At 66.9% G+C, this 54911-nt stretch carries 53 protein-coding genes, 2 pseudogenes and 1 riboswitch (1 of these 56 running past the window's edge); of the genes and pseudogenes, 32 read left to right on the top strand and 23 right to left on the bottom strand.

Annotated features, from left to right (window positions below; translation table 11 throughout):
* Nucleotides 1-393, top strand: partial view of an NAD(P)-dependent oxidoreductase gene (locus UU7_RS05890; RefSeq protein WP_007806306.1) — the end only. The gene continues 489 nt to the left of window position 1, outside the view; the window shows 393 of its 882 coding nt (coding positions 490-882); its start codon lies beyond the left edge, outside the window; the stop codon is at nt 391-393.
* A 13-nt stretch (nt 394-406) separates the two neighbouring features.
* Here the strand turns inward: UU7_RS05890 and UU7_RS05885 are convergent, their stop codons facing one another.
* Nucleotides 407-1291 carry a PhzF family phenazine biosynthesis protein gene (locus UU7_RS05885; protein WP_040672947.1) on the bottom strand — a complete coding sequence of 295 codons (885 nt, stop codon included), beginning with the start codon at nt 1289-1291 and terminating at the stop codon, nt 407-409.
* 233 nt (nt 1292-1524) lie between these two features.
* Here UU7_RS05885 and UU7_RS05880 point away from each other — a divergent pair, with 233 nt between their 5' ends.
* The 6 genes and pseudogenes from UU7_RS05880 to UU7_RS05855 all read left to right on the top strand — a co-directional run bounded on the left by UU7_RS05880 (nt 1525) and on the right by UU7_RS05855 (nt 5200).
* Nucleotides 1525-2133: a rhomboid family intramembrane serine protease gene (locus tag UU7_RS05880; RefSeq protein WP_007806303.1), complete on the top strand. Its 609-nt coding sequence runs from the start codon at nt 1525-1527 to the stop codon at nt 2131-2133.
* Nucleotides 2134-2225: 92 nt separating this feature from the next.
* A pseudogene (locus UU7_RS18945) lies at nt 2226-2723 on the top strand (histone H1-like repetitive region-containing protein); the annotation flags it as partial.
* 60 nt (nt 2724-2783) lie between these two features.
* Nucleotides 2784-3020 (top strand): hypothetical protein, encoded by a 237-nt coding sequence (locus UU7_RS18940; RefSeq protein WP_007806300.1) that lies wholly within the window; start codon nt 2784-2786, stop codon nt 3018-3020.
* A gap of 151 nt (nt 3021-3171) precedes the next feature.
* Entirely contained in the window at nt 3172-3684 is a 513-nt protein-coding gene (locus UU7_RS05865) for an LptM family lipoprotein (protein ID WP_238530899.1), read from the top strand.
* Nucleotides 3685-3763: 79 nt separating this feature from the next.
* Nucleotides 3764-4792: an aminopeptidase gene (locus tag UU7_RS05860; protein WP_007806298.1), complete on the top strand. Its 1029-nt coding sequence runs from the start codon at nt 3764-3766 to the stop codon at nt 4790-4792.
* 24 nt (nt 4793-4816) lie between these two features.
* On the top strand, nt 4817-5200 hold the full coding sequence (locus UU7_RS05855; RefSeq protein WP_007806295.1) for a nuclear transport factor 2 family protein: 384 nt from the start codon (nt 4817-4819) through the stop codon (nt 5198-5200).
* 12 nt (nt 5201-5212) lie between these two features.
* Here UU7_RS05855 and UU7_RS05850 read toward each other — a convergent pair whose 3' ends face one another.
* Nucleotides 5213-6022 carry a cytochrome c gene (locus tag UU7_RS05850; RefSeq protein WP_040672942.1) on the bottom strand — a complete coding sequence of 270 codons (810 nt, stop codon included), beginning with the start codon at nt 6020-6022 and terminating at the stop codon, nt 5213-5215.
* Nucleotides 6023-6370: 348 nt separating this feature from the next.
* On the opposite strand from UU7_RS05850, the gene pncB reads away from it, so the two are divergent.
* Nucleotides 6371-7555, top strand: coding sequence for a nicotinate phosphoribosyltransferase (gene pncB, locus UU7_RS05845; RefSeq protein WP_007806291.1), 1185 nt, complete (start codon nt 6371-6373; stop codon nt 7553-7555).
* 134 nt (nt 7556-7689) lie between these two features.
* Here pncB and UU7_RS05840 read toward each other — a convergent pair whose 3' ends face one another.
* The 3 genes from UU7_RS05840 to UU7_RS05830 form a co-directional block, all read right to left on the bottom strand.
* Nucleotides 7690-8487, bottom strand: a complete 798-nt coding sequence (locus tag UU7_RS05840; protein ID WP_007806289.1) for a MetQ/NlpA family ABC transporter substrate-binding protein — start codon at nt 8485-8487, stop codon at nt 7690-7692.
* A 231-nt stretch (nt 8488-8718) separates the two neighbouring features.
* Nucleotides 8719-9396, bottom strand: a complete 678-nt coding sequence (locus tag UU7_RS05835) for a methionine ABC transporter permease (RefSeq protein ID WP_007806287.1) — start codon at nt 9394-9396, stop codon at nt 8719-8721.
* Nucleotides 9393-10403, bottom strand: a complete 1011-nt coding sequence (locus UU7_RS05830) for a methionine ABC transporter ATP-binding protein (protein WP_007806285.1) — start codon at nt 10401-10403, stop codon at nt 9393-9395. The genes UU7_RS05835 and UU7_RS05830 overlap by 4 nt, the downstream gene beginning before the upstream one ends.
* Before the next feature lie 101 nt (nt 10404-10504).
* Here UU7_RS05830 and UU7_RS05825 point away from each other — a divergent pair, with 101 nt between their 5' ends.
* Together UU7_RS05825 and UU7_RS05820 are read left to right on the top strand one after the other, a co-directional pair.
* Nucleotides 10505-10990, top strand: coding sequence for a glutathione peroxidase (locus tag UU7_RS05825; RefSeq protein ID WP_007806283.1), 486 nt, complete (start codon nt 10505-10507; stop codon nt 10988-10990).
* A 157-nt stretch (nt 10991-11147) separates the two neighbouring features.
* On the top strand, nt 11148-11630 hold the full coding sequence (locus tag UU7_RS05820; protein ID WP_040672940.1) for an FKBP-type peptidyl-prolyl cis-trans isomerase: 483 nt from the start codon (nt 11148-11150) through the stop codon (nt 11628-11630).
* A 67-nt stretch (nt 11631-11697) separates the two neighbouring features.
* On the opposite strand, the gene UU7_RS05815 is transcribed toward UU7_RS05820, so the two are convergent.
* Together UU7_RS05815 and UU7_RS05810 are read right to left on the bottom strand one after the other, a co-directional pair.
* Nucleotides 11698-12792, bottom strand: coding sequence for a phospholipase A (locus UU7_RS05815; RefSeq protein ID WP_007806279.1), 1095 nt, complete (start codon nt 12790-12792; stop codon nt 11698-11700).
* 117 nt (nt 12793-12909) lie between these two features.
* Nucleotides 12910-13338 carry a hypothetical protein gene (locus UU7_RS05810; RefSeq protein ID WP_007806277.1) on the bottom strand — a complete coding sequence of 143 codons (429 nt, stop codon included), beginning with the start codon at nt 13336-13338 and terminating at the stop codon, nt 12910-12912.
* A 173-nt stretch (nt 13339-13511) separates the two neighbouring features.
* Between UU7_RS05810 and UU7_RS05805 the strand changes: the two genes are divergently transcribed.
* A complete protein-coding gene (locus tag UU7_RS05805) occupies nt 13512-14768 on the top strand; it encodes a winged helix-turn-helix domain-containing protein (RefSeq protein ID WP_007806276.1) in 1257 nt (418 codons plus the stop codon).
* 7 nt (nt 14769-14775) lie between these two features.
* On the opposite strand, the gene UU7_RS05800 is transcribed toward UU7_RS05805, so the two are convergent.
* Entirely contained in the window at nt 14776-15216 is a 441-nt protein-coding gene (locus UU7_RS05800; protein WP_007806274.1) for a hypothetical protein, read from the bottom strand.
* A gap of 546 nt (nt 15217-15762) precedes the next feature.
* Between UU7_RS05800 and UU7_RS05795 the strand changes: the two genes are divergently transcribed.
* The 5 genes from UU7_RS05795 (at nt 15763) to UU7_RS05775 (ending at nt 19331) form a co-directional block, all read left to right on the top strand.
* Complete coding sequence (locus tag UU7_RS05795; protein ID WP_007806273.1) at nt 15763-15972, top strand: cold-shock protein; 210 nt, start codon at nt 15763-15765, stop codon at nt 15970-15972.
* A gap of 85 nt (nt 15973-16057) precedes the next feature.
* Nucleotides 16058-16972 (top strand): alpha/beta hydrolase family protein, encoded by a 915-nt coding sequence (locus UU7_RS05790; RefSeq protein WP_007806270.1) that lies wholly within the window; start codon nt 16058-16060, stop codon nt 16970-16972.
* 52 nt (nt 16973-17024) lie between these two features.
* Nucleotides 17025-18086 carry an NADH:flavin oxidoreductase/NADH oxidase gene (locus UU7_RS05785; RefSeq protein WP_040672938.1) on the top strand — a complete coding sequence of 354 codons (1062 nt, stop codon included), beginning with the start codon at nt 17025-17027 and terminating at the stop codon, nt 18084-18086.
* Nucleotides 18087-18096: 10 nt separating this feature from the next.
* Nucleotides 18097-18972, top strand: a complete 876-nt coding sequence (locus UU7_RS05780; protein ID WP_007806267.1) for a pirin family protein — start codon at nt 18097-18099, stop codon at nt 18970-18972.
* A 56-nt stretch (nt 18973-19028) separates the two neighbouring features.
* Nucleotides 19029-19331: an Mpo1-like protein gene (locus UU7_RS05775; protein ID WP_007806266.1), complete on the top strand. Its 303-nt coding sequence runs from the start codon at nt 19029-19031 to the stop codon at nt 19329-19331.
* Between the two features lie 59 nt (nt 19332-19390).
* Here the strand turns inward: UU7_RS05775 and UU7_RS05770 are convergent, their stop codons facing one another.
* A complete protein-coding gene (locus UU7_RS05770; RefSeq protein ID WP_007806264.1) occupies nt 19391-19780 on the bottom strand; it encodes a cytochrome c in 390 nt (129 codons plus the stop codon).
* A 149-nt stretch (nt 19781-19929) separates the two neighbouring features.
* Between UU7_RS05770 and UU7_RS05765 the strand changes: the two genes are divergently transcribed.
* A complete protein-coding gene (locus UU7_RS05765) occupies nt 19930-20724 on the top strand; it encodes a tRNA threonylcarbamoyladenosine dehydratase (protein WP_007806262.1) in 795 nt (264 codons plus the stop codon).
* Between the two features lie 75 nt (nt 20725-20799).
* Here UU7_RS05765 and phbB read toward each other — a convergent pair whose 3' ends face one another.
* Both phbB and gluQRS read right to left on the bottom strand, forming a co-directional pair.
* Complete coding sequence (gene phbB / locus UU7_RS05760; protein WP_007806261.1) at nt 20800-21540, bottom strand: beta-ketoacyl-ACP reductase; 741 nt, start codon at nt 21538-21540, stop codon at nt 20800-20802.
* Nucleotides 21541-21651: 111 nt separating this feature from the next.
* Nucleotides 21652-22521, bottom strand: coding sequence for a tRNA glutamyl-Q(34) synthetase GluQRS (gluQRS, locus tag UU7_RS05755; protein WP_007806260.1), 870 nt, complete (start codon nt 22519-22521; stop codon nt 21652-21654).
* A 105-nt stretch (nt 22522-22626) separates the two neighbouring features.
* On the opposite strand from gluQRS, the gene htpX reads away from it, so the two are divergent.
* From htpX to UU7_RS05735, 4 genes and pseudogenes are all read left to right on the top strand, one after another.
* Nucleotides 22627-23520, top strand: a complete 894-nt coding sequence (htpX, locus tag UU7_RS05750) for a protease HtpX (protein WP_007806259.1) — start codon at nt 22627-22629, stop codon at nt 23518-23520.
* 166 nt (nt 23521-23686) lie between these two features.
* Nucleotides 23687-25555: a molecular chaperone HtpG gene (gene htpG, locus UU7_RS05745; RefSeq protein ID WP_007806258.1), complete on the top strand. Its 1869-nt coding sequence runs from the start codon at nt 23687-23689 to the stop codon at nt 25553-25555.
* Between the two features lie 187 nt (nt 25556-25742).
* Complete coding sequence (locus tag UU7_RS05740) at nt 25743-27560, top strand: SEC-C domain-containing protein (RefSeq protein WP_007806257.1); 1818 nt, start codon at nt 25743-25745, stop codon at nt 27558-27560.
* Nucleotides 27561-27875: 315 nt separating this feature from the next.
* Nucleotides 27876-28163: pseudogene (locus UU7_RS05735) on the top strand (hypothetical protein); the annotation flags it as partial.
* A 284-nt stretch (nt 28164-28447) separates the two neighbouring features.
* On the opposite strand, the gene UU7_RS05730 reads toward UU7_RS05735, so the two are convergent.
* Nucleotides 28448-29413, bottom strand: a complete 966-nt coding sequence (locus UU7_RS05730) for a restriction endonuclease (RefSeq protein ID WP_007806255.1) — start codon at nt 29411-29413, stop codon at nt 28448-28450.
* 140 nt (nt 29414-29553) lie between these two features.
* The gene (locus UU7_RS05725) at nt 29554-30438 is read right to left on the bottom strand and encodes an HNH endonuclease (protein ID WP_007806254.1); all 885 of its coding nucleotides are present in this window, start codon (nt 30436-30438) and stop codon (nt 29554-29556) included.
* Nucleotides 30439-30522: 84 nt separating this feature from the next.
* Between UU7_RS05725 and UU7_RS05720 the strand changes: the two genes are divergently transcribed.
* A complete protein-coding gene (locus tag UU7_RS05720; protein ID WP_007806253.1) occupies nt 30523-31155 on the top strand; it encodes a hypothetical protein in 633 nt (210 codons plus the stop codon).
* Here UU7_RS05720 and UU7_RS05715 read toward each other — a convergent pair.
* Complete coding sequence (locus UU7_RS05715) at nt 31141-31452, bottom strand: hypothetical protein (RefSeq protein ID WP_007806252.1); 312 nt, start codon at nt 31450-31452, stop codon at nt 31141-31143. The genes UU7_RS05720 and UU7_RS05715 overlap by 15 nt on opposite strands.
* 274 nt (nt 31453-31726) lie before the next feature.
* On the opposite strand from UU7_RS05715, the gene UU7_RS05710 reads away from it, so the two are divergent.
* A complete protein-coding gene (locus UU7_RS05710; RefSeq protein ID WP_007806251.1) occupies nt 31727-33199 on the top strand; it encodes an amidohydrolase family protein in 1473 nt (490 codons plus the stop codon).
* 142 nt (nt 33200-33341) lie between these two features.
* Here UU7_RS05710 and UU7_RS05705 read toward each other — a convergent pair whose 3' ends face one another.
* Nucleotides 33342-34238 (bottom strand): LysR family transcriptional regulator, encoded by an 897-nt coding sequence (locus UU7_RS05705; protein WP_007806250.1) that lies wholly within the window; start codon nt 34236-34238, stop codon nt 33342-33344.
* 103 nt (nt 34239-34341) lie between these two features.
* On the opposite strand from UU7_RS05705, the gene UU7_RS05700 reads away from it, so the two are divergent.
* Complete coding sequence (locus UU7_RS05700; RefSeq protein WP_007806249.1) at nt 34342-35211, top strand: aldo/keto reductase family oxidoreductase; 870 nt, start codon at nt 34342-34344, stop codon at nt 35209-35211.
* Nucleotides 35212-35272: 61 nt separating this feature from the next.
* Here the strand turns inward: UU7_RS05700 and UU7_RS05695 are convergent, their stop codons facing one another.
* From UU7_RS05695 to UU7_RS05685, 3 genes are all read right to left on the bottom strand, one after another.
* The gene (locus UU7_RS05695; RefSeq protein WP_007806248.1) at nt 35273-36727 is read right to left on the bottom strand and encodes a serine hydrolase domain-containing protein; all 1455 of its coding nucleotides are present in this window, start codon (nt 36725-36727) and stop codon (nt 35273-35275) included.
* 157 nt (nt 36728-36884) lie between these two features.
* Complete coding sequence (locus UU7_RS05690) at nt 36885-37442, bottom strand: hypothetical protein (RefSeq protein WP_007806247.1); 558 nt, start codon at nt 37440-37442, stop codon at nt 36885-36887.
* A gap of 100 nt (nt 37443-37542) precedes the next feature.
* Nucleotides 37543-38463: an alpha/beta hydrolase gene (locus UU7_RS05685; protein WP_007806246.1), complete on the bottom strand. Its 921-nt coding sequence runs from the start codon at nt 38461-38463 to the stop codon at nt 37543-37545.
* Between the two features lie 153 nt (nt 38464-38616).
* Between UU7_RS05685 and UU7_RS05680 the strand changes: the two genes are divergently transcribed.
* Nucleotides 38617-39423, top strand: a complete 807-nt coding sequence (locus UU7_RS05680; protein ID WP_007806245.1) for an isocitrate lyase/PEP mutase family protein — start codon at nt 38617-38619, stop codon at nt 39421-39423.
* Nucleotides 39424-39508: 85 nt separating this feature from the next.
* Here the strand turns inward: UU7_RS05680 and UU7_RS05675 are convergent, their stop codons facing one another.
* Together UU7_RS05675 and UU7_RS05670 are read right to left on the bottom strand one after the other, a co-directional pair.
* The gene (locus tag UU7_RS05675) at nt 39509-40069 is read right to left on the bottom strand and encodes an isochorismatase family protein (protein WP_007806243.1); all 561 of its coding nucleotides are present in this window, start codon (nt 40067-40069) and stop codon (nt 39509-39511) included.
* A 55-nt stretch (nt 40070-40124) separates the two neighbouring features.
* A complete protein-coding gene (locus UU7_RS05670; protein WP_007806241.1) occupies nt 40125-40577 on the bottom strand; it encodes a MarR family winged helix-turn-helix transcriptional regulator in 453 nt (150 codons plus the stop codon).
* 222 nt (nt 40578-40799) lie between these two features.
* On the opposite strand from UU7_RS05670, the gene UU7_RS05665 reads away from it, so the two are divergent.
* The 7 genes from UU7_RS05665 to UU7_RS17355 all read left to right on the top strand — a co-directional run bounded on the left by UU7_RS05665 (nt 40800) and on the right by UU7_RS17355 (nt 50946).
* Complete coding sequence (locus tag UU7_RS05665) at nt 40800-43133, top strand: TonB-dependent receptor (protein WP_007806239.1); 2334 nt, start codon at nt 40800-40802, stop codon at nt 43131-43133.
* Between the two features lie 37 nt (nt 43134-43170).
* Nucleotides 43171-45198, top strand: a complete 2028-nt coding sequence (locus tag UU7_RS05660; RefSeq protein WP_007806237.1) for a serine hydrolase domain-containing protein — start codon at nt 43171-43173, stop codon at nt 45196-45198.
* Between the two features lie 40 nt (nt 45199-45238).
* Nucleotides 45239-46261: a dipeptide epimerase gene (locus UU7_RS05655; RefSeq protein ID WP_007806236.1), complete on the top strand. Its 1023-nt coding sequence runs from the start codon at nt 45239-45241 to the stop codon at nt 46259-46261.
* Between the two features lie 24 nt (nt 46262-46285).
* Complete coding sequence (locus UU7_RS05650; RefSeq protein ID WP_007806234.1) at nt 46286-47596, top strand: peptide MFS transporter; 1311 nt, start codon at nt 46286-46288, stop codon at nt 47594-47596.
* Between the two features lie 4 nt (nt 47597-47600).
* On the top strand, nt 47601-48515 hold the full coding sequence (locus tag UU7_RS05645) for a MurR/RpiR family transcriptional regulator (RefSeq protein ID WP_238530898.1): 915 nt from the start codon (nt 47601-47603) through the stop codon (nt 48513-48515).
* Nucleotides 48516-48546: 31 nt separating this feature from the next.
* Nucleotides 48547-50148, top strand: a complete 1602-nt coding sequence (locus UU7_RS05640; RefSeq protein WP_007806230.1) for a serine hydrolase — start codon at nt 48547-48549, stop codon at nt 50146-50148.
* 105 nt (nt 50149-50253) lie between these two features.
* Nucleotides 50254-50946, top strand: a complete 693-nt coding sequence (locus UU7_RS17355) for a histidine phosphatase family protein (protein ID WP_050981423.1) — start codon at nt 50254-50256, stop codon at nt 50944-50946.
* Between the two features lie 43 nt (nt 50947-50989).
* Here UU7_RS17355 and UU7_RS05630 read toward each other — a convergent pair whose 3' ends face one another.
* The 3 genes from UU7_RS05630 to UU7_RS05620 all read right to left on the bottom strand — a co-directional run bounded on the left by UU7_RS05630 (nt 50990) and on the right by UU7_RS05620 (nt 54668).
* A complete protein-coding gene (locus UU7_RS05630; protein ID WP_007806226.1) occupies nt 50990-51625 on the bottom strand; it encodes a DUF4124 domain-containing protein in 636 nt (211 codons plus the stop codon).
* Nucleotides 51626-51900: 275 nt separating this feature from the next.
* Nucleotides 51901-52482 carry a nicotinamide riboside transporter PnuC gene (gene pnuC, locus UU7_RS05625; protein ID WP_007806225.1) on the bottom strand — a complete coding sequence of 194 codons (582 nt, stop codon included), beginning with the start codon at nt 52480-52482 and terminating at the stop codon, nt 51901-51903.
* Nucleotides 52483-52484: 2 nt separating this feature from the next.
* Nucleotides 52485-54668 (bottom strand): TonB-dependent siderophore receptor, encoded by a 2184-nt coding sequence (locus UU7_RS05620; RefSeq protein WP_007806222.1) that lies wholly within the window; start codon nt 54666-54668, stop codon nt 52485-52487.
* 55 nt (nt 54669-54723) lie between these two features.
* Nucleotides 54724-54819, bottom strand: a riboswitch (TPP riboswitch).
* Between the last annotated feature and the right edge of the window lie 92 nt (nt 54820-54911).

The raw sequence follows: 54911 nt of genomic DNA, 5'->3' as shown, positions 1-54911 counted from the left end.
CGTGCGAACGTGGCGAAGATCGCGGGCAACTTCATGCTCGCCAGCGCCATCGAAAGCATGGCCGAGGCCACCGCGCTGACCCGCGCCTACGGCGTGGGTGCGGCGGACTTCCTCGAGGTGATGACGAACACGCTGTTCGCTGCGCCCGCGTATCAGGGCTACGGGCGACTGATTGCCGAGCAGCGCTTCAAGCCGGCCGGGTTCACCCTGCCGCTGGGCTACAAGGACGTGGGGCTGGCGCTGGCGGCGGGTGATGCGGCGCGGGTGCCGCTGCCGTTTGCCGGCGTGTTGCGCGACAGCCTGCTGGAGGCACTGGCCGCCGGCGACGAGGAACTCGACTGGTCGGCACTGGCTCTGGTGGCGGCACGCCGCGCCCATCTGGACGAGCGCTGAGAACGCTGCGGCTCTAGGAGAGCGCGGTGTCCCAGTGCAGGTTGCCGTCGACCACGGTACGGCTGCAGCCGCCCACCCAGATCGCCTCGGCGTCGATGTGCACGACCAGGCGCGCATCGTGGCCGATCTCGCGGCCCTGGCTGACTTCGTAGCCGCGAGCCAGCAGTCCGTGCGGTTCGGCGTGGGCGAGGTAGGCGGCGATCAGGCCGTTGGCCGCGCCGGAAGCGGGATCTTCGACGATGCCCACGCCGGCCGGGAAGGCGCGCACCACCAGTTGCCGTCCACTGTCGGCGCGAGCGAATGCGCACAAGCCCATGCTGTCGCTCGCCTGGGCCAGCGCCAGGATCGAGGCGTGTTCCGGCTGCCATCCACGCAAGCTGGCCTCATCGGCGACCTCGGCCAGCCACCAGCGCCGGCCGCCGTCGACCAGGGCGGGCGGCAGCAGGCCGGTGCGGATGCCGGCCAGCGCCGCAGGCAGCAGGGGATGCGCATCCAGTCCGGTGGACAGCACGCGCTCGCCGGGCGATTGCAGCAGCAGCTCGCGTGTTTCGCCGTGGCCCACGATGCGGATCGGCAACACGCCGGCGCCGCATTCCTGCCACAGCATCCCGTCGCGGGGCTCGGCCAGGCCGCAGGCCAGCACGGCATGGGCGCTGCCGATGCTGGGATGGCCGGCGAACGGGATTTCCTTGTGCGGCGTGAAAATGCGCACGCGATAGCTGGCCTTCGGATCGGTCGGCGGCAGCAGGAAGGTCGTCTCGACCAGGGCGGTCCAGCGGGCGAAGCGCTGCATCGCCGCGCTGCTCCAGGTGTCCGCCCCGATCACCACGCCCAGATGATTGCCACCGCCAGCGGTGGCCGCAAAGACGTCCAGGTGCAGATAGCGGAGCGGGCTCATGGCATTCATCAGGTCGGTTCATCGGGCGCCAGGCGCCGCGTAAAGCGCCGAATGATAGCGGGCGGGCGCGCCCGGCGGCAGTAACGATTCGTCATGTCGGTGCAGGCGCGGCGCATATGGGCCATGGCGGGGCGGAAGCTTTCCGTCGCCCGCCGGCGAGCCGCACATCGAGTCGACAAGCCATGGCGCTGGCCCCAAGATGCGTGTTTTTGCTGCCCGACGCGGAACCGTCCATGCTGATCACCTTGCTCATCATCGCCATCACCTGCATCGTCTCGTTCATGGCGTTCAACAACAGTCGCCTGATGAACGACCTGATCTTGTGGCCGCCGGCAATCACCCGTCAGCGCGAATACCACCGCCTGGTGACCTATGGCGTGGTGCATGCGGATGCCATGCATCTGCTGTTCAACATGGTCACGCTGTTCTTTTTCGGCCGGGCCATGGAGAGTTTCTTCGCCGCGCGCCTGGGCACGCTGGGTTTTGCACTGTTCTACATCGGTGGCCTGGTGGTCTCGATCCTGCCGACCTATCTGAAGAACCGGGCCAATCCGAACTATCGCAGCCTGGGCGCTTCCGGTGCGGTGTCGGCGGTGCTGTTCTCCTTCGTCCTGCTGGCGCCGTGGTCGCGCATCATCGTGCTGGTGATCCCGATGCCCGCGATCGTCTACGCCGTGCTCTACACCGGCTATTCGATCTACATGGACCGGAGCGGGCAGGGCAACGTCAACCACAGCGCGCACCTGTGGGGTGCGGCTTATGGCGTGTTGTTCACCTTGCTGGTCGACCCTCGCGTACTGGGACATTTCCTCAACGCGCTGATGCAACCGACCTTCCGATGATGAACGGTTTCCGCATTGCGAAATGCCCGGCGCGGCCGAGGCGTGCATACTGGCACGCACTACGTCATCGATCACCGCAGGAGAACTGACGCATGGCCACGTCCAGAAAGTTGGTTGCCAAGAAGTCCGCAGCAGGGAAGACGGCTTCCCGCAAACCTGCTGCATCCACCAAGGCAGCTCCACGCAAGGCGGCCGCCCGCAAGGTCGCGGCGCAGAAGACTCCGGGCAAGAAGACGGGCGTCACCAAGAAGGCCGTCGCGAAGAAGACGCTTGCCGGGAAGTCGGCGGTCAGGAAGCCGGTCACGAAGAAGGCTCCGGCCGCGAAGAAGGCGGCGGTGAAGAAACCCGCAGCCAGGAAGGTGGCCGCGAAGAAGCCCGTGGCGAAAAAGGCGCTGGCCAAAAAATCTGCGGTGAAGAAGGCCCCGGTGAGAAAGGTCGCGGTGAAGAAGGCGGCTTCCAAGAGGCCCGTCGCGAAGAAGGCGACCGCCCGCAAGCCGGCGAGCGCGAAGTCCGTGACCAGGAAGCCGGTCACGCAGAAACCTGCCGCGAAGAAAGCTGTGGCGAAGAAGCCGCTCGCGAAGAAGCCCGCGGCCGTGTCTGCCGTTCGGAAGGCCACGCCGCGGAAGCCGGCTGCCACCCGCAAGCCGCCGATGGAAGCGCCAATCGAGCACATCAGCCAGGAAGATGCCGTGGCGAAGATCCAGGCCTTGCTGGAGGCAAAGAACGAGCGGGTGCGCCAGGGGCCGACCTGGCCGGACGCCAATCCGGCCCAGCCGGGAGGCGGTCATGCCGACCTGCACCCTTCGGCGACCGGCGAGATCGAGGGTTCCGATGGTCGCGTGCTGGCACCGCAACGTGGCGAGCAGGCCAAGCGCAGCAAGCGCTGAGTTGCACCTGCCGGGTCGGGTGGGTTCATGGCCGGCGCGCGGTGACGGACATGGCCGGCGGTTGAACGCCGGTTCTCCGCACAACCGGCTTTTAGCGCCCGTTCAAGCGGTCGGCCGCAGTCTGGCGATGCATCCACAGCGGGGACAGGTCATGAAACGCGTTCTATCCGGTCTGCTGATGGTGGTCGCCGCGGCGACACTGTCGGGCTGCTACTACGATCCGGGCTACAGCTACGTGCGTGGTTCGGGTGACGCCGGCGATGCCTACTATGGCGAGGGCGGCGCCACCTACGTGGCGCCGTCCTACTACGGTGGCTACTACGGCAACGGCTATTACGGCGGCGGGTACTACGGCTGCTGTTACTCCCCGGGTGTCAGTGTTGGCGTGGGCAGCGTCTGGTACGGCGGTTCGCGCTACCGGCATGACGACTACCGTGGACGTCGCGACTACGATCGTCACGCCGGGCATTGGCAAGGCCGTTCCGATGGCGGTCACCGGGGCGACGGCGGCAGGGGATACCACGGCGGTGATCGCCGGGGTTCCCAAGGTTCCGGTTGGCGTGGCTCCGACTCGCACGACTCCGGACAGCGTTCGCATGGCAGCGGCGGAGGCGGGCATGGCGGCAGCCACGGCCATCGTGACCGTGGCAATGATCGCCACTGACGCCCGGTACTAGCGGCAGGGAATGCGCCCTGCCGTTGCTGCATGCGGGCTGTTGCCGAGGCTCATCGCAGTCGTTGCGGTGAGCCTCCTGTCGTGTGGCTGCAACAGTCTTCGCTACTACGCGCAGGCCGCGCACGGACAGGGCAGCCTGGTTTTCCATCGGCGTGCGCTGGACAAGGTGATCGCGGATCCGGCCACACCCGCGCTCTTGGCCACGCGGCTGCGCCTGGCGCAGCAGGCGCGGGCGTTCGCCAGCGAGCAACTCGCGCTGCCCGGCAATCGCAGCTACACCACCTATGTTTCGCTGGATCGACCGTACGTGGTGTGGAACGTGTTTGCCACGCCGCCCTACTCGGTGCAGGCGGTGCCGCAATGTTTCCCGATCGCCGGCTGTGTCGCCTACCGGGGCTGGTTCAGCGAGGCGGCGGCGCAGCAGGATGCGGCCCGGTTGCGTGTCCGCGGCGACGATGTGTGGGTCGGTGGCGTGCCGGCCTATTCGACCCTGGGCTGGGTCGACGATCCGATCCTGTCGAGCATGCTGCGCTGGGACGACGACGAACTGGATGGCACGATCTTCCATGAGCTGGCGCACCAGCTGGTCTACGTGAAGGGCGACACGACCTTCAACGAATCGTTCGCCAGCTTCGTGCAGCAGGAAGGCCTGCGCCAGTGGCGCCGCTCGCGCGGACTGCCGGCCGGGGATGGCGGGCGCCAGGCGATGGACGACGGCTTCACCCGACTGGTGCTCGACCTGCGCAACCGGCTGAAAAACGTCTATGCGAGTGGTGCCGACCAGGTCACGATGGAGGCGGGCAAGCGGCGCGAGCTGGCGGCGTTCCGTGTCCGCTATGCGCAGTGGCGCGACAGCCAATGGCCGGGCGAGCACCGATATGACGCCTGGGTGGCCGCGCCAATCAACAACGCCCGCCTGCTTCCGTTCGGCCTGTACGAGCAATGGATGCCCGCGTTTGCCGCGCTGTTCGCGCGATCGGAGCGCAGCTGGCCCGCCTTCTACGCCGACGTCCGGCAGTTGGCGCACAAGCCGAAGAGCGAACGCGACGAGACGCTGCGCCATCTGTGCAACGGTGCGTGTTCCGGGGCAGACTGAAGCCCCCATCGCCGGAGTGTCGCCATGGTCAATGCCGAAAAGCGGGAGCTGATCCAGCGCTACGTTGACGCCTACAATCGTTTCGATGTGGACGGCATGCTGACCATGCTGACCCCGGACGTCCTGTTCGAGAACATGGCGGACGGCCAGCTCAACGTCGCCACGCAGGGCACGACCGAGTTCCGGCAGCTGGCCGAGCAGGGTGCAGCGCTGTTCGCCGAGCGCAGGCAGACGATCACCGCCTGGGAGTTTCGGCCAGCCTCCGTGCTGGTGACGATCGCCTGGCGCGGCGTATTTGCCGCAGACGTGCCCGACGGTCCGCGCGCAGGTGCCGAGCTGACGCTGCAGGGCGAGTCGGAATTCGAGTTCGCCGGTGGGCGGATCAGCCGGATCGTCGATCGCAGCTGAGTCGCACGGCGGTCACGGCGTGGATTTGCGGCTGGCCATGTGCCGCAGATAGGCCAGCACGGCATCCAGGTCTGCATCGGAGACCGCGCTGCGGTCGAAGCCGGGCATCTTCGCCTGTGGCCACCGCCTGAGCGACTGCGGATCGCGAATGAAGGCGCGCAGCAGGTCGGCGCGCAGGTATTCGGTGGGATTGTGCGGCAGGTTCAGATCCGGGCCGAGTTTCGCGTCGCCCTGGCCGTTGAGCGTATGGCAGGCCAGACAGGTGCGCTGGAACACCACGAAGCCCTGTCGCACCTGGCTGTCGGGGGGCAGCGACGGGTCGGGCTGCAGGGCCGGGAAGCGCGCGGCGACCCCGGCCAGCTTGCGGATGGCGGCCAACTGGTACGGCCACTGTTCCGGGCCGACATGCGCGGCCTGTGGCCGGGTCCAGACCACGTAGAACGGCCCTGCGCTGCCCTTGCCGCGGGGTAGGCGGGGCCACGGCTGCGCCGGGTCCTCGATCGCCAGCCAGGCCGTGCTCCCTTTTCCGTTCAGCAACAGGGCGGCGGGGACTTCGGCGGCAAAGCCGTCACTGGCCACGAACTGCAGGTGGTCGCCGGCATCGAGCCCTTGCAGCAGGTCATTCAGTGGCAGCGCGCGGTAGCGCATCGGCCGGCCGAAGGCCACGTCCTCGGGCACGCTGATCGTGCGCACGTCGCCGCGCTTCAGCAGTGCTTCGCTTTGCCAGGTGGTCGGGCCGTGGCCGAGATCGATCTTCAGCTCGGCGGCCGTGGCCGGCAGCAACAGGCTCAGGGCGAACAGGCCGGTGATCAGCAGTTTCATGGTGGACTCCGACAGGAAGCGACGATCGTAGACCACAAGGGATGCCACGTGGCGCCGGCCCGCGGTTCGGGGCAGCCTGTCGCCCAGCTGAACGCATCCCGTCATGCACATTGAACTCACGTGGCCTTGTCCACACTAAGCCCGTGTATCGCCGTGATGGCGACAAAAAGTGAGGCGGTTCATCGCATCACTGAGGGGTCGGCATTTCCTCCCCTGGATGCCACCTGACAAACCCCATCAGTCCTCCCCTGGCTGATGGGGTTTTTTTTTGCGCGCGGCCCGGCGCCGTCGCGTGGGCGCCGGCGCGGCATGGATAATGGATCACTCCCGTTTGCCGCTGGGCTTCTGATGATCATCGAATCGCTGCTTGATACCGACCTGTACAAGTTTTCCATGATGCAGGTGGTCTTGCACCAGTACCCCGCGGCCCAGGTCGAGTACCGCTTCAAGTGCCGCACGCCAGGCATCGACCTGGTGCCGTACATCGACGAGATCCGCGGAGAACTGAAGACGTTGTGCCAGCTTCGCTTCACGCCGGACGAACTCGACTACCTGCGTACCTGGCGTTTCATCAAGAGCGACTTCGTCGATTTCCTGGGGCTGTTCCAGCTCAACGAGAAGTACGTGGACATCGCACCGGCTGCCGCGGGCAACGGCGAGATCGAGATCCGCATCCGCGGGCCGTGGCTGCACACCATCCTGTTCGAGGTGCCGCTGCTGGCGATCGTCAACGAGGTGTACTTCCGCAACACCAGCGCCGGCCTCGACCTCGGCGAGGGGCGCCGCCGCCTGCAGGCGAAGATCGCCCTGCTGCGCGACACGCCGGATTACGGCGGTTGCAAGATCGCCGACTACGGCACGCGCCGGCGCTACTCGCGGAGGTGGCAGGAAGAAGTGGTGACGGCACTGCGCGACGGACTCGGCGCCCAGCTGGCCGGCACCAGCAACGTATGGCTGGCGCGCAAGCTCGACCTGACGCCGCTGGGCACGCTGGCCCACGAATATCTGCAGGCGCACCAGGCATTGGGTCCGCGCCTGCGCGATTCGCAGGTGGCGGCGCTGGAGGCGTGGGCGAAGGAGTACCGGGGCGACCTCGGCATTGCGCTGTCGGACGTGTACGGGCTGGACGCGTTCCTGCGCGATTTCGACATGTACTTCTGCAAGCTGTTCGACGGCACCCGCCACGATTCCGGTGACCCGTTCGCCTGGGGCGACAAGGTGCTGGCGCACTACTGCGCGAACCGGGTCGACCCCCGCGGCAAGGTGCTGGTGTTCAGCGACGGGCTGGACATCCCCAAGGTGATGCAGCTGTACGAGCACTTCCGCGGCCGCTGCCTGCTGGCGTTCGGCGTGGGCACCAACCTCACCAACGACGTGGGCCCGGTGCCGCTGAACATCGTGATCAAGATGATCCGCTGCAATGGCCAGCCGGTGGCCAAACTCAGCGACTCGCCCGGCAAGAACATGTGCGAGGACGAGAAGTACGTGGCGTACCTGCGGCAGGTGTTCGACATCCCCGCATCGCAGGGATGAGGCGACTTGCTCCTTCCTGCTTGCAGGGGTGGAGGTTGCTCGGGCGGGCGTGGAAGGTCAGGAGCACCCGACCCCAATCCTCCCCTGCGACCGAAGGAAGTCCCTTTGGGGCAAGCAGGGAGGGAGTGCCAAGGTCAGAACGCCGGCAGCACGGCGCCGTGGTACTGCTGTTCGATGAATGCCCTGATCTCGGGACTGGTCAGCGCCTTCGCCAGTTTCTGCACGCGCGGGTCGTTCCGGTTGTCGGGGCGGCCGACCAGGTAGTTCACGTAGGGTGAGTCCTTGTCCTCGATCAGCAGGGCGTCCTTCGTGGGGTTCAGGCCGGCGGCCAGCGCGTAGTTGGTGTTGATCAGGGCCATGTCCACTTCGTCCAGCGTGCGCGGCAGCATCGCCGCCTCCAGCTCGCGGAACTTCAGATGCTTCGGATTCGCGGTGACGTCCTTCAGCGTGGACATCTCGTTGCTCGGGTCCTTCAGCGTGATCAGGCCGTGTTTCGCCAGCAACAGCAGCGCGCGGCTGTTGTTGCTGGGGTCGTTCGGCAGGGTGACGCTGGCGCCGTCGGGCAACCGGTCGATGCTCGTGTACTTGTGCGAGTAAGCACCGAACGGCTCGATGTGCACACCGGTGACGATCACCAGGTCGGTGCCGCGTTCGCGGTTGAACGCATCCAGGTACGGCCTGGTCTGGAAGTAGTTCAGGTCGATGTTTTTCTCGGCCACCTGGGTGTTCGGCTGCACGTAGTCGGCGAATACCCTGATCTGCAGGTCCACGCCCTGTTTCGCCAGCAGCGGTTTTACCTGCTTGAGGATCTCGGCATGGGGAACCGCGGTAGCGGCCACGGTGAGGACGTGATCGTCCTGTTTCGGCGCGGAGCAGGCCGTCAGCGAGAGCAGGATCAGGGTCGTGGCGAGGAAGACGTGCAGCAGTTTCATGGCGGAAGTTCACTTGTGCAATGCACAATAATAGACGTCTATACCGCCAAACACAAATCGTGCGATGGCGCCGACGAGGACGCGTCAGACCTTGGGTCGGGAGCAGTAGCCAGCCAGCAGGAGCAGGGCCAGGGTGGCGGCGAGGGCGGCGAGCAGCAGTTCCAAGGCGGCGATTCCGATGAGCGGCCCACGAAGGTAGGCCGCCCATGGCGCCAGGCACAAATGATCAAGTCAGCGTTGCTTATAACGCAGCACGATGCGGTCGCCGATCATCTGCAGCACCTGCACCAGCACGATCAGCAGCACCACGGTGACCAGCATGTAGTCCGACTTGTAGCTGAGGTAGCCGTAGCGGTACGCCAGGTCGCCAAGTCCGCCCGAGCCGATCGCGCCGCCCATTGCGGTGTAGCCGACCAGGGCGATCGCGGTGACCGTGATGCCGGCGAACAGGCCGCCGCGTGCCTCGGGCAGCAGCACATGGCGCACGATCTGCCACAGGCTGGCGCCCATCGCCTGGCTGGCCTCGATCACGCCCTGCTGCACTTCGCGCAGCGCGGTCTCCACCAGCCGCGCGAAGAACGGCGCCGCGCCGATCACCAGTGGCGGAATCGCGCCGCGGATGCCCAGCTTGGTGCCGACCAGGGCGTAGGTGACCGGCATCAGCACGATCATCAGGATGATGAACGGCACCGAGCGAAGGACGTTCACCAGCAGCGAGGTCACCGCGTAGAGCTTCGGCATCGGCCGCAGCTGGCCCTTGCCGGTGAGGTACAGCAGCACGCCCAGCGGCAGGCCGATCAGCACGGTGAGCGCCAGCGAGCCGCCCAGCATCAGCAAGGTGTCGATGCTGGCGCGGCCGATCTCGCCCCAGTCGTCGATGTTGGGGAAAAGTTTCTGCAGCGGATTCATCGGGGCAGCTCCTCGATCTCGATGCCGGCCTCGCGCAGCGCGGCCAGTGCGATTTGCACCTGTGCGCCCTGCATCGCCAGGGTGAGCTGGCCGTAGGGCAGATCCTTGATGCGGTCGATGCGCCCGGCCAGGATGTTGAATTCCACGCCGGTTTCCCGCGCCACCCGGCTCAGCGACGGGGTCAGCGTGGCGTCGCCGCGGAAGCTCAGGCGCACGATGTGGCCGGGCACCTGCGCGAAGGGCGTGTGTTCGCTGGCCGCTTCCTCGGGCAGGGCCTCGTTGACGAAGCGCCGGGTCGTGGGGTGCTGCGGGTGCAGGAACACGTCGGCCACCGGGCCGTGTTCGACGATCACGCCGGCGTCGAGCACCGCCACGCGATCGCACACGCGGCGCACCACGTCCATTTCGTGGGTGATCAGCACGATGGTGAGTTTCAGCTCGCGGTTGATCTCGGCCAGCAGTTCGAGCACCGAGGCGGTGGTCTGCGGATCGAGCGCACTGGTGGCTTCGTCGCAGAGCAGGATGGACGGCCGGTTGGCCAGCGCGCGGGCGATGCCCACGCGCTGCTTCTGGCCGCCGGAAAGCTGTGACGGGTATTTGTCCGCGTGGTCGCTGAGGCCCACCCGTGCCAGCAGCTCGCCCACGCGGGCCTGCAATGCCGCCGTGTCGCGTTCTCCGGCCAGTCGCAGCGGGAACGCCACGTTGTCCGCCACCGTCTGCGAGGCGAGCAGGTTGAAGTGCTGGAAGATCATGCCGATCCGTCGTCGCTGCGCGCGCAGTGCCGGCTCGGCCAGCGCGGTCATCTCGGTGTCGTTGACGAAGATGTGCCCGCCGCTGGGTCGTTCGAGCAGGTTGATCAGCCGTATAAGCGTCGATTTGCCGGCGCCGGAAAGGCCGATGATGCCGAACACCTCGCCATCGGCAATGTCGAGATCGAACGGCTGCAAGGCAGGGATGTCCCTGCCGTCGACGCGGTAGGACTTGTGGACATCGACGAAACGGATCACGGCGTGGGCCTGGCCAGCGGGTGGATGCGGCATTCTATGCCACGGGCCCGGCCACCGATGGCGTATGCTGCCGGATTGCCCCATCAACACGGAGTCCGGCCATGTCCAGCGTCTACGATTTCACCGTTCGCGATATCGAGGGCCAGCCGCGCTCGCTGGCCGAGTGGCGTGGCAAGACGCTGCTGATCGTCAACGTGGCCTCCAGGTGCGGCTTCACTCCGCAGTACAAGGGACTGGAGACGCTGTGGCAGGACCAGCGCGACCAGGGGCTGGTGGTGCTGGGCTTCCCGTGCGACCAGTTCGGTCACCAGGAGCCCGGTGACGAGGCCGAGATCCGCAACTTCTGCAGCACCCAGTACGACGTGACCTTTCCGATGTTCGCCAAGATCGAGGTGAACGGCGAGCACGCCGACCCGCTGTACAAGTGGCTGAAAAGCGAAGGCAAGGGCATCCTGGGCAGCGAATCGATCAAATGGAACTTCACCAAGTTCCTGGTCGATGCGGACGGCCAGGTGGTCAGGCGCTACGCCTCCACCGACACGCCGGAGAAGATCGGCAAGGACACGCGGGCACGTCTCGGCGGTTGATGGGCCGAAGTTGCCGTCCGGACCACGGCAGGCCGGGTTCACGGGCCTGCATGGCCCGTCTTCCGATCCCTCGCAGGCGCCTTGGCGGCCTCTGCTAAACTGCGTGATTCATGTCGGCGATGTGGCCGGCGAACCCGAACCCGATCGCGAGATGACCATGCAGATTGCCCAGAACTCCGTAGCCGCCTTCCATTACACGCTGACCGACGACGAAGGCCAGGTCATCGACAGCTCCGCCGGTCGCGAGCCGCTGACCTACCTGCATGGCCAGGGCCATATCGTGCCGGGTCTGGAAAAGCAGATGGAAGGCCGTTCGGTGGGTGACAAGTTCGACGCCCACGTGGCGCCGGAGGAAGGTTACGGCGTGCATCACGCCGAGCTGATGCAACAGGTTCCGCGCGAGGCGTTCCAGGGCGTCGAGGACATCCAGCCCGGCATGCAGTTCCAGGGCAACGGTCCGGAAGGCCAGATCAACGTCACCGTGAGCAAGGTCGAGAACGGCGTGGTGTTCATCGATGCGAACCACCCGCTGGCGGGCAAGACCCTGCACTTCGCCATCGAGGTGACCGACGTGCGCGACGCCACCGCCGAAGAGCTGCAGCATGGTCACGTGCACGGCGCCGGCGGCCATCACCACTGAGTTTGCGCCAGTCGTGACGCGGCACCGATGAACGAAGGCCCGGCAGCTTGCCGGGCCTTCGTCGTATTCAGTACCAGTCGAGCAGCGAAATGCCCACGCCGAGGTAGGTGGCGTTGTGGTTGTAGTCGATCAGGCTTTCGCCATAGCCCTTGAACACTTCCATGTAGCCGCGCAGGTTGCCGGCCATCGGAAAGCTCCAGCTGAAGCGGGCCGCGCCGTGGCTGCGGCTGCCGCCGCGCATCGAGTGGCGCAGCATCATGCCGAATTCCTGGCCGTGCCATTCATGCACGATCTGCACTTCGCCGCGTCCCATGTAATCACTGATGTCGGGATTGTCGTCGTCGCTGCGCGCTTCCGGGATGCGCCACCACGGACGCAGCATCACCGTCCAGCCGTCGCGTTCGAAGCCGACGTCGGCGATCACCCGGTTCCAGCTGCGCGACAGCGGATCGCCGCGGCCATTCGACTGGTGGTCCACGCCGATGCCCAGCAGGCGGCCAGTCCAGCCAAACACCCGGTAGTGGGTGTCGAACACCAGCGTCGCCTCGGGTTCGTAATCGGTCTCGCGGAACGGGCGCGAGAGGGTCGAGTTGTAGACCTGCCAGCGCGATGACTGGGTATAGCCCACCCACAGGTCGCCGGCGTCCCCGAACACGCCCTGCCAGACCTTGGCCTTCAGGCTCAGCTGGAACTTCGCCTCGACGTTCTGCAGCCGCTCGCTGTTGCCGCTGACGGTGTTGTCGGGACTCGGGCTGTGCGGGCGGTTGTTCTGGTGGCTGGTCATGAACGCCGGCATCACGTAGACCGGGTTGTAGCCGCGGATGTTGAACGTGCCGAGCTTGCTCTCCGGCGACAGCTCCCAGCGGCTGTCCAGCAGGGACAGTGGCTGTGCCACCTCCTTGTTGCCCGGTTCATCGGCGGACGCCCGCTTGTCGTCGCGGCCGAATATGCCTGGTGTGCGGGTGCTGGCATCCACGCGTTTGCGGGCCACCGGCAGGTTGACCCGTCCGGTGGCGTGGTCGTAGCAGGCCAGGCGTTGAGCATCGCTCTCGATGGCCGTGCAGCCGCGGATGTCGGTGGGGTCCGGGTTCTGCGCGTGCACGGCAGCGACGGCGCAGAAGCCGCCCAGGGTTACGGCCGCAGCCGCCATCAATGGCTTCATGTAAAGCGGATTCCTGGATCGGGCGCAGCAGTCTAGCGGAGCTCGCGTGGACTGTGGATGACGGTCGAGCGGACATCAACCGGCGCCGGCCCGAAGGCCGGCAGCCTTCGCTGCAACCTACTTCTGCGCGGCCCAGCGCTGGTATTCGTCCTTGCTGATGCGGCCGTTGCGGTTGTGGTCGGCGTAGATGAAATCGTTGGCCAGCAGGGGATAGGCTGAAGCCTGGTCCTCGGTGATGTAGCGAGTACCGCCGGACAACTGCTCGAACGACGGCGCCGGGCCCGCCGGGGGCGGCGCCGGCATGCTCGAGTGCACGGTCAACTCGCCACTCGGCGTATTCATGGTGGCGGTGGTCTGGTCGGCAGGCATGGGGGGCGTGGCCTGGGGCGTCGCGCTGGCGGGGGCGGTGTTCTGGGGCGTCGTGTCCTGTGTCGTCGAGTTCTGTGTCGCCGAGTTCTGTGTCGTCGAGTTCTGGGCAATCACCTGGCCCGCCAGCAGCAGGGCCGAGGCGGCGAGGGCGGTCAACAGCGGTTTGCGATATTTCATCATCGGAACTCCATGCCAGAATGATCGGGTGAAGTCGGCGGGTGCTGGATGGCACCTCGCAGTGATCGAACGAAGGCCACGCTAGCAGGGGATTTGTAAATGCCGTCTCAAGGTTTCGGTCATGAAGACGTGAAGAACAAGCATCGTTGGGCGGCGCTTCAGCAAGCGGCCACATGTTGAAGCTGGCCCAGGCCAGGGCCATGCAGCTGGCCGCCCAGGGCCTGCTGCAGCCGCCGAAGCGACAGCCCCGGCGGGCAGACCTGGTGACTGCCATCGAGCGCATGCGGATGCTGCAGATCGATACCATCCACGTGGTGGCGCGCAGCCCGTACCTCGTCCTGCATTCGCGCCTGGGCAACTACCCGATGGCGTGGCTGGACGAGGCGCTGGCGCAGGGGCAGCTCGCCGAGTGCTGGGCCCATGAAGCGTGTTTCGTCAGCGCCGCGGACATCGCCTGGCACCGGGGCGGACAGGATCATCGCAGCCATCACTGGGCGCACCGCCATGCACAGCGCGTTCACCGCGAGCACCGCAAGGACATGGACGCGCTGCTGGCGGGCATCCGCGATTCCGGCCCGGTTCGCGCCGCGGACTTCGAGCGCCGCGACGGCGGCGCCAGCTCGGGCTGGTGGGAGTGGAAGCCGGAGAAACGCTGGCTGGAGGCATGGTTTGCCCTGGGCGAACTGATGGTGGCCCGGCGCGACAGGTTCCAGCGCGTCTACGATCTGGCCGAACGGGTGCTGGCCGGGCTCGACCCGCCGTTCGACGTCACGCTCGCTTTCTCGCCGGCACAGCAGCGCCGGCATTTCATTCTCGAAACCGTGCGGGCGCTGGGCGTGACGCCAGCGGCGTGGATCGGCGACTACTTTCGGCTCAAGCCCCGGGTCAGCGATCGCGAGCTGGCACCCCTGCTGGAAAGCGGCGAACTGCTGGCAGTGCCGGTCGAGGGCTGGGGTACGCCCGGTTATGTGCACCGCGAGCATGCGGAATGGCTGGACAAGGCGCTCGCCGGAAAGCTGCGCGCCACCCTCACCACGCTGCTGTCACCGTTCGATCCGCTGGTCTGGGATCGCAGTCGCGTGCTGGCCATGTTCGGCTTCGAATACACGCTCGAGTGCTACACGCCGGCCGCGAAGCGTCGTTACGGCTACTTCGTGCTGCCGATCCTGCACCGGGGACGCCTGGTCGGCCGGCTGGACGCCAAGGCGCATCGCGACACCGGCGTGTTCGAGGTCAAGGCCCTGTTCCTCGAACCGGACGCAAGGCCCGAGCCGGCTCTGGTGAGTGCCGTGGCCAGGGCCATCGCGGCCACCGCGACATGGCATGGCACGGAAAAGATCAGGCTGGGAAGCACGCAACCGGCATCGCTGGGTCGGCTGCTGCGCGCGCAGTGGCGAGCGGCCCGGGTGAAGCTTGCCGGCCCGGGCTGAGCGGCTTCTACGGCGTGCTTGCTGCGGGCGCGGGATTTTCCGCGCAGGACTTCCCGTCCAGTGCCTGACGCAACTGGCTGGATAGCGAATTGCAGCGCGCCGCCAGTTGCGGCCGGATGGACGGGTTCTTCGAATCGCGCAGCAGGCTGCTGCGCATTGCTTCATAACGCGACTGCAACTGGTCCGGCGCATAGATGTCCGCAGCGCGATGGCAGGCAAGGTAACTCGACAGATAATCGTCGCAGGCGGGAATCCCGGTTTCGTCCGTCGACTCCGCCTGATCGTCGCCCGCACTGGCAGCGGAGGCGCTCTGGTGACGGGTGTGGCTGGTCGGTGCAGTGGTGGTGGCGGTGGTGCCGGTGGCCCGGGTGTTCGGGTGTTCGGCGCAGCCAGCCAGCAGCAGGCCGGCAAGCGCGCCAACCAGGATCGTGCGGGGCAGCTTGGGCATGTCGATCTCCTCGGGGGTCTGGGTCTTTGGCGGGTCCATGCGCACAGGGAACCGGCCGGCTCCCGCCACTAGAGCGCGCGGCCAGTCAAGAAAACCTGAATTTCCGCATGCCATGGCTTCAATGCCCGGGACACGGAGGTGATCCGCGGCCGGATTGGCGTTTCCGGTGGCCCGTGACGGGAATTCGTGTTTTCCCGTTTCATGCCGGACACGGGCAACACCACGGGAATGGATTCGCCGATTCGACCTGGGGGAGCGAATCGCCGGGTCGGGGAATGGGTCGGTTCGATTGCTGGCCATGACAGGAAAACCGCGCACGGATGTCCGGTTTTCCCTTCACGAAATATCCTCCTGCGGCGCCGCTTGACAAATCACTTGCCGGCAAAAAATCCGTTATGCTTGGGGTGCTGCGTCTGCTTGGCTACAAGAGTGCCCGGTAGGGATTTCCTGAATCCGACTGTTGCACCGGACCCTGCATGCTCAGTAAAACCGTCGGCCCGTTGGGGCCGGTTTGTCTCAGCGTTCGGATTTGGATCGGAGTGAGTCATGGCGGATCGTGAAGTAGGTACTGTGAAGTGGTTCAATGACGCCAAGGGTTTCGGCTTTATCAGCCGCGATAATGGCCCTGACGTGTTCGTGCATTTTCGCGCCATCACCGGCTCGGGTTTCAAGAGCCTGCAGGAAGGTCAGAAAGTGAGCTTCAATGTCGTGGACGGACAGAAGGGCTTGCAGGCCGAAGACGTTACCCCCGTTTGATCGCGGTAGCGGAACCTGTATGAAGGGCCGGCGCAAGCCGGCCCTTTTTTTTGTGGTCGACGCGGCGATTGGTTAGCCTGTGGGAATGTCCGACCCTTCTTTTGATGATGCTTCCGCCACCACGTCGCTGGTGATCCCGGTCACTGCCGCGGACGGCGCACGCTTCGAGTTGCTGGCGGTGTTGCCGGCCGGCGCCTGGCACCAGTTGTTGTACTGGCTGCCAGCGATGGGCATGCCGGCCCGTCACTACCTGCGGCTGGCCCAGGCGCTGGCCGAACGCGGCATCGCCGTGGTGCTGCACGAATGGCGCGGCATCGGCTCCAGCGATCGCCGCGCCGGTCGCCGCTGCGACTGGGCGTACCGCCAGCTGCTGCAGGATGACCTGCCCGCCGGCATGGCATTGCTGGAAGCGCGCTGGCCGCGGGCGCGCAAGTGGCTGGGCGGCCACAGCCTCGGTGGCCAGCTGGCACTGCTTTGCGCGAGCCTGCATCCGTCGATGTTCGCCGGGTTGTTGCTGGTGGCCAGTGGCTCGCCGTACTGGCGGCGCTTCCGGCATGGCTGGCTGATCGCCGCGGCCTACGCGCTGGCGCCGTGGCTGGCGCGACTGATGGGCTACCTGCCGGGGCGTCGCATCGGTTTCGGGGGCAACGAGGCGCGTGGCGTGATCGACGACTGGGCGCGCAGCGGCCGCAGCGGTCGCTACGCCGCCACGGGCATGTCGCAGGACTTCGAGGCACGGCTCGCCGCCCTGCAGCTGCCGGTGCTGGCGCTGCGACTGAAGGAAGACTGGCTCGGTCCGCAGGCCTCGCTGGAATGGCTGCTGGGCAAGCTGGGTGCAGGCATCCGGCAGATCGAGGTGATCAACCGCGATGATCTGGGCGGCCGGCCGGCCGACCACTTCGGCTGGATGGAAACGCCGGTGCCGATCGCCGCATGCATGGCCGAATGGTTCACCGTGCAGGATGCGCTGTTCGCCGAACGCGTACAGTCGACAGCTTGATTCCCGACTCCGTCGCCCGGATGTCGACCCTTTCGATCCGATGGATGCCCTGATGAACCTGTTCGATCCGTTCCAGCAACGCAGCCTGACCTTGCGCAACCGGCTGGTGGTTTCGCCAATGTGCGAATACTCGGCCACGGATGGCGTGCCGAACGACTGGCACCTGGTGCACCTGGGGAGTCGCGCGGTCGGCGGCGCCGCCGTGGTGATCGCCGAGGCCTCGGCGGTCTCGGCGCAGGGGCGCATTTCTCCGCAGGACACCGGTTTGTGGAACCAGGCCCAGCTGCAGGCATGGCAACCGATCACCCGCTTCATCGGCGAACACGGGGCGATCGCCGGCGTCCAGCTGGCCCACGCCGGGCGCAAGGCCAGCACCTTGCGTCCCTGGGACGGCCACGGCCCGGTGCCGGCCGGGCAGGGCGACTGGCCCGTGGTGGGCCCCTCGGCGCTGCCGTTCGACACCGGCTGGAACGTGCCGCTGGCATTGGACGAGGCCGGCATCCAGGCGGTGATCGCCGATTTCCGCGCCGCGGCGGCACGCGCGCTGGAGGCCGGCTTCCAGCTCGTCGAGGTGCATGCGGCGCACGGTTACCTGCTGCACCAGTTCCTGTCCCCGCTGAGCAACCGCCGCGACGACCGTTACGGCGGCAGCTTCGAAAATCGTACCCGGCTGACCCGTGAAGTCGTGGCCGCCGTGCGCGAGGTGTGGCCGGACAACTTGCCGTTGTGGCTGCGCGTGTCGGCGACCGACTGGGCCGACGAAGGCGGTTGGGACCCGGCGCAGAGCGTGGAGCTGGCGCGCATGGTGAAGCCCCTGGGCGTCGACCTGATCGACGTTTCCAGCGGCGGCCTGCTGCCGCACGTGAAGATCCCGCTGGGACCGGGCTACCAGGTGCCGTTCGCCGCGCAGATCCGCCGCGAGGCCGACATCGCCACCGGCGCCGTGGGCTTGATCACCGAAGCCGAACAGGCCGACCGGATCATCGCCGATGGCGAGGCCGACCTGGTGCTGATCGCCCGCGAAAGCCTGCGCGATCCCTACTTCCCGCGGCGGGCGGCGCAGCAACTGGGCGCAAAAATCGCCGCGCCGGCGCAATATCAGCGGGCCTGGTAAGGAGCACGTGATGGAAAGTCGTCCCCGGCTGATCGCCGACGCCCGCGAGCACGACCTCGGCGACGGTTTCGTCGTGCGTCGCATGCTGCCGGTGCTGCAGGCGCGCCATGTCGGTCCGTTCGTGTTTTTCGATTACATGGGGCCGGTGAATTTCCCGGCGGGCAAGGGCATGGACGTGCGGCCGCACCCGCACATCGGCCTGGCCACGGTGACCTGGCTGTTCGACGGGGCGATCCGCCACCGCGACAGCCTGGGCAGCCTGGCCGACATCCGTCCCGGCGAGGTCAACTGGATGACCTCCGGCCATGGCATCACCCACTCCGAGCGCACGCCGCCCGACGAACGGGCCGCTGGCCAGAAGCTGCACGGCATCCAGGTCTGGGTCGCCCTGCCGCAGGCCGATGCCGAGGTAGCGCCGGAGTTCCACCACCATGGCCGCGAGGCCTTGCCGCGGATCAGCGGGCCAGGCGTGGAAGGCGTGCTGATCGCGGGCAATGCCTACGGTCAGCGTTCACCGGTGAAGGTGTTCGCGCCGATGTTCATGCTGGAAGTGAGTCTGCAAGCCGGCGCCGAGCTGGCCTTGCCGACCGGGCACGCCGAGCGCGGCGTGCATGTGGTCGACGGCTCCGTGAGCTGGGGCGAACTGAAAGTCGGCAAGCACCAGATGGCGGTGCAGGCCGGCGAACAGCCGCCTCCGTTGCACGCCGGCGAACCAAGCCGGTTGATCCTGTTCGGCGGTGCGCCGCTGGATGGCGAGCGCCATCTGTGGTGGAACTTCGTGGCCAGCAGCCGCGAGCGCATCGAGCAGGCCAAGGCGGACTGGAGCGAAGGACGCTTTCCCACCGTGCCCGGCGACGAGGAAGAATTCATTCCCTTGCCGGCATAGCGCCACATTCCGCAGGGATGCGGCAGAATCGGGCCGTCCAAACGCGGAGCCTCGCCATGTCCGGCTACAGCAGTTTTGCCGAGTTCTATCCGTTCTACCTCGGCGAGCACGGCAACCGCCGCTGCCGCCGGATGCATTTCATCGGCAGCAGCCTGGTGATCGCGGTGGTCGTGCTTGCCGTGTCCAGCGGGCAGTGGCGCTGGTTGTGGCTGGCACCGCTGTGCGGTTACGGCTTCGCCTGGATCGGCCACTACGTATTCGAGAAGAATCGCCCGGCCACCTTCAGGCATCCGCTGTACAGCCTGGCCGGCGACTGGGTGATGTACGCCCAGATGCTGCGCGGCAAGCTCAGCTTCTGACTTCAGCTCTTCTCCCTCCCCTGCTGGCAGGGGATGGTCGGGGTGGGGTCGCTCTTGCCTCAGCGATACTGCTGATGGCAGCTCTTGCAGGTTTCGCCCACCGGCTTGATCGCGGCCACCAGCGCCTCGCAGCTGGCCGGCGCGGCCTGCACCGCCTGTTGCAGCTGGGTCTGCAGCTTGCCGGCGTCGTCGGTGAAGGTCTTCTCGCTGATCCCGAACACCGGCGTGATGTCGCTGGCGGTGGAGGCGAGGCGTTCCAGGTGGTGCTGCACCCGGGCCGGCTCGCACTGCTTCGCCTTGATCGCGTCCTTCAGTTCGCCCACGTGATAGCCCATGGTATCCATGACCGCCTTCGGCATCGGATTGCGTGCGCTCAGCGCGTTCATCACGTTGACGGTGCCGATCACGCCGATCACCAGGCCAAGCAGGATCATCAGGGCTGCGCGCATGGATGAGGTTCCGATCATGAAGAGAACGCCAAGGATACCCTGCACCGACGCACCCGTAGCCACCGTCCACGATAAAATGCCCGCTCTCCACAGCAAGGCCCGCCCGTGATCCGTCCAACGATGACCCGATGCCGCAACGGCGGCCCGCGATGAGCGAGCCAAACTACCCGGCCGAACGCTTTGCCGGCGTCGAGCGCCTGTACGGCAACGGCAGCGTGGCCACGCTGGCGCAGGCGCATGTGTGCGTGATCGGCATCGGTGGCGTCGGTTCGTGGGCGGTCGAGGCGCTGGCGCGCAGCGGCGTGGGCCGGCTCACCCTGATCGACGCCGACGAGGTCTGCGTATCCAACACCAACCGCCAGCTGCACGCGCTGGATGGCGAGTACGGCAAGACCAAGGTGGGCGTGATGGCTGCCCGCGCCCATGCGATCAACCCGACCCTCCGGCTCGAGGCGGTCGAGCGTTTCCTCACCACCTCGACCCTGGACGAACTGCTCGACCGCGGCTACGACGTGGTGCTGGATGCCTGCGATGCGTTCCGGGTGAAGCTGGAAACCATCGCGTGGTGCCGGCGGCGCAAGTTGCCGATCGTCAGCGTGGGTTCGGCCGGCGGGCGCACCGACCCCACCCAGATCCGCGTGCGCGACCTGTCGCGCACCGAGCACGACGCGATGTTCAGCCTGATCCGCAAGAAGCTCCGCGCCGACTTCAACTTCCCCCGCAACGCCAGCCGCTACTTCGGCGTTTCAGCCGTCTATTCGCTGCAGAACGTGCAATACCCGCAACCGGACGGCACCGTGTGCGGCACCCGCCCGCCGGGCGGCGATTCGCTGAACCTGGCCTGCGGCGGCGGCCTGGGCGCGGCCACCCACATCACCGGCGCATTCGCCTTCGCGGCGGTAGGCAAGGTGATCGAGAAGCTGCTGGGGAAAAGCGAGAAGTGAGTGAAGAGGAGCGAGAAGTGAGTGAAGAGCCTGCTTTCTCTCTTTTCTCACTCCTCTTCACTCGCTCCTGCTCCCTCACCAGCCCATGTACTGCCCGCCGTTGATCGCCAGGTTGGCGCCGGTCATCCAGCAGGTTTCCTCGCCGGTGAGAAAGGCCACGGCGTGGGCGATCTCTTCGGGCTTGCCCAGGCGGCCCAGCGGGATCTGCGCCTCGATCTTGGCGCGCACTTCTTCCGGCACGGCCATCACCATGTCGGTGGCGACGTAGCCGGGCGAGACGGTGTTGACGGTGATGCCGAACTTCGCGTTCTCCTGCGCCAGCGAGATGGTGAAGCCGTGCATGCCGGCCTTGGCTGCGGCGTAGTTGGCCTGGCCGTACTGGCCCTTCTGGCCGTTGATCGAGCTGATCTGCACGATGCGGCCCCACTTGCGCGCACGCATGCCGTCGATCACCGCGCGGGTGACATTGAAGCAGGCGTTGAGGTTGGTGTTGATCACGTCCGTCCACTGCTGATAAGTCATCTTGTGGAAGGTGGTGTCGCGGGTGATGCCGGCGTTGTTGACCAGGATCTCGACCGGGCCGCACTTCTCCTCGATCGCGCGCACCATCGCCGCGCAGGCATCCGGGTCGGTGACGTCGCCGGCGACCAGGCATACATCGATGCCCTCGGCCGCCATCGCCTGGCGCCAGGCTTCCGCCTTGTCCGGGTCACGGTAATTGCTGGCCACCCGATGCCCCTGCCTGGCCAGGTAGCGGACGATTGCGCTGCCGATGCCGCCGGTGCCGCCTGTGACCAATGCCGTACGCTGAGTCATTTCCCTGGATCTCCTGTTCGGTTAGGCGCGAATGCGATCGCACCGAAGCATGGCAGACGCATGTTTCAGCCGTCCCCTGGTCGCCTCGACGCGTTCCGTAGTTATAGCGGTTCAGGCGACAGAGTGACCGCTGCAATGCGGCAAACGGGCCGGATCGAAATGGGCCAGTGCGTGCAGCAGCAGATCGTCCACCCCGCCGCGCCCGGCATGCGGCAGTGGCAACTGCAGGAAGGCGAGGGCGCGTCGCAGCGCCGGCACGGGGTCGGCCGGGTCGACCGGGAACGCCTGTGCGGATTTCGACAGCTTGCTGCCATCCCCATCCAGCACCAGCGGCAGGTGGCGATACGCCGGCGTCGGCAGACCCAGGCAGCGCTGCAGCCAGATCTGGCGCGGCGTGGAGTCGAGCAGGTCCAGCCCGCGCACTACCTCGGTGATGCCCTGGAAAGCGTCGTCCACCACACAGGCCAGCTGATAGCTGTACAGGCCGTCGGCCCGGCGCAGCACGTAGTCGCCCACCTCGTTGCGCAGGTTCTGCCGCTGCTGGCCCTGCAGGGCATCCTCGAACGCGATGTCGAGATCCGGCGCGCGCAAGCGCCAGGCTGGCGGTTGGTCGGCCTGCGGCGAAGCAACGCAGCGGGCATCGCGATGAAGGCCGTCGCCGCGCGCCAGTTCGCTGCGGCTGCACCAGCAGGGGAACAGCGCATTGGCGGCGCGCAGTTGCTCGATCGCCGCCGCGTAAGCCGCCGTCCGCGTCGACTGGAACAGCGTCGGCCCGTCAGCGACCAGGCCGAACGCAGGCAGCGCCGCCAGGATGCCCGCCGCCGAACCGGCAACCTCGCGTGGCGGATCGATATCCTCCACCCGGACCAGCCATTCGCCGCCGGCATGCCGCGCGCACAGCCAGCTGCCCAGCGCGGCGACCAGCGAGCCGAAGTGCAGTTGTCCGGTGGGCGAGGGGGCAAAGCGGCCGCGATAAGTCATCGGCGCATCTTAAATGCCGCTCCAGACCCTTGAAAGCGCGCCTTGCCGCCCCGAATCTTCGACCGTCCACCATTCCCCTTCATGACTGCCACAAGAGAGACAGCCATGCGTCGCATCGCGCTATTCATCGCCACCAACCTTGCCGTGCTGCTCCTGCTGAGCATCGTCTGCCGCCTGTTCGGCATCGACCAGATGGCCGCCGCACGCGGCTACGGCGGCATGGGCGGCCTGCTGGCCTTCGCCGCCGTGTTCGGCATGGGCGGGGCGTTCATCTCGCTGGCGATGTCGAAGATGATCGCCAAGTGGTCCACCGGCGCCCGGGTGATCGAGCAGCCGCAGAACGAGACCGAGCGCTGGCTGGTCGACACCGTCCGCCGCCACGCGCATAACGCCGGCATCGGCATGCCCGAGGTGGCGATCTACGACGCGCCGGAGATGAATGCGTTCGCCACCGGAATGACGAAGAACAGCTCGCTGGTGGCGGTAAGCTCCGGCCTGCTGCAGCAGATGGATCGCGAACAGGTCGGCGCCGTGCTTGGCCACGAGATCGGCCACGTCGCCAACGGCGACATGGTCACCCTGACCCTGATCCAGGGCGTGCTGAACACGCTAGTGATCCTGGCCGCCCGCATCGTTGGCCGCGCCGTCGACAGCTGGATGAGCGGTGGCCGCGACGAGAATCGTGGCGGCGGTGGCATCGGCTACTTCGTGGTGGTGATGGTGCTGCAGGTGGTGTTCGGCCTGTTCGCCTCGATGATCGTCGCCGCGTTCTCGCGCTGGCGCGAGTTCCGCGCTGACGCGGCGGGTGCGCAGTTTGCCGGCCGCGGCGCGATGATCTCCGCGCTGCAGCGGCTCAAGGTCGATCACGGCGAAAACACGCTGCCCAACACCATCGCCGCGTTCGGCATCTCCGGCCCGCTGGCGGAAGGCTTCAGGAAACTGTTCATGAGCCACCCGCCGCTGGACGAGCGCATCGCCGCGCTGCAGAAGGCCGGCTGATTGAAGCTTTACTCCCTCCCCTGCTTGCAGGGGAGGGCTGGGGTGGGGTGCTCCTGAGCTTGTCTTTGGAAGCCAAGGTCAAAAGCGAACCCCCTCCCGACCTCCCCCTGTCATGCAGGGGGAGGAGCCAACGCCCATCGTCAACGCAACTCTGGAACATCAACGCATGAACGCACCCGCCGAAACCCGCAAGTTCGAAGCCGAAGTCGCCCAGGTCCTGCACCTGGTCACGCACTCGCTGTACTCGCACAAGGAAATCTTCCTGCGCGAGCTGATCTCCAACGCCTCCGACGCCTGCGACAAGCTGCGCTTCGAGTCGATCGCCAACCCTGAGCTCTCGGCCGGCGACAGCGAACTGCACATCGACGTCAGCTGGGACCCGGATGCGCGCACCGTCACCGTGCGCGACAACGGCATCGGCATGACCCGCGATGAAGTCGTGGCCAACATCGGCACCATCGCCAGTTCGGGTACGCGCCGCTTCCTGGAAGCGATGAGCGGCGAGCAGAAGGCCGACGCGCGGCTGATCGGCCAGTTCGGCGTGGGCTTCTATTCCGCCTTCGTGGTGGCCGACAAGGTCACCGTGCTCACCCGTCGCGCCGACGCGCCGGAAAGCGAAGGCGTGAAGTGGGAGAGCGACGGCAAGGGCGAGTATTCGCTGGAACAGGTCGACGAACCACTGCGCGGCACCGCGGTGATCCTGCACCTGAAGGCCGACGAGGACGAATTTCTCAAGCGCTGGCAGCTGCGCTCGCTGATCACCCGCTACTCCGACCACGTCGCCTTCCCGATCCGCATGCCCAAGGAGAAGGACGACAAGCCCACCGACGAATTCGAAACCATCAACGCCGCCTCGGCGCTGTGGACCAAGCCGAAGTCGGAGATTTCCGACGAGGACTACCAGAGCTTCTACAAGTCGCTCGGCCACGATTTCAACGACGCGCTGGCGTGGACGCACAACCGCGTCGAAGGCAGCCAGAGCTTCACCACCTTGCTGTACCTGCCGTCGCAGCCGCCGTTCGACCTGATGATGGGCGGCCGCGACGAGCGCAAGGGGCTGAAGCTCTACATCAAGCGCGTCTTCATCATGGACGCCGCCGAAGAGCTGCTGCCGAACTACCTGCGCTTCGTGCGCGGCGTGGTCGATGCCGATGATTTGCCGCTCAACGTCAGCCGCGAAATCCTGCAGCACAACCGCCAGCTCGAGCGCATCAAGGCTGCTTGCGTCAAGCGCGTGCTCGACCTGATCGAGAAGCTGGCAAAGGACGAGCCGGAGAAATTCGCCACCTTCTACAAGGCCTTCGGCAACACACTCAAGGAAGGCATCAGCGAAGACGCCAACAACCGTGAGCGCATCGCCAAGCTGCTGCGCTTTGCCTCCACCAAGGGCGACGGCACCAGCCAGACCACCTCGCTGGACGACTACATCGGCCGGATGGCCGTGGGTCAGGACGCGATCTGGTACATCACCGCCGACAGCTACGCCTCCGCCTTCGGCAGCCCGCAGCTGGAAGCGTTCAAGGCCAAGGGCATCGAAGTGCTGCTGATGTCCGACCGCATCGACGAGTGGATGATCGGCAGCCTGAGCGAATACGACGGCAAAAAGCTGAAGAGCGTTGCCAAGGGCGAAGTGCCACTGGACGAGGCCGACAAGAAAAAGCAGGAAGAGGCGACCAAGGAAGCCGAGCCGCTGCTGAAGAAGCTCAAGGAGCTGCTGGGCGATCGCGTCGGCGAAGTGAAGGTGTCGGCGCGCCTCACCGATTCGCCGTCCTGCCTGGCGCTTTCCGATTACGAAATGGCCCCGCACCTGGCCCGCCTGCTGCGCGAAGCCGGCCAGGACATGCCGGAGTCCAAGCCCACCCTGGAGATCAACCCGCAGCACGCACTGGTCAAGCGCGTCGAGACGGAAGCCGACGAAGCCAAGGCCCGTGATCTGGCCACCCTGCTGCTGGAGCAGGCGGAGATTTCCGCTGGCGCCCAGCTGCCCGACCCGGCGGCCTTCGTGCAGCGGATGAACCGGGTGTTGCTGGGGTAAGACGCCAAGTACCCTGCAGTCCAGGAGCCCGCCATCCGGCGGGCTTTTTCCATCTGCGCATTCCCGCGATTGAGAACCGGGGAGGGCCGCCGGCTCTTTGCAGTCCGACCGCACGTCATCCTGCGCAGGTCCGGGGGCGATCCTTCCTTGGTGGCAGCGGAACCGCGGGAACGGCGACAATGACGACATGACCAACGAAAGCCTTCCCCCCGAATTTTCGAATGCCCTCGATGAACTGTGGAATCATTGCGTCGGCATGATTGCCCGCGGCGTCGATTACCCGCACTACGTCAACGCCGTGAACGTCCTGTACGGCCGCCACGACGTTCTCCGCTGGCCGGTGGCGCTCGCCGTGGCAAGGTCGGTATGGCGACAGACACCGCAGCCGACGCTGAACTACGCCTTGCCGTCACTGCCGGCGACCGAGCGCAATGCCGCCTGCCCGTGTGGCTCCGGTCAGAAGTACAAGAAGTGCTGCCTGATGCTGGAGCACGACCTGCCGATGGGGCAGATCAACTTCCTGCCCACGCTGCTGGAGCATTTGCCGCGTCGGCGCTGGAGCGAGCTGGCCGGCAGCCGGATTGCGCCCGACATGGTGGCGCATGCCGCCATGGAGCTGGCCACCGGCAATTTCACCAGGGAAGCCTGCGCCTTGCTCGAACCCTGGTTCGTTGCCGACGCTGATTTCCATGCCGGACGTGAAGCCTTGTTCGATACCTTGCTCGATGCCTATGGCCAGCTGCAACGGCCCCGCAAGAAGGCGCAGCTGCTCGCACGTGCGATCAAAGTGGGCGACCGTCGCCTGCGTTCGGCAGCCCTGCAGCGCCAGGCGTCGATCGCCTCCGACAGCGACGACTACGCCGGTGCGTGGCAATACTTCGCCGAAGCGCAGCGCAGCGACCCGCAATCGCCTTCGCTGTCGCATCTGGAGGTCACCCTGCTGATGTCCGAGGGGCGCCACGCCGAGGCACGCGAGCGCGCACGCTTCTGGGCGCATCGGCTGGCCGCCATGCGTGATCCGGAACTGGAACACCTGGTGGCCTTCATGCGCAATATCGTTACCCATGGCGAGCAAGCCATGGAGCAGATGGCGCTCGACAACCAACCCGACTTGCGCGAACTGGCGCAGCTGCTGCAGACGGCGCCGGCGATCGCTTCGGTGTACACGCTGGAGCCGAGCGGTGAACAAGCCGGCCCGCTCGAACCGACCCGGGCCATGGCCAAGGCGCTGCAAGGGTGGGAGCAACTCGCGGGCAGCAACAGCCACTCCCCGGTATTCGGCGGCGAGGGTGCCGACATTGCGCAATGGTTGCCCGAACTGCGCCGACAGCCGCAGCTGTGGAATGCGTTCGAGGTGCTGGACACCATCGTGGCAGCCATCGACGAAGTCGGCATGGGCATATTCACCGCAAACCTCGCGCGATCCGTGCTGGATCGCGCCGAGCGCCTGCTGCGCGAAGTGCTGCGTGCCAATCGCGCCGAAGGCAAGCGGCTCGAGTGGGGCTGGTTGCAGAACCGGCCTGCGCTGAACCTGATCGGCCAACGCGTCGCCATCGATGCCGGGCAAGCGCCCGACGCCGCGCAAGTGGCGCGGCTGGAATGGCTGGTATGCGAACTCAATCCCAGCGACAACCAGGGCTTTCGCCACGCCCTGGTGCGCGCCTACCTGCACACCGGTCGTGTCGCGGACGCGCTGGCACTCACCGAGTGCTACCCCGACGATTTCGCCGCGATGCAATACAACCGGGCGCTGGCGCTGTTCGCCGCCGGTCAATCCGATATGGCCATCGGCGCGCTGGGCGACGCCGTGGCGGCCTATCCGAAACCGGCGGCCTGGCTGCTCAAGGCCAATCCCAAGCCGCCGCGGCAAGACGGCTGGGGCATCGCCGTCGGCGGTGACGAGGAGGCATGGATCTATCGACAGGAGACGCTGGCGCTATGGCAGCAACTGGACGCAATGTCGTGGCTGCAGCAGTCGGTGCGCGCACTCGGGAAAAAACGCTGAGCATCCGGCCTCGCGCGGCACGCATGCCCGCCGCAAACGCAGGCATGCACGCCCACGTCATCTGTTCGGATATCTCGGCCGCGCATGCTCTGTAGCCACTGCCAAACGGGTTACCACGCGCCCTACGACCGCTTCGAGCGACTGGCCACGAACCCCGCAGCGCCGAGCTTCCTGATGCGCTGCAGACAGTGCGCCGCGCTGTGGAACGAAACGTCCGGCGCGCCGGAGTTGCTGACGCGAACCCATGCACGTTGGTTGTATCCGGCGGCACGGATCTAGCGGCGACAACCCGGCGCAACCCGCAGCGACACGTTTTCCGGCTGCGAGGATTTCGCCTATGTGCTGAAGAACAACCAACGCGCCACCCTGATCGGCGAAGCCACCGGCAGCGGCGCCCACGGCGGCGGCCCGCACTGGCTGACTGCGCACTTCGTGATGTTCGTCCCCTCCGGACGCCCGATCAGCCCGTTCACGCACACCGACTGGGAGAACATCGACGTGGTGCCGGACGTGCATTCCTCGGCGAAGAAGGCGCTGGACCTGGCGCAGGTGGCCGCGCTGAAAGGGGTGATCGCGGGTGAGAAGGACGAGGATCGGCGGTAGAGGTTGCAGGAGCGGTTGGGGGAGTTGTAGTGACCTGATGGGCCACGGGCTGCAGTGGTTCGATGCCAATGGTGTCCTTTCGTACCGGACCGATCCCGGCGCTAGCCGGGATCGGTTCATCTTCCTCGATCGTCTTCCCGGCGAAGGCCGGGACCGCATTTGCCCCTGTCGATCGTGGTCAGGACTCTCGTCCGCCGTTCACGCGCATGAGGCCAGTATTCCTGCGTTGCTTCAACTCGGGCACCCATGCCCTCGCTCTTGAACGTCGCTATCTTTGATGCACACTAGCGCAGCGGCATTTCCTTCGTTGTCTTCTCAAGAATCTTCATCGACTCGGCGTTCCGCTTTTTCCATTCGCGCAACTCCGCGTCGTTCTGCGAATCGCTCACATAGATGGTCGCCCGGGTATGCGGTGTGGGTGCTGTGGCAGGGCGGGGCAGGATGGGTGGTCTCGGTCTATACGTAGTCCGGGTGACGCCAGGACTCACGACGACGGGTAGCGGCGCGGTCGGGGTGGAAGGCGACAGTCCAGCGATAAGCAGCAAGCCTGCCACCATGCTTCCGCTGAGGGCGAGCGGTGTATCCAGCGGACTCACCGCACGCGCCCTGGTTTTTTGCAGCGAACGCACCGTGGCGATCAGTTCGCCGCCGTGGATCAGTTCGATGGGTTTGCCTTGGGCGAAACGTCGGGCGTCGCTGGTGTAGTCGCCGAGGGCGACAATCTTTACGGCGTCAGCTTTGTGATGCACCAGCAGGCCATACATCTCGCGCGCGACCTTGACGCCAACCTGCCAGTTCTGCCACTGCTTGCACTGCACCAGCGTGGTCTGGCCGCCCTTGCGCAGGATCAGATCGATGCCGCCGTCGGCGCCGCCGAGGCCGGTTTCCTCGACCGCATAACCCTGACGTCGGAAAGCTTCACCCGCGAGTTGTTCGAATTGCTGCCAACTCATCTTGCGCAGGCTGTCGATGCCGGTCTGGCTGTCGAGCAACTGGCGGCGGCGACGGCGGCTGATGAAAGAGACGATGGCAGCGATCCAGCAGCCGATCAGCAGCACCCAGGCGAGCGGGGCGTAGATGCCGGAAGCGGCTGTGTTGCCAAGACCGTGCAGCACTGGGCTGTTGAATGAGGCGAAGTACCAACCGACACCGTGACGTATCGCGACATATCCGATGAGGCCGATCAGGATGCCGATCCACCATGGCATGGCCGCGAGCTGTTCGAAGCCGCTTGGTTTTCGTTTGGCCATTTCCCTCCCCCTGAGCGTTCCCTGGCGCAGCCACCGTACTGCAAACACCGGTGGGGGAAAACCAGCTGGCCATGCCGAAACATCCGGCCCCGATCATCGGAACGAGGGCAGGGTCGGCTTTTCTTCGGGAAAGGTCAGGACTAGTGCTTGAAGCGATGCTCACGGTGCCACGCGAGGTAAGTGGCATGGGGCCTCAGGTCGGGGTTAAGCGGCACCCGCAGCCTTTTCTCCGGCAAGATCAATTTATCGAGTCCATCGGGTACACCGTGAGGCGATAGCAAGATGGTGTAGTCGTCGGCGAAGCTCAGCAAGCCGCGGTCGAATAGCCAATGAGCGGTGCCGGTGAGAGCGATGCCGTTGCGAACGGTGTCGGGGCCGTCTGCTTCGACCGAGCGAATGTGGGCAGCTTGGACTTCGGGCCGGCCACCGCCGTTGATCAACCGCAGGCCGGTGACAGCGCAGGTATTGGCGTAAGCGTTGCGGACGTGTCGCCGAAAGGCCAGGTCCCGGAATTTCCGCAGGCCGACCTGTTCGACGAGAGGGTGGATAACGTATTCGGGCACCGGTTCGGCCACTCGGTCAGCCAGCTCCCAGGGCTCAACTGCGACGGATATGCCTATCTGCACGATGATGGCAAATTCATCAGCCGGAATAAGGCGAACCGAGCGACCAAACGCTCCTTTATTGGCTGAGCCGTCTTCTTTTCTAAGGCCTGATTCGCGATATTCCGCGCCCTCGCGGAAGGAAACGCCTTGGTCGAACTCCAGGAAATTTTGCAGGTGCGCGTAGTAGTGGTCTGCGCGTTCCGGATCTTGTGTGATGTTCGTTACTTGAGCGATCGCGAAATACGCCTGTCGGCCAGTAGCACTGTTCCGGCCGGTAGTCCGTCGAGGTTCGTAATAGATGATCCAGTCGCCGACTGCCGCTTCAGCCTGGCGCAGATAGGTGCGAGGAAAGTGATAGCGCACCTCGATGAGATCGTCGTACGCAGAACTTTCCGAAGCAGTGAATATTGCGTTGGCCATGCTGCTCCCCAATTCCGTACCAGGTTACGGTAAAAGTGGACGACAGAAAACGCTGCGTTCTTCTTACCCTCCGGATACGAATTCATGAGCGTTTGGGAAATCGTCAACGATCGCGTCAACGACGTCGCTGGGGTCGGTGTTCCGACTTCCGAACAGGACAATTTGCGTTGGTGGAACAAGTTCGGTGGGGACGGTTCTGCGTTGAGTTGGCGTGAGTGTCCCAAGCTGGAGCTACTGGTGGTGCGGGGGCGCAAGAAGCCGAAGCCCCGGGCGGATCTGAGTCCATTCATGCCGGGTGCGCTGGTCTTGAGCGCCAGGGCCTGTGATGTGTTGAGGCCCTTTCTGGCTTCGTTCGGTCAGTTGCTGGAATTGAGCGTGGAAGGGCAGTCGGAGTACTTTTACAACGTCACCAACGTGGTGTCCTGCATCGACGCGAACTTGTCCGAGCAGCGGCCGGAGGGAACCATCGCCAGGGAAGTTTTCGACGAGGCGCGGGTGCCCTCAGTCGCGACGGTGTTCAAGGACCGGTTGAACCCTGGAAAGATCTATGTGAACTCGGCAGGCAAAGAGGTTTTGGCGCAGCTTGTTGCCGAACACGAAATCACCGGGTTGAACTTCAGGCAGGCGGGGTGGGGCCGATTGCCGGATGGCAGGCATGGACATTTGCGCCAAGCCGATTCAACTGTCTCCAGCCGACGGCTCTCAGGCGGCAGGTGACCTTCCATTTCTGCGCCATGAAGCAAGCCTGCGCATCGTCTCAGTAATCACCCAACCCACCGCATACAGCAACACGAACGTGGGCCCGGCCAGATACAGATAGGCCTCGGGCCACGACAGTCTGGCCAGCGCCGGACCGAATCCCAGCCCAACCGCAAAACTGCCTTGCAGGGCGATCGGGATTTGCGCGAAGACGAATTGACCCTTGGGGTCGCCGTGGGCGGTCAGGGCAAATCCCAGGCAGACGAGGATGGCCAGCAGGTAGGTGAGGCAGAGGGCAGTGCCGATCTTGCTCATGGGCTCTCGGGCTTGAGGGGAACGACGCGCCTCAGCCTTCCGGATGAAGTCGGCGGACGCCCGCGATGGGTGGCAGCTGGTTGCGGGGTCAGCGTAATACAGCAACGGCTGGCAGGGAGGTTAGCGTCACGGCTCTGCGGCGACGGTGCCAGTGCACTGCTGTCCAGACGCGACGGCGACTTGGTCAGGCGCACTTCCGCACGCGCCGGCCAGCGCGGATACTCGGCTGGATGGCAAGCGGGGGCTTGCAGCGTTTCACTCTGGGGAGCTGACCATGCACGGTTTGTCGATGGATCGTTCGCGCACGGTGTTGGCCGTCGCGCTCTTGCTGGCCGGCCTTGCCCTGGCCACGCCATCCCGCGCGGCGGTGCCAACGCTGGCGCCGCCGGTGCGGGCCTATGTCGCGCATGCACAGCCGCTGCTGGCGATCACGCATGTGCGGGTGGTCGACGGACATGGCACCGGTGCGAGGGAGAACCAGACGGTGCTGCTGCGTGACGGGCGCATCGCGGCGGTCGGGCGGCACGTGGATGTACCCGGAGAGGCGACCGTGATCGATGGCAGCGGGCAGACGCTGATGCCCGGCCTGGTCGGCATGCACGATCACATGTTCTATCCGGCGCCCAGGGTGAATCCGGCGTCGAAGGAGTTGCTCGCGCCTGAGCAGGCGTCGAGCTTCCCCAAGCTGTACCTGGCTGGTGGGGTCACCACGATCCGCACCACCGGCAGCGTGGAGCCGTATACGGACCTGGCGTTGAAGAAGGCGATCGATGCCGGCTTGATTCCCGGGCCGAAGATGCACACGACCGGGCCGTATCTGGAGGGCAAGGGCAGCCTGATGCCGCAGATGCACGAGTTGGTCGACGCCGACGATGCGCGCAACACGGTGAATTACTGGATGGACGAGGGCGCGACTTCATTCAAGGCGTACATGCACATCACCCGCGCCGAGCTGTCGGCGGCGATTGCGGCGGCGCATGCGCGCGGCATCAAGGTGACCGGCCACCTGTGTTCGATCGGGTTCACCGAGGCGGCGGATCTGGGTATCGACAACCTCGAACATGGCTTGTTCGCGGACACCGAGTTCAGCGCCGGCAAGCAGCCGGATGTGTGCCCGGACACGAAGGCGGCTATCACGCACCTGGCGACGCTGAAGGTCGACGGTCCGGAGATCCGGCAGTTGATCAGGCATCTGGTGGCAAAGCACGTCGCGGTGACCTCCACGCTGCCGGTGTTCGAGACCTTCGTGCCCGGCCGCGCGCCGCTGGATGCGCGGGTGCTCGATGCGATGCTGCCGCAGGCCCGCGAGGAATACCTGAAGACACGCGAGCATGTCGCGGCGATGAAGGATTCCCCGTGGCCGAAGCTGTTCCAGCTGGAGATGGCTTTCGAGCACGCTTTCGTCAAGGCCGGAGGCACCTTGCTGGCCGGTCTCGATCCCACCGGCTACGGCGGCGTGATCGCCGGTTATGGCGACCAGCGCGAGGTGGAGCTATTGGTAGAAGCGGGCTTCACGCCGGTGCAGGCCATCCAGATCGCCACCTTGAACGGCGCGCGCTTCATGGGCGTGGACAAGCAGATCGGTTCGATCGACGTCGGCAAGGCGGCCGACCTGGTGCTGGTCAAGGGCAACCCCGCAAGCAACATCAAGGACATCGAGAACGTGGTGCTGGTGTTCAAGGATGGCGTGGGTTACGACCCGGCGAAGCTGGTCGAGGCGGCCAACGGTACGGTGGGGTTGCGCTGATCGCGTCGGTGCGTTCACCGACATTCGGGTGAATGTCATCCAGCGGATGGCATTCCGGCAGCAACGGGCGTTGCGTCCCGAAGGCGGCGCCAAGGGTCGCGACGCGGGTCAGGCGCGTGACGAGTTCGACTTGGGACAGCCATCAGCCTTCGCGGATGAAATCCACGAAGGCCCGCAGCGGCGAGGGCAGGTGGCGCCGGCCAGCGTAATAGAGCATTGGCCCGCTGAATCGCTGGGACCACGGTTCCAGCACCGGCACCAGTGCACCGCTGTCCAGGTGCGGCTGCAGCCAGTCTTCGAACAGGTGGACGATGCCGAGTCCGTCGAGTGCCGCCTGCACGGCCAGATCGAAGGCCGCGCCCGTGCGGACCTGCAGCGGACCGGATGGGTCGACGCGCACGATTTCGCCGTCGCGCTCGAACTCCCACAGTGGCACGGCGCCACCGGAAAACTGGCCGCGCAGGCAGGCGTGTTGCAACAGGTCGCGCGGGTGTGCGGGCGTGCCGTGTACCTGCAGGTAGGCGGGCGCGGCGGCGGTGACCAGGCGTTGCGTGCGCGGGCCGATCGGCAGCGCGATCATGTCCTGCGCCAGCCGCTCGTCGTAGCGGATGCCGGCATCGCAGCCGCTGGCCATCAGGTCGACGAAGCTGTCTTCCACGATCACTTCCAGCCGGATCTCGGGGTAGCGCTTGAGGAAGGCCGTGATGATGCCGGGCAGTACCGTGCGCGCCACGTTCGCTGGCACGTTGATTCGCAGCGTGCCGGCGGGGCGGTCGCGGAAGTGGTTGACCACGTCCAGCGACGCTTCCACTTCGGCCAATGCAGGCGCGAGCCGTTCGGCCAGTCGCGCACCGGCTTCGGTGGGCGAGACGTTGCGGGTGGTGCGGTGGAGCAGGCGCAGGCCGAGGCGGGTTTCCAGCCGACGCACCGCCTCGCTCAGCTTGGAGGCGGAGTTGCCGCCGCTGCGTGCCGCTTGCCGAAACCCGCCGGCTCGCAGCACGGCGAGGAACGCCTGGAGATCCTGCAGCTCTGTCGCCATTGTCCCGTTCTCCGCACGCCCCGTATGGATTCTGGCGGATTATCAGGATGGCGTGGCCTTCCTATAGTTCATCCCATCCCTTCATCCTCCCCGGAGAAACACCATGAGCAAGCTCGCACAGGCAGGCACATTTACGCTCGGCGACCGCACCGTCAACCGCATGGGCTATGGCGCCATGCAACTGGCCGGGAAAGGCGTGTTCGGCCCGCCGAAAGATCACGCCGCGGCGCTGGCGGTGCTGCGTGCGGCGCTGGAGGCCGGCGTCAATCACATCGACACCAGCGACTTCTATGGCCCGCACGTCACCAACCGGATCATCCGCGAGGCGTTGCATCCGTATGCCGATGCGCTGGTGATCGTGACCAAGGTCGGCGCGCTGCGCGGCGAGGATGCGTCGTGGAATCCGGCGCAGAGTCCGGCGCAACTGGTGCAGGCGGTGCACGACAATCTGCGCAACCTGGGCCTGGATGTGCTGGACGTGGTCAATCTGCGCGTGATGGGCGACGGGCATGCGCCGATCGAGGGCAGTATCGAGGCGCCGTTCACTGCGTTGGCCGAACTGCAGCAGCAGGGCCTGATCCGTCATCTGGGCATGAGCAATGCGACCGCCGACCAGGTTGCCGAAGCGCAGCGGATTGCGCCGGTGGTGTGCGTGCAGAACCAGTACAACCTGGCGCATCGTGATGACGATGCCTTCATCGGCGCGCTCGCCGGGCAGGGCATCGCCTACGTGCCGTTCTTTCCGCTGGGCGGCTTCAGCCCGCTGCAGTCGCGGACGCTGTCCGATGTGGCGGCGCGGCTGGAGGCCACGCCGATGCAGGTGGCGCTGGCGTGGCTGCTGACCCGGTCGCCCAACATCCTGCTGATTCCCGGCACGTCGTCAGTCGCCCACCTGCGGGAGAACCTAGCAGCGGTGGAGCTGCGGCTGGGCGACGAGGTGATGGCCGAACTGGATGGCATCGGCCAGGCCTGATCCGGCTTCCGGTCTTGGCCAAGTCATGGACGAATGCGCCGCGGCACCTCGTGTTGCGGCGCTAGCGGTTGTCCGGATCGGATTTCACCGCCAGGTTCAGCAGCTTTCCCTTCGCGTCCAGTTCGACCAGCATGATCCGCGTATCGCCGTCAGGTCCCACGCGATACACCGAGCGCACGGCGCCGTCGTGTTCGCCACGCTTGATCAGCCGCAGCGGCGCGGCATCCCACTTTGCGGGCAACTGGCTGCGCATGTCGGCCGCGTCGTTGGGGTCGAAGACGTAGCCGGCGTCGGCGTCGAACTCGCCGGCGAGGTTCTTGCCGGCCAGCATGCGTTGCAGCACCTCGCGGGCGTGGGCGGCGATTTCCGGCTTGTCGTCCTTGATCGCGGGATTCGGCTTCGGCATCAGCGCCGGTTCCACCAGGCCGGCGATGACGTGCGACATGTAGACGGGGCTGGCGTGAGCGGCGTCCAGGTTGGTCAACACCACCACGGTCAGCTTGTCGTCGACGTAGCGGTTGATGGTGCAGGTGAAGCCCTGCCACGCGCCGCTGTGCTGGATCACCCGATGGCCGTTCATGCTGTCGCTGGCCCAGCCGAAGCCGTAGTGGCTGGGGTTGGGCTGGCCGTCGTTGAGCAAGAAGGGGGTCCACATCGTGTCCAGCGACTTCCTGCTGAGCAGGCGGGTGCCGTACAGCGCGCGGTCCCACTTCTCCAGGTCGACCACGTTGAAGTACAGCGTGCCGTCCGCGGTGGAGTTGAGGCTGGGCGACACCCATGTCTGGTTTTTCAGTTGCCCGCCGACGATCTCGTAACCGGCGGCGCGGCCGGGGATGATGTCGCGCTCGGAGATGCTGCGGGTGGAGACCATGCCCAGCGGCGCGAAGATTCGTTCCCGCATGAAGTCGCGGTAGTCCTGGCCGGTGACCTTGTGGATCAGCACGCCGAGCAGGGCATAGTTGGTGTTGCGGTAGTCCCAGCGCTCGCCGGGCCTGAACTCGATCGGCAGGGTTTCGATCTTCTTCACCAGTTCGTCTTCGGTGAAGTCCTTGCGCGAGTCGAACAGGCCGCCGGGCTGCATGCGCGAGGGGTCTTCGTACTCGGCCAGGCCCGAGGTGTGCGACAGCAGGTTCTTCACCCTGATCGCCTTCCAGCCCGCCGGCGCATCGGGGAAGTATCGGGTGATGCTGTCGTCCAGGCTCAGCTTGCCCTGTTCCACCAGCATCATCACCGCGGTGGCGGCGAACTGCTTGCCGACCGAGCCGGACTGCATCAGCGTGGCCGGCGTGACCGGCGCCTGCCATTCGATGTTGGCCAGGCCGTAGCCCTTCAGCAGCAGCGCGTGTCCATCGCGATAGACGCCTACCTCAACACCGGGAACATGCTGGCGCGCCATCTCGGCGCTGACATAGCGGTCGATGGCGGCGATCTGTGCCGGCTTCAGCGCGGCCGCGGGTGCCGGCATCGTGGTGCCGAGGAACAGCGTGGCAAGCAGCAGGTTGCGCGTCAGGGACATGGTCGGTGCTCGCCGCCGGAGGTGGAAGGTTTCGCATTCTGACCGAACGCGGGCGCGCCGGGTGGTCGTCCGGCGGCCTGCCGCTGCCGGTCGGGCTGCGGCAACAGACGGATCTTTCGCCGAATGGAAAGCCCGCCGATGGGCGGGCTCTCCAGGCTTACCTGCCGCGCACCGGAGGCGACCGGGTGGGCGAGTTGTGCGTGGTGTTGCCGATGGGAGGCATCGGCGACACGTGCGGGCTGCGCGGATAGGCGGGCCGATAGTGATCGTGTTGGTAGAGGCGCGGTGATCGGCGGAACAGGCTGTCGCGTTCGGCCAGGGCGAGTCGATGTCCATCGATGTGCACCCAGTACCAGGAGCCCGCCGGCACGGGTGCGGTCGACAGGAAGGTGAACTGCGCGCTGTAGTTGCCGTTGTCCAGCGGCGATGCCTGCAGCGCCAGGTTGATCACGAACTGACTGGAAACCGGGCGCCCGTGCCTGTCGGTCGCCGGCCTGGTGATCATCTCGTCCAGGTTCGCGCGGAGCAGCCGATTGACCTTGGGCGAGAGTTCGATGGCAGGTGATGCGCTGGTCACCTTGCCGTGCGAATCCACCTGCACCAGCACCGGCATCACCTTGGGCGGAAACTCGTTGAGCGAAGCGGACCCGGCGGCGGCCACGCCGGAGCAGGCCAGCAGGGCGCCAAAAACGGCAGATCGCGGTATCGATTTCATGGTGCCCTCGCCGAGGCAGCCTGGTGCTGCTGTTGTCGCACGACGGTGCTCCCGACGCCGGAAAGAATCAAGCGTCCGGGCGTGACGGGGGCAACACGCGCTACTTCGGCAGCGAGGCCAGCCAGGCGAGCACGGCTTTGGAAAGTTCGATGCGTCGGTCGGAATAGGCGTGGTCGGTGGAAAGGTGCACGGTGGTGACGTGGCTGTCGCCGGCCTTGCGCAGGTCCGCGGCGAACGCCTGGTTTTCCGGGGCGAGGCCGTCGTCGGAGGTCAGGATGAGGGCGGTGCGATTCTTCAGCGCGGCGACCTTCGCGGGGAAGACCCAGCCCGCGGCGTGGTCGACCAGTTCGCGCGCCAGGCCGTCCGGGGTGCAGCCGCTCAGCGGCGCCATGCCTTCGTCGGCGAGGCCGCTGGCCATGGCCTTGATGCCCGCGCTTTCGCCGTCCCTGCGCACGAGTTGCGTGGCATGCCACGCCATGTCCGCCGCGGAGAGCGTGGCGAAGGCCTTGATCGCGGGATCGGCCGCAGCGGCCTGCACCGTCATGAAGCCGCCCATGCTGTGGCCGATCAGCACGATGCGCGCGGGATCGAGCCGAAGTTTCCCGGCCACCTCCGGCTGGCGCAGGTAAGCCAGCGCGGCGGCGGTGTCCTCGATGCCGTGCGAAAACGAGAACTCGCCCGGCGTGCCCCACGAGCCGCGGTAGTTGAAGTAGAGAACGTCCCAGCCGGCGCGGCGCATGTCCTGCGCCAGGTCGAGGTTGCGTTCGTTGCCGGGGAAGCCGTGCAGCAGGATCACCGCCGGATGCGGGCCGGCGCCGGCAGCGACGTAGACCAGCGCATTCATCAGGGCGCCGTGGCTGGGGATCTGCATGGTCTCCATCGTGGCCCGCGAACCAGTCGGTGCGGGCGATGCCGGCGAAGGCCCGGCGTGCTTCGGGGCGGCCTGCGCCTGGCACGGGTTCCATGCCACGCCGGCGACAAGACAGGCGGCCAGCAGCGTGCGGATCGAACGGCTGTTCATGCGATTTTCCCCGGTTGGACGAAGCGGTTCGCGAAGCGTATTCCTTTCGCGCGCGATGCGGAGTGCCCGTACCTCGCGGCAGCCAAGACGTCCCACCGAAGCCGGCCGCTGGCGTTACCCTTCCACTTCCCCCATCCGGTCACGGAGACCCCCATGTCACAGCACGTCGCCACCTTCCGCCAGATGCACGGCGGCCCCGGACTCCTGCGCTTTCCCAATGCCTGGGATGCCGGCAGCGCCCGCCTGTTCGAAAGCCTCGGCGCACGGGCCATCGCCACCACCAGTGCCGGCGTGGCGTGGGCGCTGGGCTACCCCGATGGCGGAAGGATGCCGGCCGACGTGGCGATCGGCGCCGCCGTCAACATGGCGCGGGTACTGCGCGTGCCGTTGTCGGTCGACCTGGAGAACGGCTATGCGGAGGACCCGGTGACGGTGGGTGAAACCGTGCGCCGCCTGATCGACGCGGGCATCGCCGGCCTCAACATCGAGGACGGTCGCGATGCGCCGGAGAAGCTTGCCGCGAAGATCGAGGCGATCCGGAGCGCCACCGCGAACGCCGGCGCGGACATCTTCGTCAACGCCCGCACGGACGTCTTCCTGGCCAGCCTGGTCGACGCGCCGCAGCGGGTCGGGGAGACGTTGTCGCGCGCCGCCACCTATCGGGCTGCCGGCGCCGACAGCCTGTTCGTGCCGGGCCTTCGCGATGCGGGCGAGATCGCCGCCGTGGTGGAAGGCGCCGGCTTGCCGGTCAACCTGATGGCATGCCCGGGCCTGGCGCCGGCGTCCGAGCTGGAGCGGTTGGGCGTGCGGCGATTGAGCGCGGGCTCGGGCATTGCGCAGATGCTGTGGGGGCAGGCAGGGAAGCTGGCGCAGGAGTTCCTCGACAGCGGCCGCTCCGAATCGATGGCCGAGGGCGCGATGCCGTATCCGCAGCTGCAGGCCCTGTTCGCCGGCCGGTGAGCGCGGACGAAAGGGTCTGGAGTCCGGGCGGACGCCCGCCGGAGCGACGGATTTCCAGCGGAACTTGCCGCGGAACCCGTCCGGGTTACCCGTGCGTGTCGAGCAGGTCGATGATTTCGCCGGTGCTGCCGGTTTCGCCCAGTCGCGGGAAGATGCGGGCAACGCTGTTGGCGTGGGCCTCGGCACTCATGTCGGTCATCGCATCGATGGCGAGGGTGACGTGGTAGCCCAATTCGTGCGCCTGGCGTGCGGTGGATTCGACCCCGATGCTGGTGGCGATGCCGGCGAGCACGATCTGGGTGACGCCCTGCGCTTTCAGGTACGCATCGAGGCCGGTGCCGGTGAACGCGCCCCAGGTGCGCTTGGTCACCACGTGATCCTGCGGTTGCCGGTTCAGTTCGGGCACCAGTTCGGCCCAGTCGGCGGGCAGATCACGCAGGTTGCGCGGGCGTTCGGTCCGCCCCGGCGCGCCGCCACTGACGTTGACCAGGACGACTGGCAGGGCGTGACGCCGGAACGCCTCGGCCAGCGCGCGGGCGCAGGCCACCACCTGGTCGGCCGGATGGGCCGTGGCGTAGGCGACGATGCCCTTCTGCAGATCGATGACGACGAGGGCGGCATGCGGGTCGAGTGTGCTTGCGGTCATGCAGGTGTTCCTGATTCGAGGGAGCGGGGTTGGTGCGAAGGCGACGCGACGTCGCTCACGATTCGACGAGGCGCTTGAGCAGGTCGACGGCGCGGGCGAGCTGGGCCTGCTCCTTCGGCGCCAGCCGGGTCTGGATGGCCTGGAACAGCCAGTCCTCCCGCGCCGCGCGGCTGGCCTTGACCAGCTTGCGGCAGGCGGGGGTCAGCGACAGCAGGGTGCGCCGCCCGTCGTCGGGATCGGGCGTGCCGCGCAGCAACCCGGCTTCCAGCAAGGCGGCGACGTTGGCACCCATGGACTGCGGACGCATGCCTTCGGCGTGGGCGAGCGCGGTGACGGTGGCGGGCCCGTCGCGCTCCAGGTGCCCGATCACCGACACCTGCGACCACGGCAGGCCGCCCAGGTTGATCTGTTCGCGCAGGCGGCGTCGCAGCTTGCCCACCAGCACGCGCAACTCGACGGCGGTCGCCATGGCATCGGCGCCCGCCGGTTTGACGGATGGCTTGCTCATCCGCGCAGTCTGTCAGACGAGAAGTCAAACTGCAAAGGCAAACTTCACGAAGGGGTGGCAGGCGGCCGACCGGTCCGGGACGGCCCCGGATGCGCCGGTGATCGGGACGTGGCGGATGGCGGCGTGTCAATCTGATATGAAAATATCATTGACACGAAGATGTTAATCGAATAACACTGCAGATCGTGGGCTGTCCACGCGACCATCTCGGGGGAGAGAGTCATGGATTTTCGCTATCTGCAGCATGCTCGTCGGGGAATCTGCGTTGCCATCGCGGTGGCCCTGTGGTCGCCGCTGGGCGTCGCGGCCCAGCCATCGTCGCCGGGTGGTTCCGATGCCCCCGCGCCGGCGTCCGGCAGCACCCCGCCGCAGGATGCGTCGGGCGCCGGGGCGGGTCAGCAATCGTCACCGGCCGCCGCCGGCTCCGCACCCACCGACCTGGGCACGGTCATCGTGACCGCGAACAAGCGCAGCGAGCGGCTGCAGGATGTGCCGATGGCGGTGTCGGCGCTGCAGGGCCTGCAGCTCGAGCGCGAGAGCGCGGTCAGCTTTGCCGACTACGCCACGCGGGTGCCCGGGCTCAACGTGATTTCCAGCGGGCAGGGCAGGACCCAGCTGGTGCTGCGCGGCATCACCTCCGGCAGCGGCCAGCCGAACTCGACGGTGGGCACCTACATCGACGACGTGCCGTTCGGCTCCAGCACCGTGTATGCGGCCGGCAGCGTGCTGACGCCGGACATTGATCCAGCCGACCTGGAACGCGTCGAGGTGTTGCGCGGGCCGCAGGGTACGCTGTATGGATCGAACACGCTGGGTGGCCTGGTCAAGTTCGTCACCACGCCGCCGGATGCCACCCGCGCCTACGGCCGCGTGCGTGCCGGCGTCAGCAGCGTCGAGGATGGCGGCACCGGTTCGGACGTGCACGCGATGTTCAACGTGCCGCTGGCCGCGGACAAGCTGGCCTTGCGGATCAATGCGTACGAACGCCACGATCCCGGCTATGTCGACAACGTCCTCACCGGCAAGCGCGACGTCAACCGCGCCAAGGTCAGCGGCACGCGCGCGCAGTTGCTGTGGACGCCGAGCGACACGGTTTCGCTGCGCCTGTCGGCGCTGGCGCAGAACCTGGGCAGCGACGGCGCGGGCCTGGTCGATGGCGGCGTGGATGTCGATGCGCTGACGCTGAAGCCGATCCACGGCGACCTGCAGCAGGTCCGCTCGCCGGGCACCGGCCAGTTCCGGCTGAAGTACCGGCTCTACGACGCGTCGCTCAACGCCGACTTCGGCGGGGCGAAACTGTTTTCGTCGACCAGTTACGGCACGCTGGACATGAACTCCAACGCCGACATCACGGCGGCTTACGGGCCGTTGCTGAATCCGCTGTTCGGCCTGCCCAACGGTGGCTATTCGCTGGTCAACCCGATGACGCTGGACAAGTTCACCCAGGAATTGCGGCTGCAGTCGCCGGAGACGCAGACCGTGGAATGGCGTGCCGGCGTGTTCTACACGCGCGAAAAGACTACCGCCCACCAGAATATCCTGAGCTTCGATGCCAGCACCGGCGAACCCATCGCGCTGCCGACGCTGGCCGACCTGTCGATGGGGCCGGCGATCTTCACCGAGTGGGCTGCCTACGGCGACCTGACCTGGCATGCCACCTCGCGTTTCAGCGTGCTGGTGGGCGCGCGCTACAGCAGCGATCGCACCACCTACGCGCAAACCGGTGACGGCCTGATCGTCGGGCCCAGCCAGTTCACCATCCGCGGATCGGACAACCCGACCACGTATCTGCTCAATCCCAGTTTCCGCTTCAGCGACGACCTGATGGTCTACGGCCGCATCGCCTCGGGCTTCCGTCCGGGCGGCCCGAATGTCGGCGTGCCGCCGGGGCTGGGCGCGCCGCTGACGTTCGGTCCGGACAAGCTGGTGAGCTACGAGCTGGGCCTGAAGGCCACCACGATGCAGCGGCGCATGACCTTCGACGTATCCGCCTTCTACATCGACTGGAGCCAGATCCAGCTCACCGTCGTCTCCGGCGGCATCGGCTTCATGGGCAACGGCGGCAAGGCCAGCAGCAAGGGCGTCGAGGCGGCGTGGCAGTACGCGCCGGCGCGGGGCCTGCTGCTGTCGGCCAATGCCAGCTGGACCGACGCGAAGCTGGACGCGGACACGCCGCCCGGCCTGTTCGGCTACAAGGGCGATCGGCTGCCCTACGTGCCGAAGTGGAATGCCAGCGTAGGCGTGGATTACGACTTTCCGCTGGCCGGCGGCTGGTCCGGCTTCGTCGGCGCAGGCTATCGCTACGTGGGCGAGCGCAAGACCGATTTCGTCGCCGCGCCGGGTCCGCGCCGCGACGTGCCCGACTACGACGGCGTCGACCTGCGCGCCGGCGTCAACGTCGGCAACTGGACGATCAAGGCCTACGTCAAGAACCTGACCAACGAACGCGGCATCACCTCGCTGGCGTCGGAAACCACCGACCCCCACGCCAATCCATTCGCCGCCGTCTACGTGATGCCGCGCACGGTGGGTCTGTCCGCCAGCGTCGACTTCTGAGCATGCTTTTCCACCGAACCGTATCCGGAGTGCGTCCATGAACCGCTATGCGAAATTCGCCGCGGCATTCGCGATCACCTGTGCCGCCGGCATCGCGATGGCGCAGGTGCCGTCGCCGCCGAACCCCGCACCCGCCAGCTCGGTCCTGCAAGTGCCGGCCGTGCCCGTCGCCGTCGCGCCAGCCGCGGCGTTGGCGGCGCCGGCCGGCGCCGCGCATGCGTTGACCGCCGACGACCTGTCCACCTTCCTCGACGGCATGGTGCCGTACATGATCCAGCGCGGCGACGTCGCCGGCGGGGTGATCTCGGTGGTCAAGGACGGCCAGCTGCTGTTCGCCCGCGGCTACGGTTACGCCGACCTGGAAAAGCGCACGCCGGTGTCGCCCGAAACCACGCTGTTCCGGCCCGGCTCGACCTCCAAGCTGTTCACCTGGACGGCGGTGATGCAGCAGGTGGAGCAGGGCAAGCTGGACCTCGACCACGACGTCAACGAATACCTCGACTTCACCATCCCGGCGCGCGACGGCAAGCCGGTGACGCTGCGCCAGCTGATGACGCACACCGCCGGCTTCGAGGACACCGCTCGCGGACTGTTGCCGAGGAAGCCCGAGGACGTCGATCTGGAGCGCTACCTGAAGGCGCATATCCCCGCGCGGATCTTCCCGCCGGGCGAGATCGTGGCGTACTCCAACTACGGTTGCGGGCTGGCCGGCTACATCGTGCAGCGCGTCTCCGGCGAGCGCTTCGAGGATTACATCCGGCAGCACATCCTCGACCCGCTGGACATGCATCATTCGAGCTTCGCGATGCCGCTGCCGCCGCCGCTGGCAGCGCTGATGGCCAAGGGCTACAAGAGCGCGTCCGACGGCAAGCCGCAGCCGTTCGAGCTGGTCGATCCCGCGCCGGCCGGCGCGCTGAGCAGCAGCGCGACCGACATGGCGAACTTCATGATCGCCCAGCTGCAGGGCGGCCGCTTCGGTGACACCCGCATCCTCAAGCAGGCCACCGCCGAGTTGATGCACAGCCGGCAGTACACCGCGGCGCCGGGCCTGAACGGCTTCGACCTGGGCTTCTACCAGGAGGATCGCAACGGCCAGCGCATCATCGGCCACGGCGGCGACACCATGGTGTTCCACAGCGACCTGCACCTGCTGCTGGATGCGAACGTGGGCATCTTCATGTCGTTCAACAGCGCCGGCGATGCAGGCAGCGTGCACGTGATCCGCAAGGCGATCTTCCAGGCCTTCCTCGACCGCTATTTCCCGAAGGAAGCGCCGGCGCCCGCAACGGTGGCCACGGCGAAGGCCGATGCCGCGCGCGTGGCCGGCTGGTACCAGGCCAGCCGCCGCAACGACAGTGCGCTGCGCATGCTGTACCTGTTCGGCCAGGTCAACGTGGCGGCGAAACCCGACGGCACGCTGGCGGTGTCGATGCTCACCGACTACGCAGGCAAGCCGCTGCCGTGGCACGAGACCGGGCCGCTGCACTACAGCGAAGTGAACGGCAAGTCGCAGCTGGCCTTCGTGGCCGATGCGAACGGCGGCATCCGCTACTGGGCCACCGATGCCGAGGTACCGGTGTTCCTGTTCCAGCGCGTGCCCGCGGCCCGCAGCCTGGGCACGGTCGGCCCGCTGCTGGGCGCGTCGGTGGCAATCCTGCTGGCCACCCTGCTGAGCTGGTTCGTCGGCGGCTGGGTGCGCCGGCATTACCGGCGGCCGCTGCAGCTGACGGCGCTGCAGCTGCGCACGCGCCTGCTGTCGCATCTCGGCGTGCTGGCGCTGCTGGCGGTGGTGCTGGGCTGGCTGACCTTCATCGCGGTGACCTCGGCCGACGAGTCGAAGCTTCTGGACGGCTCGGGCACGGGCTGGCTGTACCTGCTCTACGTGCTGGGCGTGTTCGGCCTGCTCGGTGCGCTGGCGGTGCTGGTGCATGCGGTGCGCGCCTGGATGGTGCCGCGGCGCGGCCGCTGGGTGCTCGCCGGCGAAACCCTGCTGGCGCTGGCGGCGATCTACCTGGCCTGGTTCATCGTGGCGTTCGGGCTGGTCAGTTTCAACGTGAGGTTCTGACGGACCGCTGCGCATCGACATCAATCAGCCAGGAGAGATCATGGGTACCGAGAGACACGCACGGCTGCAGTTGCACACGCGGCTCGAGAAGTGGGCGTTGAAGGAGCCGTTCCACATCACCGGTTACACCTTCGACGAGTTCGAGGCGCTGGTGGTGACCCTGCACGAGGGCGACCGGTTCGGTCGTGGCGAGGCGCTGGGCGTCTACTACCGCAACGACACGCCGGCCGCGATGCAGGTGCAGGTCGAGGCGCTGCGCGAACGGATCGAAGGCGGCCTGACGCGGCAGGAACTGCTGCAGCTGCTGCCCGCCGGCGGCGCGCGCAATGCGGTCGACTGCGCGCTGTGGGATCTGGAGGCCAAGCGCAGCGGGCGGCCGGTGTGGATGCTGGCCGGCGGCGAGGCACCGCAGCCGCTGGTGACCACCTTCACCCTCGGCGCCGACGCGCCGACGACGATGGCCGGGATCGCGCGGGGCTTTCCCGGTGCCCGCGCGCTCAAGCTCAAGCTCACCAATGACGAGCTCAACGCCGAGCGCGTGCGTGCAGTGCGCGCGGCGTGCCCCGACGCGTGGATCATGGTCGACGCCAACCAGGGTTTCACCCGCGACTCGTTCGCGCGCCTGCTGCCGGCGCTGGTCGAGGCGCGGGTAGCGGTGGTGGAGCAGCCGTTCCCGATCGGCAATGAAGCCTGGCTCGACGGACTGCACAGCCCGATCATGATCGCCGCCGACGAGAGCGTGCAGGATCACCACGACCTGCCGTCGCTGGTGGGCCGGGTCGGCATGATCAACATCAAGCTGGACAAGTGCGGCGGCCTCACCGAGGCGCTGGCGATGGCCGCCCAGGCGCGCGAGCTCGGCTTCGAGCTGATGGTGGGCAACATGTCCGGCTCGTCGCTGGCGATGGCGCCGGCCTTCGTGCTGGGCCAGTCGTGCAAGGTGGTGGACCTCGACGGTCCGATCTACTTGCGGCGCGACCCGGCGCCGTCGGCGATCTACGAGCATGGCCGCATCTGGTGCGACGATGCGATATGGGGCGGGCCGCTGGCGGCGGCCGCCTAGACCACAGGGGAGCGACATCGCAGCATGATTCCAGCACGCGAGAAAAACTGGTTTGGCCATCCGCGCGGCCTGAGCGTGCTGTTCCTCACCGAAATGTGGGAGATGTTCTCCTTCTTCGGCATGCGCGCGCTGCTGGTCTACTACATGACCAAGCACCTGGACCTGGACCAGCAGTACGCCTCGCTGATCTACGGCGCCTACGCGGCCTTCGTGTATTTCACGCCGGTGTTCGGCGGCATGGTGGCCGACCGCTGGCTGGGCAAGCGCAACGCGGTGATGATCGGTGGCGCCACGATGGCCGCGGGTCATTTCATGATGGCCTCCGAGCCGCTGTTCTATCCGGCGCTGGCCACCATCGCGCTGGGCAACGGGCTGTTCCTGCCGAGCCTGGCCAGCCAGATCGAAGGGCTTTACCGCGATGGCGATCCGCGCAGCAAGAGTGCCTACAACATCTACTACGTGGGGGTGAACCTCGGCGCGTTCCTGGCGCCGCTGATCTGCGGCACGCTGGGCGAGGCGTACGGCTGGCACTGGGGTTTCGCCGCGGCCGGCATCGGCATGCTGCTGTCGCTGGTGATCTACCTGGCCGGCGCCCGTTACCTGCCGCCGGAACCGGAGCGCGGCGCCGAGGCGCGGGCGGCGCGGCCGCCGGTGGATCGGGCGGTGATCGATCGCTTCGCGCTGCTGCTCGGCGTCGCCGCGATCGTGGTGGTGTTCCGCGGCGCCTACGAACAGGTCGGCAACACCATCGCGCTGTGGATCGACCAGGACGTGGATCGCGAGCTGGCCTCGGGTTGGGCCATCCCGATGACCTGGTTCCAGTCGATCAACTCGGTGGTGGTGTTCGCCTTCACCCCGTTGCTGGTGGCACGCTGGGCGCGGCTGGCGCAGCGCGGCGTGGAGACGCCGCTGCTGGGGCGGATGGCCTTCGGCGCCGCCATCGTGGGTGGTTCCTACCTGATGCTGGCCGTGCTGTCGGCGTGGTGCGAGGCGCACGGCGTGCGCGCGCACTGGGGCTGGCTGGCGGCCTGGTTCGTGCTGATGACCACCGGCGAGCTGTACATCCTGCCGGTGGGCCTGGCCCTGTTCGGGCGCATGGCGCCGGAGGGTTTCCGCGCCACCAGCATCGCCACCTGGTTCTTCGCCGGCTTCTTCGGCAACCTGCTGGCCGGCGCGCTGGGCACGTTGTGGAGCCGGCTCGGCCACGCCTGGTTCTTCGCCCTGATCGCGGCGGTGGCCGGCGTGTCGGCCGCGCTGTTGTATATGCTTGGCCGTCGCCTGGGCGACGTGGAATCCCATGGGACGGCGGGCGCCGCCATGGCGCTGGCCAGATAAGCGGATGACGATGACCAAGGACCTGCAAAAAAAGCTGAAGAGCCGCTGGGACACTTTCACCACGGCCGAGCAGAAGATCGCCAGCTACCTGCTGCACAACATCAGCGGCATTCCGTTCGAGACGGCCGCGTCGCTGGGCAAGCGCGTGGGCGTGAGCGCGATGACGGTGGGCCGGTTCCTGCGCAACCTGGGTTATGCCGGCGTCGGCGACCTGAAGGAGGAACTACGCGGTGATGCGCCGTGGATGCAGCTGTACAAGACCTCCGAACCGGCAGCGGATGCCGACTACATCGGCGAGAGCCTGCAGGCGGAGATCCGCAGCCTCAACGATGTCTACGCGCTGGCGCGGGGCGAGGAATGGGCGCCCATCGTGAAGATGCTGGTGTCGGCCGATCGCGTGTCGGTGGCCAGCTTCCAGCACGGCTCGTTCCTCGGACTGGGCTTTGCTTCCTCGCTGCAGCACGTGCGGCCGCGGGTGTCGTTCGAATCGGGCGCCGACGGTTCCTATACCGGCATGCTGCTGGATTCCACCGAGAAGAGCTGCGTGGTGCTGATCGACATCCGCCGCTATTCGCGCCACTTCCGCCTGCTGGCCGAGGAGGTGGTCGAGCGCGGCATACCGCTGCTGATCATCACCGACACGCAGTGCTACTGGGCGCGCCAGCTGACGCCGCACGTGCTGATGATCCCGATGCAGACCGGTCGCGCCTGGCACAGCTTCGGCACGCTCACCAGCCTGTTCAGCCTGTTGATCAATGCGGTGATCCGCGAGATGGGCGACATCCTCGGGCGGGTCGGCGAGATCACCGAGTTGCGCCAGAAATTCATCGGCTACGACGGGCCATCGCTGTCGGGCGAGGGCAAGCCCGCCGGGACCGGCAAGAACAACGGCACGAAGAAGCCGGCAAAGCGGCGTTGACCTGGGCGGCATCAGCGAGCGAGGCAAGAGCATGACCTGCAGGATTCCGCGACTGTCACTGCGCCGTTGCCTCGCGGGATTGCTCATCGCGCTGGTCGTGGCGGGCGCACCGGCGCTGGCTGCCGCGCCGGCGCAGGATCTGGACGCCTTCGCCGCGCGGGCGATGAAGACCTTCGGCACACCGGGCATGGCGGTGACCATCGTCGACGGCCAGACCGTCACCACGCACGGCTACGGCGTGCGCAAGCTGGGTGAGGCCGCGCGGGTCGACGCGCATACGATCTTCCCGATCGGTTCCAACACCAAGGCCTTCACCGCGGCCGCGCTGGCGATCCTGGTCGACCAGGGCAAGCTGCACTGGGACGACCGCGTGGTGGACAAGCTGCCGGGATTCCGCATGTACGACGCCTATGCGTCGGCGGAGATGACGGTGACCGACCTGCTGGTGCATCGCAGCGGGCTGGGCCTGGGCGAGGGCGACCTGATGACGTTTCCCACCAGCGACCGCACGCGCGCGGAACTGGTGAATGACATCCGCTACCTGAAACCGGTGCGCTCGTTCCGCGGCGGCTACGACTACGACAACGTGCTGTACATCGTCGCCGGGCAACTCGTCGAAGCCGTGTCCGGCCAGCGCTGGGAGGACTTCGTGCAGCAGCACATCCTCGACCCGCTGCAGATGCGCGACACGCAGACCAGCATCGATGCCCGCACCGCCGACCAGGCCGCGCTGCACGGCAGGAACACCACGCCGGTGCGCGGCGTCGGCCCGCAGCGGGTGCTGACCACGGTGATGACCGGCAGCGTGTTCGCGGCTGCCGGTGCGCTGCAGGTCAGTGCGGCCGACATGGGGCCATGGTTGCGGCTGCAGCTCGATGGCGGTCGGCGGAGCGACGCCGGGCCGATCTTCAGCGCCGCGGCCGCGAAGATGCTGTGGACGCCGCAGACGCTGATCCCGATCTCCCCGCTGCCGGCCGAGGTCGCACTGGCGCAACCGCAATTCAACGCCTACGCCTTGGGCTTCGAGGTGCAGGACTACCGCGGCCACCGCATCATCACCCATCTGGGCGGCGTGCTGGGCGGCTATTCCGCGGTGGTGATCATTCCGGAACGACACGCGGCATTCGCCGTGATGCTCAACGCCGAAGATCCCGCCACCTTGCTGGCGATGCGCGAGCATCTGCTGGACAGCCTGCTGGGACTTCCCTCGCCGGACTGGATCGCCGGCTACGGCAGGATGTTCGAGGGGATCAACGCGGGCGCCACGGCGGCGCTGAAGGCGGCGGGCAGTGACGCATCGTCCCGCGGGGCTCCGTCGCTGCCGCTTTCGGCATACGCCGGCGTGTATCGCGACCCGTGGTACGGCACGGCCACCCTGCGCCAGGGCGCGAACGGGGCGCTGACGATCAGCTTCGATCGCTCGCCCGGCTTGCACGGCGCACTGGAGCACGTGCGCCACGACACCTTCCGCACGCACTGGGCGATGCCCGACGTGGAGGATGCCTACGTGAGCTTCGCGCTGAAACCCGATGGCAGCATCGCCCAGATGACGATGCAGGCGGTGTCGCCGATCGCCGACTTCAGCTGGGACTACCAGGACCTGCGCTTCGTCCCGATGGCTGCCGGCAAGTAGCGCGCTTCGTCCGAAGACCTTGCTGCCGCGCCGGCTGGCGGCCCGAGCTGGTCGGCTGCGTGTTCGCGTTGGATACTCGACGCACCGACCGCAAGGGGGCATGCCATGTTTCCACGACTTCTGCTGATGCTGCTGAGCCTGCTGCCGGTGGCGTCAATCGGCGCGACCGAGGCGCCCGCCACGCGCACCATCGTGCTGGTTCGCCACGGCTACTACCTGCCCGATGCGAAGGCTGACCCGAAGCTGGGTCCGCACCTGGCGCCGATCGGCGTGGCCCAGGCGCACCTGGCCGGCGCCCGGCTGGCCGCCTTGCCGGGGCGCTTCGATGCGATGTACGTGAGCCCGGTGCAGCGTGCGCGCGACACCGCGGCCGTCATCGCCGGTGACTTTCCGGGCCGGCATTTCGAGGTGGTCGACGACCTGGCCGAATGCACGCCACCGACCCGTCGCACCGAAGTGACCGCCGACGAGAAACCGGCGGACCTGGCGGCCTGCGCCCGCCAATTCGATCGCCTGTTCGCGGATTACTTCAAGCCGGCGCACGGCCACGCGCGGACCGAGCTGATGGTTTGCCACGGCAACGTGATCCGCAACATGGTCGTCCGCGCACTGGGCGTCGACAGCAAGGCCTGGCTGGAAATGTCGGTGGGCAACGCCAGCATCACCCGAATCCTGGTCGAGGCCGACGGCCGCTTCAAGGTCATCTCGGTGGGCGACGTGGGGCACATCCCGCCGAGCCTGCGCACCGGTGCCACCGGCGATGCCGAACGCAGCCTGGCGATTCCCGCGTTGCCGTAGCGACGAATACCGGCGTTGCGATCACGCGTGATGCCTTGTCAGCTCAGCACTGAACGCGGCCGCCGGCCAGCTGCTTGCACGGATGGAATACCGGTTCCTTCGGCGGCGGGCGCTGATGGCCATCCCCATCGCCGTGGTGATCGTGGTCGTGATCGCGGCCCGGACGACGGTTCGGATAAGGCGCCCAGTACGCCGGTGGCGGGTTGTACGCCTGCTGTTGCTGCAACTGGTCCTGGTAGGCGTCGTTCTGCTGGCGCAGGACTTCGTTCTCGCCCTGCAGGCGGTTGCGCTCGGCGGCCTCGTCGACCAGCGCCTGCTGCCGTTCCTGCTCGGCGCGCTGCTGCGCGGCGTAGGCTTCGTCGGCCTGGCGCTGTTCCTTCTCGTCCTGCGCCTGCTGGCGAGCCTCGATGCGTTGCTGGTACAGCGCTTCGAGGTGGTGCGAGTCGGCATAGCTCTTCGCCAGCCCGTCCTGGCCCAGGCGCAGGTAGCGGTCGATGACTTCGGTGTCGTCGGCCTGGTGCAGCAGCTCGCCATGGCCCTGCGGGCAGGGATGGTCGGTGTAGCTGACCTGTCCGCCGACGGTGCACTTGTAGATGTTCTGCGCGCCCGCGGTGCCCGCGGCGGCCAGCAGCAGGAGCGCCAGGCATGACAGGGGAATTCGGTTCGGCCGGACTTTCATGGGGACGTCCATCCTGGGTGACTAGGAGCGTGGGCGGTAGAAACCAAGCGAGCGAGGCAAAGTGGTTTTGAGTCAGGTTTTTCGATCATTTGAGGCGAATAGCCGTAGCTATTCAACGAAAGTGAGCGGAAAAGCTGGCCAAAACCACGCAGCCGCAGCCGCTTGGTTTCTACCGCCCACGCTTCTGGCATCGGCTGGATGTTGCCGCCGCGCGGGTTAGGCCGCGCTGAACGCGAGGGCGACGCGTCGACGGCAGCGCGGCCGGGTTGCGCCGTTCAAGCGGCGGGCGATGCCTCGGCCGGCTGGCGGCCGGCGCCCTGCCACGCGCGCAGGCCGATCACCGCCAGCACCACGAAGCCGGCATACAGCACCGCGGTGATCAGCAGGTGCTTGTAGACGTACTCGCCCACGTAGATCACGTCCACCGCGATCCACAGCCACCACGCGGCCACGTGCCGCCGCGCCTGCCACCACTGGGCGACCAGGCTGAAGGCGGTCAGCGCCGCGTCCAGCCAGGGCAGGGCGGCGTCGGTGAGGTGATGCATGAAGGCGCCGAGCGCGATCGCGCCGACGCCGCCGATGGCGAGGTGGATGATCGCCTGGCGGCGTGGCAGCGGCGCCACCTGGACGAGTCCGTCTTCGCCCAGGTGTTGCAGCCAGCGGTACCAGCCGTAGCCGATGAATCCCGCGAACGCCAGTTGCAGCAGTGCATCGGAATACAGCCTGGCGTCGACGAACACCCAGGCGTAGATCAGCACGGACACCAGCCCGATCGGCCAGCACCATGGCTGGCGCCGGGCGGTGAGCCAGACGCCGAGCGCGCTGACGATCGCCGCGATGAGTTCGACCCAGGTCATCTTCAGAACGCGAACGTCAGCGACAGGCGCGCCAGGCGCGGCGCGCCCGGGAACAGGTAGCTGTCGCCGCCGGAGCTGCCGGTGTCGCGCCAGTAGAAGCGGTTGAACACGTTGTCGACACTGAGCCGCCAGGTCATCGCGTGGCCGTTCCACTGGCTGGCGTAGCGCAGGCCCGCATCGAACACGTGGTAGGCCGGCACCCGCGTCACTCCGTCGGGCGTGGCCACGTTGCTGCTGGCATAGCGCCAGCCACCGAGCAGGCTGAGCCGGTCGGCGAACGGCAGGCGATAGTCCAGGTACACCGCACTGCGCAGGCGCGGCACGTTGACCACCTGGTGGTCTTCGTAAGCGGGTGCGCCGGTGTCATGCGCACGTGCGCGAAGGACGTTGACGCTGGCGGTGAGGCGCAGGCGATCGGTCAGTTGTCCCGCGGCGTCGAGTTCCAGTCCGGCATGCGCCTCGTTGCCCTGCTGGACGAAGGTGAAGCCCTCGGCGCTGCTGTCCGGTCGGGCGAACTGGTATGGCTGGCTGATGCGGTACAGCGCCGCGGACAGACTCAGGGCATCGCTGGCGGCGTACTTCACGCCCGCTTCGGTCTGGCGCGCCAGCAGCGGGGCCAGCGTGGTGCCACCGTTGGCGGTCCAGTACGGCGCCTCGTTGCCCAGCGACAGGCTTTCGCTGTAGCTGAGATAGGTGGTCAGCCGCGTGGTGGGCTGGTACAGCACGGCTGCCTGCGGCAGGAACTTGCCCAGACGCGTGTCGCGCTCGGGCACGCCGTCGGAATCATTGGCGCGCTCATGCAGGCGCACGAAACGCCCGCCGGCCAGCAACTGCCACTGCGTGCCGAGATGCAGGCGATCCAGCGCGAACACGGAGTGCTGCCAGCTGGTCAGGCGACGCACCGAGGCGCCCGGCTGGTTCGGCGACGGCGCGAAGTACGGCGGGTCCAGCTGATCGATGTTGGCGGTGCCGACGTAGTCGTACACGTCGGCGCGACGGTCGATGGTGCGGCGGAACGCGCTGGCGCCCAGGCTGATCTCGTGGCTGACCGCGCCGGTGTCGAACGCGCCCTTCAGCACCGCGCGCGCTTCGTCGTTGGCGCGGGTGTCGTCGGGGCTGCGGTAGTCGTAGACGTCGTAGTCGCCGTTGGGTGCGAAGAACCAGCCCGGCGTGGCGCCGCTGGCGCAGTCGGCCGAGTAGAAGCAGCCGTAGGCGAACGCCACGTTGTCGTCGATCACCGCCCGGCTGTGGCTGGCCGAGAGCTGGGCCGTCCAGGCATCGGCCAGGCGGTAGTCGAGGCGCAGCGTGCTGTTGCTGGCGTCGACACCGACCGGCTGCTGCCATGGTTCGAAGCCGAGCATGCGGGTGCGGCTGGGATGCGCCGGAATCGTGCTTCCGCCGAGCAGTTGGTAGCCGGACACCGAGCGCTGCGAGCTGGACTGGTAGTTGCTGTCCAGTTGCAGGGTGGCGTTCGGGCTGATCTTCCAGTCGGCCGCCAGCGAGACGAAGTTGCGCCGGCCGTCGGCGTGGTCGACGTAGGACTGCACGCCGTCATGGGCGGCGTTCACCCGCACGCCGAACGTCGGTGACAGCCAGCCGCCCACGTCCATGGCGAGGTAGCGCGAACCGTGCGAATCGGTGCCGACGGTGGCGCTGCGCACGTCGGTCGGCCGCTTGCTGACGTAGTTGACCAGGCCGCCCGGCGCCACCACGCCCGCTTCGAGGCCGCCCAGGCCCTTGAGGATTTCCACCCGCTGCTTGTCTTCCAGCGCGATCGGTTGTTCGCCGACCAGGCTCATTTCGTTGAGCTTGTAGCCGGTGGCCAGGTCGAGCGCGTAGCCGCGGATGGCGACATCCTGGTAGTAGCCGACTGGCGCGTAGCTGTCGCCGAGCGCGGCGTCGCTGCGTGCCAGTTCGCTCAGCGTATGCGGCTGGCGGTCGTCGATCTGGTCGCGGGTGATCACGGTGATCGCGGCGGGCGTGTCCTGCAGCGGCGCGTTGCCGAAGCTGCCGAAGGTGTCCAGTTGCGAGTTGTCGGCGTGGTAGCCGTTGCTGCCGTTCGCGTTCACGTGGACCGGCGACAGGCGCGTGGCCTGCGGTTCGCTGGCGGTGTCCGCGGCATGCACGGGAGCGATCACCGCGAGCAGGGCGAGCAGCAGGGGAGTGCGGGAAAGAAGCATCGTCATCGTCGTCGTCAAGGGAGTACGGACGAAGCGACGGCGACCCGGCAGTCGCAAGGACGCGCCGGATCTGCAAGCTCCCTACGCCGGTACAAGCCGGATCAGGTTCCAAGGGACTCTCTCAGCCCGGCTACGCCGGGCACCCCCGCTTCAATAACGCGTATTGAACCACGGATCGGGCGGAGCTGCTCGAGCTTCCATCGCGTGTCTGGTACATGCCCGGACGCGCTCACGCGAATCAGCCACTTG

Source organism: Rhodanobacter spathiphylli B39, assembly GCF_000264295.1.
Taxonomy (GTDB): Bacteria; Pseudomonadota; Gammaproteobacteria; order Xanthomonadales; family Rhodanobacteraceae; genus Rhodanobacter; species Rhodanobacter spathiphylli.
This window is presented reverse-complemented; position numbering and strand designations above follow the sequence as displayed.

Excerpts from the sequence above, each read along its gene's own strand:
- UU7_RS05800 (WP_007806274.1), bottom strand. The coding sequence starts at position 15,216 with ATGCCCAAGCTGCCCCGCACGATCCTGGTTGGCGCGCTTGCCGGCCTG.
- UU7_RS05630 (WP_007806226.1), bottom strand. The coding sequence starts at position 51,625 with ATGAAAGTCCGGCCGAACCGAATTCCCCTGTCATGCCTGGCGCTCCTG.
- UU7_RS05665 (WP_007806239.1), top strand. The coding sequence starts at position 40,800 with ATGGATTTTCGCTATCTGCAGCATGCTCGTCGGGGAATCTGCGTTGCC.
- UU7_RS05620 (WP_007806222.1), bottom strand. The coding sequence starts at position 54,668 with ATGACGATGCTTCTTTCCCGCACTCCCCTGCTGCTCGCCCTGCTCGCG.
- UU7_RS05695 (WP_007806248.1), bottom strand. The coding sequence starts at position 36,727 with ATGTCCCTGACGCGCAACCTGCTGCTTGCCACGCTGTTCCTCGGCACC.
- UU7_RS05660 (WP_007806237.1), top strand. The coding sequence starts at position 43,171 with ATGAACCGCTATGCGAAATTCGCCGCGGCATTCGCGATCACCTGTGCC.
- UU7_RS05670 (WP_007806241.1), bottom strand. The coding sequence starts at position 40,577 with ATGAGCAAGCCATCCGTCAAACCGGCGGGCGCCGATGCCATGGCGACC.
- UU7_RS05710 (WP_007806251.1), top strand. The coding sequence starts at position 31,727 with ATGCACGGTTTGTCGATGGATCGTTCGCGCACGGTGTTGGCCGTCGCG.
- UU7_RS05700 (WP_007806249.1), top strand. The coding sequence starts at position 34,342 with ATGAGCAAGCTCGCACAGGCAGGCACATTTACGCTCGGCGACCGCACC.
- UU7_RS05690 (WP_007806247.1), bottom strand. The coding sequence starts at position 37,442 with ATGAAATCGATACCGCGATCTGCCGTTTTTGGCGCCCTGCTGGCCTGC.
- UU7_RS05880 (WP_007806303.1), top strand. The coding sequence starts at position 1,525 with ATGCTGATCACCTTGCTCATCATCGCCATCACCTGCATCGTCTCGTTC.
- UU7_RS05675 (WP_007806243.1), bottom strand. The coding sequence starts at position 40,069 with ATGACCGCAAGCACACTCGACCCGCATGCCGCCCTCGTCGTCATCGAT.
- UU7_RS05835 (WP_007806287.1), bottom strand. The coding sequence starts at position 9,396 with ATGAATCCGCTGCAGAAACTTTTCCCCAACATCGACGACTGGGGCGAG.
- UU7_RS05885 (WP_040672947.1), bottom strand. The coding sequence starts at position 1,291 with ATGAGCCCGCTCCGCTATCTGCACCTGGACGTCTTTGCGGCCACCGCT.
- UU7_RS05805 (WP_007806276.1), top strand. The coding sequence starts at position 13,512 with ATGTTGAAGCTGGCCCAGGCCAGGGCCATGCAGCTGGCCGCCCAGGGC.
- UU7_RS05645 (WP_238530898.1), top strand. The coding sequence starts at position 47,601 with ATGACGATGACCAAGGACCTGCAAAAAAAGCTGAAGAGCCGCTGGGAC.
- pnuC (WP_007806225.1), bottom strand. The coding sequence starts at position 52,482 with ATGACCTGGGTCGAACTCATCGCGGCGATCGTCAGCGCGCTCGGCGTC.
- phbB (WP_007806261.1), bottom strand. The coding sequence starts at position 21,540 with ATGACTCAGCGTACGGCATTGGTCACAGGCGGCACCGGCGGCATCGGC.
- UU7_RS05855 (WP_007806295.1), top strand. The coding sequence starts at position 4,817 with ATGGTCAATGCCGAAAAGCGGGAGCTGATCCAGCGCTACGTTGACGCC.
- UU7_RS05825 (WP_007806283.1), top strand. The coding sequence starts at position 10,505 with ATGTCCAGCGTCTACGATTTCACCGTTCGCGATATCGAGGGCCAGCCG.
- UU7_RS05810 (WP_007806277.1), bottom strand. The coding sequence starts at position 13,338 with ATGAAATATCGCAAACCGCTGTTGACCGCCCTCGCCGCCTCGGCCCTG.
- UU7_RS05820 (WP_040672940.1), top strand. The coding sequence starts at position 11,148 with ATGCAGATTGCCCAGAACTCCGTAGCCGCCTTCCATTACACGCTGACC.
- UU7_RS05765 (WP_007806262.1), top strand. The coding sequence starts at position 19,930 with ATGAGCGAGCCAAACTACCCGGCCGAACGCTTTGCCGGCGTCGAGCGC.
- gluQRS (WP_007806260.1), bottom strand. The coding sequence starts at position 22,521 with ATGACTTATCGCGGCCGCTTTGCCCCCTCGCCCACCGGACAACTGCAC.
- UU7_RS05725 (WP_007806254.1), bottom strand. The coding sequence starts at position 30,438 with ATGGCCAACGCAATATTCACTGCTTCGGAAAGTTCTGCGTACGACGAT.
- htpG (WP_007806258.1), top strand. The coding sequence starts at position 23,687 with ATGAACGCACCCGCCGAAACCCGCAAGTTCGAAGCCGAAGTCGCCCAG.
- UU7_RS05730 (WP_007806255.1), bottom strand. The coding sequence starts at position 29,413 with ATGGCCAAACGAAAACCAAGCGGCTTCGAACAGCTCGCGGCCATGCCA.
- UU7_RS05775 (WP_007806266.1), top strand. The coding sequence starts at position 19,029 with ATGTCCGGCTACAGCAGTTTTGCCGAGTTCTATCCGTTCTACCTCGGC.
- UU7_RS05865 (WP_238530899.1), top strand. The coding sequence starts at position 3,172 with ATGAAACGCGTTCTATCCGGTCTGCTGATGGTGGTCGCCGCGGCGACA.
- UU7_RS18940 (WP_007806300.1), top strand. The coding sequence starts at position 2,784 with ATGGAAGCGCCAATCGAGCACATCAGCCAGGAAGATGCCGTGGCGAAG.
- UU7_RS05795 (WP_007806273.1), top strand. The coding sequence starts at position 15,763 with ATGGCGGATCGTGAAGTAGGTACTGTGAAGTGGTTCAATGACGCCAAG.
- UU7_RS05655 (WP_007806236.1), top strand. The coding sequence starts at position 45,239 with ATGGGTACCGAGAGACACGCACGGCTGCAGTTGCACACGCGGCTCGAG.
- UU7_RS05740 (WP_007806257.1), top strand. The coding sequence starts at position 25,743 with ATGACCAACGAAAGCCTTCCCCCCGAATTTTCGAATGCCCTCGATGAA.
- UU7_RS05680 (WP_007806245.1), top strand. The coding sequence starts at position 38,617 with ATGTCACAGCACGTCGCCACCTTCCGCCAGATGCACGGCGGCCCCGGA.
- UU7_RS05650 (WP_007806234.1), top strand. The coding sequence starts at position 46,286 with ATGATTCCAGCACGCGAGAAAAACTGGTTTGGCCATCCGCGCGGCCTG.
- UU7_RS05815 (WP_007806279.1), bottom strand. The coding sequence starts at position 12,792 with ATGAAGCCATTGATGGCGGCTGCGGCCGTAACCCTGGGCGGCTTCTGC.
- UU7_RS05770 (WP_007806264.1), bottom strand. The coding sequence starts at position 19,780 with ATGCGCGCAGCCCTGATGATCCTGCTTGGCCTGGTGATCGGCGTGATC.
- UU7_RS05715 (WP_007806252.1), bottom strand. The coding sequence starts at position 31,452 with ATGAGCAAGATCGGCACTGCCCTCTGCCTCACCTACCTGCTGGCCATC.
- pncB (WP_007806291.1), top strand. The coding sequence starts at position 6,371 with ATGATCATCGAATCGCTGCTTGATACCGACCTGTACAAGTTTTCCATG.
- UU7_RS05705 (WP_007806250.1), bottom strand. The coding sequence starts at position 34,238 with ATGGCGACAGAGCTGCAGGATCTCCAGGCGTTCCTCGCCGTGCTGCGA.
- UU7_RS05780 (WP_007806267.1), top strand. The coding sequence starts at position 18,097 with ATGGAAAGTCGTCCCCGGCTGATCGCCGACGCCCGCGAGCACGACCTC.
- UU7_RS05785 (WP_040672938.1), top strand. The coding sequence starts at position 17,025 with ATGAACCTGTTCGATCCGTTCCAGCAACGCAGCCTGACCTTGCGCAAC.
- UU7_RS05640 (WP_007806230.1), top strand. The coding sequence starts at position 48,547 with ATGACCTGCAGGATTCCGCGACTGTCACTGCGCCGTTGCCTCGCGGGA.
- UU7_RS05790 (WP_007806270.1), top strand. The coding sequence starts at position 16,058 with ATGTCCGACCCTTCTTTTGATGATGCTTCCGCCACCACGTCGCTGGTG.
- UU7_RS05720 (WP_007806253.1), top strand. The coding sequence starts at position 30,523 with ATGAGCGTTTGGGAAATCGTCAACGATCGCGTCAACGACGTCGCTGGG.
- UU7_RS05850 (WP_040672942.1), bottom strand. The coding sequence starts at position 6,022 with ATGAAACTGCTGATCACCGGCCTGTTCGCCCTGAGCCTGTTGCTGCCG.
- UU7_RS05840 (WP_007806289.1), bottom strand. The coding sequence starts at position 8,487 with ATGAAACTGCTGCACGTCTTCCTCGCCACGACCCTGATCCTGCTCTCG.
- htpX (WP_007806259.1), top strand. The coding sequence starts at position 22,627 with ATGCGTCGCATCGCGCTATTCATCGCCACCAACCTTGCCGTGCTGCTC.
- UU7_RS17355 (WP_050981423.1), top strand. The coding sequence starts at position 50,254 with ATGTTTCCACGACTTCTGCTGATGCTGCTGAGCCTGCTGCCGGTGGCG.
- UU7_RS05685 (WP_007806246.1), bottom strand. The coding sequence starts at position 38,463 with ATGAACAGCCGTTCGATCCGCACGCTGCTGGCCGCCTGTCTTGTCGCC.